The sequence below is a fragment of the Georgenia ruanii genome (assembly GCF_009193175.1).
Classification (GTDB): Bacteria; Actinomycetota; Actinomycetes; order Actinomycetales; family Actinomycetaceae; genus Georgenia; species Georgenia ruanii.
Map to the genome: position 1 here is coordinate 1 of NZ_VUKE01000010.1, position 54,593 is coordinate 54,593.

Sequence of the window (54,593 nt, forward strand, 5' to 3'; positions counted from 1 at the left end):
CCCATCGACCCCGCCACCGCCCGCGCCCTGGCCCTGGGCGGGACCTGGAAACGCCTGGTCACCGACCCCCTCACCGGCACCGTCCTGGACCTCGGACGCACCCGCTACCGGCCCCCGCCCGACCTCGCCGAGCTCATCCGCCTGCGCGACAAGACCTGCTTCCGCCCCGGCTGCGGCGCCCGCGCCTCCGGCTGCCAGCTCGACCACACCATCCCCTTCGCCCGCGGCGGCACCACCGCCTGGGAAAACCTCGGCGCCGCCTGCTCCGTCGACCACCCCCTCAAGACCGACGGCCACTTCCACGTCCGCCAGACCACCCCCGGCATCTTCGAATGGACCTCCAAACGCACCGGCCGCACCTACCGCCGCGAGACCGACGGCACCACCACACCCCTCAACCCCCGCACCGGCCAACCCCTCACACCACCCGAGGACGCCCCACCACCTTTCTGACCGCCACCACCTCTAACCAGGTCGTCCCCTTCTTCCCGTTCGCTTCCGTTCCCTGAAGCGCCGAGCATTCGGGCGCCGCCAGGACGTCAACCGGGTCGGCGCCGACACGTGGGGGAGGCGCGAAGTCCGTACCTGTCGGGTAAAGATGTCCGCGTGGGAGACGTCGTCACGGCCGCCAGCGAGTGGTGGGAGCAGGCGCGGATACGTTTGCAGCCCGACGCGGTACCTGCGGGTCTCGGAACCTGGGCGCTGGTGGTGCTCGCCATCGTCGTCGCAGTGGTGCTCCTACCGCCGCTGTGGCGACAGGCGCGCGTGCTCGTCACCGTGGTCCACGAGCTCGGCCACGGCCTCGTCGGGGTGCTGTGCGGGCGCCGCTTCACCGGCCTCGTGCTGCGCGGCGACATGTCCGGTCATGCGGTGACGGTGGGTCCGGTGCGCGGCGCCGGCCGTGTCCTCTCGACCTGGGCCGGCTATCCCGCGCCGGCTGTCGTCGGTGCTGCCTCCGTCCAGGCCGCCGACGCGGGTTGGGCGGCGCCCCTCCTGGCGGTGACGGCGCTGGTGCTGCTGGTGTCCCTCGTGCGCGTGCGCTCCTGGTACACCGCCTTGGTCATGGTCGCGGTGACTGCGATCACCGGCGCGCTGTGGTGGTGGGGATCGGGCCATCTCCAGGCCGCACTGGTGCTGGGCACCGGCACGTTCCTCGTGGTCGGCGCGTGGCGCCACCTGGGCGCGGTGCTCTCGCGCCCGTCGCCGAGCTCGGACCCGTCGGTCCTCGCGCAGCTGACGTGGCTGCCGCGGTGGGGCTGGATCTTCTCGTTCGCCGTCGCCCTCGCCGGCGCCACCTGGTGGGCAGCCGGCCCGCTCCTCGAGCTCGCGGGCGGCGTCGCCGGCTGACTTGCGCCAGCGCGGGACGAAGGGGGGCGAGCCCCGCCGTGCGACGCCACCGGTGCGGGCAGGCCACGCCTCCACGAACGTCGCCACATGTCGGATAGATAACGAGCGGAGCGTTATCTATTTGTTACCTTGCCGGCGCGCACCGGACGCGGGCGGGTCGTCGTTCGTCCGCGCCCGATCGACCGCCCGTCCGCGGCCGCCATCGGCTGCCGCTTCGGTCGTCGCGCGCACGCCCCGGCGACCATCAACGAAAGAGCCCTCCGCCATGCCACGCCTCCTCCGTCCGCTCGCCGCTGTCGCCATCGCCCTGCTGGGCGTCGTGACGGCGGCGCCCACCGCCTCGGCCGCCACAGAGGTGAGGACCGGCTTCATCACCGGCTACACGATTCACGACAACGACCCCGCGGGTCGTGCGATCGCCTACCCCGGGACCTTTCACGATCAGGCGGGTGGGACCGGCACGTACGACGACCCCATCACCCTTGCCGCGCAGGTGGGTGACTACGCTCCGGGCACCCGGATCTACATTCCCCATGTCGATCGGTACTTCGCCATCGAGGACAGCTGTGCCAGCTGCGGCGGGCGCGACGAGTGGATCGACATGTGGATCGGTGGGGAGCTCTCCGACCCGGCTGGGGCCACCGCGGCCTGCGCCGCCGCCTTCACCGGCACCTTCGAGTTCGAGGTGAACCCGCCCCGGGGTCGCCACGTCGTCGCGGGACCGCTCTTCGACTCCGCCACCGACACGTGCTACGTGCCCACGCCGGGCAGCCCTGCCAGGCGGGCCCCGCAGCCGCAGCCGGCCCCGCAGCCGCAGCCCCAGGCCGCCACCGGGTTGCCGACGGCGGCGCCGAGCGAGGCGGCGTCGGCACCCGCTCCCAAGCCCGCGGCGACCAGGGCGCCGGCGCAGTCCGCACCGTCCCAGCGGGCCTCGGCGTCTGCCCCCGAGACACCCTCGGCCCGGCAGTTGACGCCGGCCCCCGAGGCGGAGGCCGCGGATACCGTGGATGGCGAGACCGGCGAGACGACATCCGCGGTGCCCGAGAAGGTCGCCAAGGCGCCGCTGCGCATCGACGCCTCGGACGTCGCTACCGAAGACGTCGCTACCGAAAACGCGGCGGCGCCTTCTCCCGACCTGTGGGCGCGCATCACGGCGTGGCTCGACTCGCTGGGCGAGTCCATATTCGGTCGCTGAGGCACCTCCACCGACGCGGTGCCCGCCGAGGCGAGCCCGCCGAGGCGAGCCCGCCGAGGCGGCCGACACGCGCACTATCAACGAAAAACGCGCGCCGAGCCTCGTGCACGCGAGTGGCGCTCCCCACGCGGATCCCGACCGGAGTCGGGTGAGCAGTTACGTCTTTGTTATCTTCACCCCGAAGCACCAGGCCCTCCTGGTGCCCGCCCGAGGAGAGAATCGCACCAATGCCCCGCCTGCTCCGGCCGCTGGCCGCCACGACCGTCGCGCTCACCGGCGTGGCTTGGATGGCGCCCGCTGCCTCAGCCGCTGCCGACGAGGCGCCCCTGGCTGCCTCCCGGCCCGTGTCGGCCGACCTCAAGCCCGGAGCCGGGACGTCGACGGCGGATGCCGCGGACCCCCGGACCGAGGGCAGCGACAAGGCCCCGAGCCCCACGCCCCACCCTGCGGACACCCCGACGAGCGGCTCCGCGGGCGAGAGTGGCAGCTCGGACAAGGGCACCACCGCCGACCCGAGCACCCCCGCTCCGGACGAGACGGCCACCGAGCGGCCGACCGACAAGCCCACGCCGGGCAATCCCAGCCACGCCCCGGAGCGGAAACCGACCGACAAGCCGACCGCGGACGGTGAGGCGACCGGGGAGGGGCATGAGACCGAGTCCCCCAAGCCCGGCGAACCCAAGACCACCGAGCCCAGGACCGACGAGCAGACGCCACGTGACGGGCAGCGGGACACGCGGACGGACCGCGGCGAGACCGACCGGCGCGACGGCGGCGACTCGCGAACCGACCGCGAGGACAAGCAGGACGACGAGCCCGAGGTCGTCCGGGTGCCGGACGTGTGGGGCAAGATCACCTCCTGGTTCGACTCCGTGCGCGAGAAGCTCTTCGGCTGACGCCGGCGCCGCAGCCCCTCTCGGTCGCGACCTCCCGCTCGCACCCGGCAGGCCCGGCGCTACGATCCAGGTGCCGTGCGACGGCGCCGGGAGCCGCGATGAACCTCGAGAAGGTGATCTTCGGGTTCTTCGTCGTGCTTGCCGCAACCCTGAACTTCGGCTTCTTCATCGGGGACATCGCCGACCCGGCCCTGCACAACATCTTCGAGCTCTTCGCGGCCGTCGTCGTCAACCTCATCGCCACGGTGCTGAAGTTCGGTGACCGCACCCAGATCGGCGCCGTGCACCTGGCCACCAGCCTGGTCGCCGACCTGCAGCTGATCGCCGCGGCGACCGTCTGGGCCTACGCCGCCGCGGTCACGGCGGGCCCGCTGAGCCCGGCGGCGACGTCGAGCGTCGTCTCCCTCTCCGGGGGCGCGCTGCTCGCCAACCTCGTCTCCGTCACGCTCCTGCTCATCGAGACCGTCTCGTTCCACCGTCGCTAGCGCTCAGGGGGCGTGCCGTGGGCAACCCGCTGCTGGTCTTCTGGTACCGCCTCTTCGGCCCGACCGTGACGCCCCGCGCCGCGGGTCGCGAGCCGGCCGGGACGTCCACCGAGCAGGCCACCGCGACGGTGTTCCTGGTCCTGCGCCGGATGCGACCGCCGCTCATCGTGCTCGTCCTCATCTTCGCCGTCAGCGTCCTCGGGCTCATGCTCATCCCGGGCCGCGACGCTGCCGGCAACCCCGCGCCCCTCGGCCTGCTGCACGCCTTCTACGTCATGGCCTACACCGCCACGACCATCGGCTTCGGCGAGCTGCCGCACCCGTTCACCGACGCCCAGCGCGTATGGGTGACGTTCTGCATCTTCCTCTCCGTGATCGGCTGGGCGTACGCCATCGGCACGCTCCTCGCGCTGCTGCAGGACCGGGCGTTCCGCCGGGCGGTGGCGCTGCAGCGCTTCGCCCGCAGCGTGCGACGCCTCCGCGAGCCGTTCTGGCTCATGGCCGGGCAGGGGCAGACGGGGCGGCTGCTCGGCGACTCCCTCGACGTGCTCCGTCGGCGCTTCGTCGTCGTCGACACCTCGGAGACGCGGATCGCCGAGCTCGACACCCGCTCCTACCACTCCGACGTCCCCGGCCTGGCGGGCGACCCCCGCAACCCCGGGCACCTCCTTGCTGCCGGGCTCGCGCACCCGCGCTGCGCCGGCGTCCTCGCCCTGGCCGAGGACGACCGGACCAACCTCGCCGTCACCGTCACGGCCGCGCTCCTGCGCCCGGGCCTGCCCGTCGTGGCCCGTACCCTCTCGCGGCGGGTGGCCGAGCGCATGGCGGCCGTCGCGGGGCCCACGGTCATCAACCCCTTCGACGTCTTCGGCGAGCAGCTGCGCCTGGCCCTGCAGGCCCCGGCCGGGTACCAGCTCGTCCGCTGGCTCACCGCCCTGCCCGGCGAGCCGATGCCGGAGCGGGGCCACGGGGTGCCGCCGGGACGGTGGGTCCTCTACGGCTACGGCCGGTTCGGGCAGGAGCTCGCGGCCGACCTGCGCGGGGCCGGGCTCGAGGTCACCGTCGTCGACCAGGGCACGACGACGAGCGCGGACCCGTCGGTCATCAGGACCGACGAGCCCGAGGACCAGGTCATGGAGCGTGCCGAGGTGCGCGGCGCCGTCGGGCTCATCGCCGCGACCGACGACGACGTCACGAACCTCGCGCTGGTCGCCGCCGCCCGGCGCGCCAACCCGCACCTGTTCCTCGTCGCCCGGCAGAACGCCGGGGCCAGCGAGCCGCTGTTCGCGGCGCTGGACGCCGACCTCGTCGTCGTGCCGGCCGAGGTCGTCGCGCACGAGGTGCTCGCCCACCTGGGCAGCCCGGTGCTCCTGCACTTCCTCAAGGAGGTGCCCCGCCGCGACGAGGCGTGGGCGGAGGACGTCGTCGGCCGGCTGGGGACCAGGTGCGGCCGGGCGCCCCTGGTGACCTGGGAGGTCGCACTCACCCGCGAGCGTGCCGGCGCGCTGCAGCCGTGGCTGGGCACCGGCGAGGCGCGGCTGGGTGACCTGCTGCGCAGCCCCGACGACCGCGACCGGGCCATCCCGGCCGTCCCGCTCGTCGTCGCCCGGGGCGAGGATCGCCTCGTCACCCCGGGCGACGACCTCGTGCTCGTGCCCGGGGACGCCCTGCTGCTCGCCGGGCTGCCGGGCGCGCGGCAGGACCTCGAGAACGTCCTGGTGGACGAGGCGACGCGGGAGTACGTCGTCCACGGCCGCGAGGTGCCCACCGGGTGGCTCTGGCGCACGCTCGCCCGGGAGCGGGCGGGGGCGCGGCGGGGCTGAGGCTCAGCGGTCGGAGGTCAGCACCGTCGCGAGGCTGTCCAGCGCGCCGGGCATCAGGCCGTAGTAGGCGTTCACGCCACGCTTCTCGCGGGTGAGGATGCCGGCGTCCACGAGGACCTTGAGGTGGTGGGAGACCGTGGGCTGGCTGAGCTCGACGACGTCGGTGAGGTCGCAGACGCACATCTCGCCCGCCTGGTCCTGACCGATGAGGGAGAGCAGGCGCAGGCGAGTCGGATCCGCGATGGCCTTGAGGATCGCGGCCAGCTCGATGGCGCTGGCCTCACCGAGGGGCTCGCGGGTGATCGGCGCGCAGCACTCGTCCGCCAGCGGCAGCGGGGTGCGGGACGTCATGGCGACATCCTACCCAGGTATCGATGCACGTCGATATTGACCGGCGTCGATGCCGTCTGTCACAGTGTCCATCGACACGCATCGATGGAGGGCTGATGGGGGCGACGGAAGAGCTCCGCGAGCAGGTCCGCCGGCATTACGTCGCGGCCGCGCGCAGGACGGGGGAGGCCGCGGCGTCCGCCTGCGGCTGCGAGGGTGCGGGCGGCGACGCCGGATGCCGCGGCGACATCGGACGCGACGCCGCGTGCTGCGGCGACAGGCGATCGGACGAGTCCTTCGGGCTCGCCCTGTACGACGCGACCAGCGCCGCGGCGCTCCCGCTCGAGGCCCGGCTGGCCTCGCTCGGGTGCGGCAACCCCGTTGCCGTCGCCGAGCTCCACCTGGGCGAGCGGGTGCTCGACCTGGGCGCCGGCGGCGGCATCGACGTCCTGCTCTCCGCCCGCCGGGCGGGACCGACCGGCTTCGCCTACGGCGTGGACATGACGCCGGAGATGCTCGAGCTGGCCCGGGCGAACGCGGCGCGCGCCGGCGCCACGAACGTCGAGTTCCTCGCCGGCACCATCGAGGACGTGCCGCTGCCGGACGGCGCCGTCGACGTCGTCATCTCCAACTGCGTGGTCAACCTCTCGACGGACAAGCCCGCGGTGCTCGCGGAGATGTTCCGGGTGCTCGCGCCGGGCGGGCGGATCGGGATCAGCGACGTCGTGGCGGAGGACCGCCTCAGCCCGCGCGAACGGACCGAGCGCGGGTCGTACGTCGGCTGCGTGGCGGGCGCGCTCTCGCGCACCGAGTACCTGCAGGGCCTCGCGGCGGTCGGCTTCGCCGACGCAGAGGTGACCTTCACCCACCAGGTCGCGGACGGCATGCACGCGGCCATCGTCCGCGCCGGCAAGCCGGGAGACGCGCGGGCGGACGAGACGGGAGAGCTGTGATGGATTGGTGGCTGCAGCTGCACGAGTACCGGGCCGCGGACCTCGCCCGGGAGGCGCAGGACGCTCACCTGCGGCGGAGCCTGCCTCGTCCGGTCGGCACCCGCCGGACGGCCGCGGGGATCCTGCTGGGATGGCTGGCGCCCGGGCTGGCCCGGCTGGAGGGACCGCGGCGGACGGGGACCGCGATCGCCCAGCGGCAGGCAGCGGCGCCACGCGCGCCGAGGGTCGACGTGCGCCGGGGCGCCGCCGTGCCCTGCCCGGCCTGCTGATCGGGGTCTGAGCGGCGGGCGGCGATCACCCGGACCCGGGCCGCGGCGTGGTCTGCTGCACCGCCCAGCGGTTGCCGTCGGGGTCCGCGAAGAACACGAACGACCCCCACGGGAAGTCCTGGATCTCGCTGACCGCGACGCCGCGCCCGGCCAGCTCCTCGCGCGCGGCCTCGATGTCGGTGACCACCATCTGCAGGCCCTCGACCGAGCCCGGTGCCATCGAGCTGAGTCCGGTGCCGATGGCGATGGAGGCGGGGGAGCCCGGTGGCGTGAGCTGGACGAAGCGCACCCCGCCGCCCACCTCGTGGTCGTGGTCGAGGACGAAGCCGGCCTGCTCGGTGTAGAAGGCCTTGGCCCGGTCGACGTCGGCGACGGGCACCTGGACGAGCTCGAGGCGGAAGTCCATGGCCGGACGGTACCGGCGCGCCGTCGGCGGCGGACGGGAAACGACGGACGCCGCCGTCCTCACCAGCTGGTCGGCTTCCCCGCGTGTGGAGCCAGGCGGCGAAGAAGCGGCCCAGGCCCTGGGTGAGGCCGGGCGCTCGGCCCCGGCACGACGAACGACGAAACCCCTGCACCGAGGGTGCAGGGGCTGGCGTCCGTCCTGAGAGCGGGTGACGGGAATCGAACCCGCGCCGTCAGCTTGGGAAGCTGAAGTTCTACCATTGAACTACACCCGCGTGCGCCGGAGCGCGTCGCCACTATACCTATCCGGGCGGGGTGCGTGGAAACCGTTCGGGGCCCGAAGGTCTCCCCGGGCGCATGAGATGCACCACGGTGCGCGACGCCGCGGCGGACGCGACGGTGGACGAGGGGCGTCCGGGCCCGGTGGCACAATCGCACGCGTGCTGCTCTCCGACCGTGACATCCGCGTGCAGATCGACGCCGGGCGGGTCGTGCTCGACCCCTTCGAGCCGAACATGATCCAGCCCGCCAGCCTCGACGTGCGCCTGGACCGGTACTTCCGGCTCTTCGACAACCACAAGTACCCCGTCATCGACCCCTCGCAGGACCAGCCGGAGCTCACGCGCCTCGTCGACGCGGGACCCGACTCGCCGCTCGTGCTCCACCCCGGCGAGTTCGTGCTCGGCGCGACGTACGAGTCGGTGACCCTGCCCGACGACATCGCGGCCCGGCTCGAGGGCAAGTCCTCCCTCGGACGGCTGGGGCTGCTCACCCACTCCACGGCCGGGTTCATCGACCCGGGGTTCACCGGCCATGTCACCCTCGAGCTGTCCAACACCGCGACGATGCCGATCATGCTCTGGCCGGGGATGAAGATCGGCCAGCTGTGCTTCTTCCAGCTCTCCTCCGCGGCCGAGGCGCCCTACGGCTCCGGCGCCCGCGGCTCGCGGTACCAGGGCCAGCGCGGGCCGACGGCCTCGCGCTCCTACCTCAACTTCACGCGCACGATCATCGAGTAGGTCGACGATGCCGGACCTGACGCCCCTGGACCGCGCGCTGGCGACGGCGCACCACGTCCTCGTCCTCGCCGAGGACGTCGACCCCGACGAGCTCGAGGCCCTCGCGGTCTCGCGCAGCACCGAGGCCGGCTGGGCCGGCCCCGCCGAGCTGCAGCTCCTGCCCGGCGTGGTGCTCACCGGGCCGTGGGGCGTCGACGAGGAGCTGCGCGCCGCGTTCGACCTGCCCGCCTGGGCCCAGCAGGCCTTCGTCCTGCTCGCCCCGGTCCAGCGCGGCGGGCCGCTGCCGGCCGCGCTGCGCGGCGTCGACCCCGTGCTCGACGCCTTCCCGGACGGGGTGCCCGAGGGCGTGGAGTCCGAGGCGATCGGCCACCTCCGCGCCTTCGCCCGCCGGCTGCGCGGCGCCCTGCGCCTGGCCGGGACCGGCGCCGTCGTCGTCGCCGACCCCGACGCCGCCATCGACCTCACCGTTCTCGCGCCGGTCTGGCTCGAGCACGACGCCGGCCTCGAGGTCCTCCGCCCGGTGCTGCCCGGCCTGCGCTCCGCCCTCGACGACATCCCCGCCGAGCTCGTCGACAACGAGCTCGAGGGGTACATGCTCCTCGCCGACCTCGGCGAGGGCAGCCTCGTCGAGATCCACGTCACCGGGCTCGAGCAGGTCCCGCTCGTGCTGCGCGGGACGGCGTGGGCGGCCGACGGCGTCGTCTCCTACGAGATCCGGTGGCGCCCGGCCCGTCCCGACCTCGCCCACAGCGGCCGCCCGCCCCTGGGCATCCGCCAGGAGCGGACCCGCGCGGCCGGGCTCATCGAGGCGGCCGCGTCAGCGCTGCACGCGGTGGTCGAGGGGGAGATCTGCGACGACGACGGCTTCCTCGTCGACCCGGAGGACCTCACGCACTAGCCGGGACCCGGTGGGCGCCGCGCCACACCAGCCACAGCACCGGCACGACGACGGCGCCGCCGAGCGCGGCGAGCGCGGGGAAGCCCAGCAGCGCCATGAGCGGCCCGGACATGATGGCGCCGAGGGCGGCGGCCGCGTTCATGGCCGTGTCGCCCAGGCCCTGCACGAGCGGCCGCGCCGGCGCCGGCACCGACTGCGACAACAGGGCCGACGCCGGCACCGTCACCACGGACCAGCCCAGCCCGAGCAGCGTCAGCGCGACCGCCACCGCCGCCGTCGAGCCCGCCCCCAGCGCGCCGACGACGGCGGCCGCGGCGAGGACGCCCTGGCCGACGACGATCACGGGCACCCGGCCGAACCGGTCCGCCGCGGCGCCGACCACGGGGGCAAGGGCGAACATGCCGAGCACGTGCAGGCTGATGGCCAGGCCGATGACGGTGACGGTGTCGCCGTGGTGACTGAGGTGCACCGGCGTCATGGTCATCACCGAGACCATCGAGACGTGCGCGAGCACGAGCGCGAGCAGGGCGAACCGGCCCGTCGGGGCGGCGCGAACGAGCCGCAGCGCCGCGCCGAGGCCGGCGGACCGGTGGTGGGCGGCGGGCCCCGGCTCGGCGGCGGTGTGGCGCTGGGCGAGGCGCAGAGGGTCCGGCCGCAGCCCGGCGAGGACCACCGTGCCCGTGACCACGAGCAGCGCCGCGGCCAGGACGAACGCGCCGGACAGCGGCGGCAGGCCCACCCGGGCGGCCAGCGCCTCCCCGGGCACGCCCATGTTGGGCCCCAGCACCGCCCCGAACGTCCCCACCCACACCACGAGGGCGAGGCTGCGCGCCCGGTGCGCCGGCTCGGCCAGGTCGGTGGCGGCGAACCGCGCCTGCAGCTGGGCGGCGGCCCCGCCGCCCATGCCGAGCATGCCCAGGATCAGCAGCGCCACCGACCCGGTCACCGCCGCGAGCACGAGCAGCCCCGCCCCGGCCGCCGCGAGCCACCAGCCCAGGGCCAGCGCCCGGCCGCGCCCGCGCCGGGCCGCGAGCGCCGCCAGCGGCAGCGCGAGCAGGGCGGCGCCCACCGTCGAGCCGGCGCGGGCGACGCCGGCCCAGGTGTCCGAGTGCGCCACCGAGGCGGCGAGCAGGACGCCCACCGAGGGCGCGGCGCCGATCCCGAGGGACCCGAGCACCTGCCCGACCAGCAGCGTCGTCCTGGTGCGCCGGCGCACCGCCGCGACCTCGGGCAGCGCGAGCCAGGACCCCGGCTCCGCCGCATCGCTCACCTCAGCGCTCCTGACCCCGGCGCACGCCGGCGCGGAGCAGCTGGGTGAGAAGTGCCACGCCGGCACACGACGCCGAGGACGGCGGGGACGGCGGGGACGGCGCGGGCGGGGGATGCGGTCTGCGGCACTTCGGGTCCTCCCGCGGGGTCCAGGGCCCGCTCACGGTACCGCCGCGCCAGCGCGACGCCGCGAACCACGTGGCCGCGCCGCAGGTCCGCAGCCAGATTGCCCCTCTGGTCGCGACCAGAAGGGCGGCCTGGGCGCCGAGGGCCAGGGGAGCGATTCGACGCCGTCGCCGTCGGGAAGTAGTTGGGCCGATACGACCGTCGGGCGCCGTCTTGTTATGCTGAGGCCTCAGAACCCCATCCCTGCCACCGGCACGTGGCTGCCCCGCACGTTCACGCGCCCGGCGGATGTCCTTCTGGAGCCTGCCCGAACGACGTGACGGAGCCGCCTTGCTGCAACTGCTGATGATCCACGCCGTGGCGGCCCTGCTCGCGCCGGCGATCGTCGGCAGGTTCGGGCGCCGGGCGTTCCTCGCCCTCGCCGTCGCCCCGGCAGCGGCCGCCGTGTGGGCGGCGACGCAGACGAGCCAGGTCCTCGCCGGGAACTACCCGGTGCAGGAGGTCGCCTGGGTCCCCACGCTGAGCATCGACCTGGCCTTCCGGCTCGACGTCCTCGCGTGGCTCATGGTGCTCATCGTCGGCGGCGTCGGCGCCCTGGTGCTGGTCTACTGCGCCGCCTACTTCTCACCGAGCGCCACCGCGCTGGGCCGCTTCGCCGGGGTGTTCGTCGCCTTCGCGGGCGCGATGCTCGGCCTGGTCACCACGGACAACTCCCTCGCGCTGTACGTGTTCTGGGAGCTGACGACGATCTTCTCGTTCCTGCTCATCGGCCACTACCACGAGCGGCAAGTCTCCCGCCGGGCCGCGATGCAGGCGATCATCGTCACCACCTTCGGCGGCCTCGCCATGCTGGCCGGGGTGATCGCGCTCGGCGAGGTCGCCGGCGGCTCCTACCGCATCAGCGAGCTGGTCAGCTCCGCGGCCGCAGGCCAGCTCGGCGTCGGGGCGCCCCCCGCCCTCGTGCCCGTCGCCGTCTTCCTCGTGCTCCTCGGCGCCCTGAGCAAGTCCGCCCAGATCCCGTTCCACTTCTGGCTGCCTGCCGCCATGGCCGCGCCGACCCCGGTCAGCGCCTACCTGCACGCCGCCGCCATGGTCAAGGCCGGCGTGTACCTCGTGGCGCGGTTCGCCCCCGGCTTCGCCGACCTGCCGATCTGGCGCTGGACGGTGCTCGCCCTCGGGCTGGGCAGCATGCTCGTGGGCGGGTACCGGGCCCTGCGCCAGCACGACCTCAAGCTGCTCCTGGCCTTCGGGACCGTCTCCCAGCTGGGCCTCATCATCGTGCTCGTCGGCTACGGCACCGCCGCGGTCACCCTGGCCGGCCTGGCCCTGCTCGCCGCGCACGCCCTGTTCAAGGCCACCCTGTTCCTCGTCGTCGGCATCATCGACTGGTCCGTGGGCACCCGTGACCTGCGCGAGCTGTCCGGGCTGGGCCGGCGCATGCCCGTCCTCGCCGGCGCCGCCGCGCTGGCCACCGCCTCGATGGCCGGCATCCCCCCGCTGGCCGGCTACGTCGCCAAGGAGGGGGCCCTGCAGGGCCTGGCCGACGGCGGCACCTCGCTGGACTGGGCGGTGTTCGCCGTCGTCGCGGTCGGCTCGGCGCTCACCGTCGCCTACGCGCTGCGGTTCTGGTGGGGCGCGTTCGGGAACCGGCCCGGGGTCGAGGTGCCGATGACGCAGCGCACCTCCCGGCTCATCATGGCCGCGCCCGTCACGCTCGCGGTGCTCAGCCTCGCCGTCGGGCTCACCCCGGGGCTGAGCGACCGGGCCTACGCGCCCTTCGCCGCGACGCTGCCCGGCCCCCCGGGCCACCTGGCCCTGTGGGGCGGGGTCGGGCCGGCCCTGCTCACCACCGTGGCGGTGCTCGCCGTCGGCGTGGCGATGTTCGTGGGCCGCCGCGGCGTCGAGCGGGCCCAGGACGCGGTGTGGGAGGTCACCGGCGCGAAGGACCACTACCGCACCCTGCTGCGCGGCCTGGACAACCTCGCCGCCGACGTCACGGCGGTGACCCAGCGTGGTTCGCTGCCCGGCTACCTCTCGATCATCCTCGTCGCGGTGGTCGTCACCGCCGGCGGCGCGGGGCTGGTGCTGGGGGACACCTGGCCGGAGCGGCTGCGGCTGTGGGACAGCCCCATGCAGGGCACGGTGGCCCTCGTCGTCGCGGCGGCCGCGCTGCTCGTCGCCCGGGCGCGGCGGCGGCTCAAGGCCGTGCTGCTCCTCGGGGTCTCCGGCTACGGCGTCGCCCTGCTCTTCGAGCTGCACGGCGCCCCCGACCTGGCCCTCACCCAGGTGCTGGTCGAGACGGTCACCCTCGTCGTGTTCGTCCTCGTGCTGCGCCGCCTGCCGGCGTACTTCTCGAACCGGCCGCTGGCCGCCTCGCGCTGGTGGCGGGCCATCCTCGGCGCCGTCGTCGGCATCACCGTGGCGGTCCTCGGCGTGCTGGCCGCGGGGGCCCGCATCCACCTGCCCGTCTCGGTGAACTTCCCCGAGGAGGCCTACCAGTTCGGGTACGGCAAGAACGTCGTCAACGTCACCATCGTCGACATCCGCGCCTGGGACACGATGGGCGAGATCTCGGTGATCGTCGTGGCCGCCACCGGTGTCGCGTCCCTGATCTTCCTGCGCGCCCGCACCGGCCGGATCGACCGGGCGGCGCGCCTGGCCGAGGCCCGCGAGCGGCACCAGGTCTGGGGCGGCGGGCAGCCCGACCCCGCCGCGCGGCTGCGCCGGCCGCCCGGGTCGGAGACCCCGGCGGAGGGCATCCGGGTGCCCGGTCGGGGGCGCACCTGGCTGACCGGCCCGGTGACCCTCGCGCCGCAGCGCCGGTCGGTGATCTTCGAGATCGGCACCCGGCTGGTCTTCCACACCATGCTGGTGTTCTCGGTGTTCCTGCTCTTCGCCGGTCACAACGCCCCCGGCGGCGGGTTCGCCGGCGGCCTGGTCGCCGGCATCGCGCTGATCGTGCGCTACCTCGCGGGCGGTCGCTACGAGCTCGGCGAGGCCGCCCCCATCCACCCCGGTGTGCTGCTCGGCTCCGGTCTGTTCCTCTCCGCCGGCTGGGGCCTGGTCTCGCTGCTGTTCGGCCGCACGGTGCTGGAGAGCACGGTGGTCGACCTCCACCTGCCGATCTTCGGTGACGTGCACCTGGCCACCGCCCTGTTCTTCGACATCGGTGTCTACCTCGTGGTCATCGGGCTGGTGCTGGACATCCTGCGCTCCCTCGGCGCCGAGGTGGACCGCCAGGGCGAGCTCGAGGGCCACCAGGCCCCGGACATCGCCTTCGACGACCCCCGCCCGGCGCCCGACGACGCCCTGCCCGCCGCGGACACCCGCGCGGACGCCCTGCCCGCCGCGGACGTCCGCGGCACCGACCGCCCCGGAGGTGACCGATGATCGAGATGGCCCCCTCGCTGGTGCTCGTCGTGCTCGTGGCGGTGCTCGTCGGCACCGGCGTGTACCTCCTGCTGGAGCGCTCGCTCTCGCGCATCATCATCGGCACCGCGCTGATCTCCAACGGCATCAACGTCCTCATGCTGGTGGCCGGCGGCCGCGCCGGCGGCGCGCCGATCCTCGGCGAGACCGCCCCCGGGGACATGTCCGACCCGCTGCCCCAGGCGATGGTGCTCACCGCCATCGTCATCACCCTGGGCATGACGGCGTTCCTGCTCGCCATGGCCTACCGCTCCTGGCAGCTCAACGGCCACGACGAGGTCCAGGACGACCTCGAGGACCGGCGCATCGCCCGGCGCGCGGCCCGCGACGAGCTCTCCGAGCGCGCCACCGACGACGCCGGCACCACCCTGGCCCAGGACGCGGCCATCGCCCGCGACGAGACCTCCACCGCCGAGGAGGACTCGCTCGAGCACGCGGCCCACGGCCACCACCCACCCGCGCTCGGCGCGGACGACAAGGAGGTCCGATGACCTGGCTCGTCGCCCTCCCCGTCGCCCTGCCGCTGGTCGGGGCCGGCTTCGCGCTGGCGCTGGCCCGCTACCGCCGCCTCCAGGGCATCGTCTCGGTCACCACCCTCTCGCTGGTGCTCGCCGTCGCCGTCGTCCTGCTCGTGGAGGTGGGCAACGGGCCGATCGTGCTCGACGTCGGCAACTGGGCCGCCCCGGTGGGCATCGCGCTCGTCGCGGACCGGCTCGCCGCGCTCATGCTCGTCATCTCCGTCACCGTCACCCTCGCCGTCCTGGTCTACTCCCTGGCCCAGGGCCTCGCGGACGGCGACCGCGGCGCGCCGCTGGCGATCTACCACCCGACGTTCCTCGTGCTCTCCGCCGGGGTGTCCAACGCGTTCCTCGCCGGCGACCTGTTCAACCTCTACGTCGGCTTCGAGATCCTCCTCGCCGCGAGCTTCGTGCTCATCACCCTCTCGGGCACCCGCGAGCGGGTGCGCTCGGGCACGATCTACGTCGTCGTCTCCCTCGTCAGCTCCATGGTGTTCCTCACCGCGCTGGCGCTGATCTACGCCGCGACCGGCACGGTGAACCTGGCGCAGCTGGCCGTGCGCCTGCCCGAGCTCGGCCAGGGCACCCAGCTGGTGCTGCAGCTCATGCTGCTCGTCGCGTTCGCGATCAAGGCGGCGATCTTCCCGCTGTCCGCGTGGCTGCCGGACTCCTACCCGACGGCGCCCGCCCCGGTCACCGCCGTGTTCGCCGGCCTGCTGACCAAGGTCGGGGTCTACGCGATCATCCGCACCCAGGTGCTGCTCTTCCCCGACGGGCGGCTGGACACCCTGCTCATGTGGCTGGCGCTGGCGACCATGCTCGTCGGCATCCTCGGCGCGGTGGCGCAGGAGGACATCAAGCGGCTCCTGTCCTTCACGCTGGTCAGCCACATCGGTTACATGATCTGGGGCATCGCCACGGCCAGCGTCGCCGGGCTCTCCGCGGCGATCTTCTACGTGGCCCACCACATCACCGTGCAGACCTCCCTGTTCCTCGTCGCCGGGCTCATCGAGCGGCGCGGCGGGACGACGTCGCTGGTGCGCCTGGGCTCCCTCGCGCGGGTCGCGCCGCTGCTGGCGGTGCTGTTCTTCATCCCGGCCATGAACCTCGCCGGCATCCCGCCGATGACCGGCTTCCTGGGCAAGACGGGCCTCATCGAGGCCGCCGCCCAGGAGGGCACGGCGATGTCCTGGGCGCTCATCGCCGGCGGGCTCATCACCTCCCTGCTCACCCTGTACGCCATCACCAAGACGTGGAACATGGCGTTCTGGCAGGAGGCCCCCGAGCCCCTGCCCGAGACGACGACGCCGCGGGCGATGGTCGGCTCGGCCGGCGCCCTCGTCGTGTTCTCCCTGGTGCTGATGGTCCTGGCCGGCCCGCTGTACGCCTACACCGACCGGGCCGCCGCCGACCTGCGCGCCCGCACCCCCTACATCAGCGCCGTCCTGCCCGAGGGGGGCCGGGGGACCGGGCAGTCCTCCAACATCGCCCAGCAGGGCGATCGCGGGCCGGTCGCGGCACCGACCGAGGCCCCGACCGAGGCCGCGACGGGAGGTGCGCGATGACCGCCCCGACCCCCCGCCGGCGCCGCTGGCCCCGCGCGTCCTGGGGCATGCTCGTCTGGCTCACCGCCGTGTGGGTGCTGCTGTGGGGCGACATCACCCTCGGCAACGCCGTCGCCGGGCTCGCCGTGGCGCTGCTGGTCACCACCGTCGCCCCGCTCCCGCACGCCCCGTTCGACGGGCGCTTCCGGCCCTGGGGCGTGGTGCGCCTCGTGGTCCGCTTCGCCTGGGACGTCGTCGTGGCCTCCGCGCAGATCTCGTGGCTGGCGCTGCGCGGGCGCCAGCCCGAGGGCGCCGTCATCCGCGTGCGCCTGCGCGGACACTCCGACACCTACCTCGCCACGACCGCCGGCATGACGTCCCTGGTGCCGGGCTCGATCGTGGTCGAGGCGCACCGGCTGACCGGCACCTTGTACATCCACGTCTTCGACGTCGCCCTCGCCGGCGGGCTGGAGGCGGCGCACCGCACGGTCCTGGCGCAGGAGGAGCGCATCCTGCGGGCCTTCGCCTCCGACGACCAGCTGGTCGACGCCGGGTACGTGCCAGGGTCCTCGCCCCGCGCGGGGCACCTGCCGGCCGGCGCCCCGGGCGTCCAGGAGGGAACGCGATGACCGCCGTCTACACGTTCTGCACCGTCGTCCTGGGCGTGGCCCTGATCGTCGCGCTGGTGCGCATGGAGCGCGGCCCGAGCATGCTCGACCGGGTCGTGGCGCTGGACGTCGTCACCGCCGCGGTGCTCGGGTCCATCGCCGTCATCACCGCCCGCACGAACCGGACCGACCTGGTGCCGGTGCTCGTGGTGCTCTCGATCGTCGGGTTCGTCGGCTCCGTGGTGATCGCGCGGTTCGTCGCCGTCGAGCGGGCCGAGGACGCCCGCATCCTCACCCAGGAGGAGGTGCGCGAGGTGCTCGCCCAGCAGAACGCCATCGACGACGAGGCCGAGCCGGTCCACGACCCGGACGCCGCCCGCGCCCGGGAGGCCGGGATCGACTCCGCGGGTTCTCGCGGGCCGGTCCTGGGCCTGGAGGTCGAGCCCGAGGCGCCCCCGCGCGACGGCGAGATGGGCGAGGGCGCGCGGGGGGCGGACCGATGAGCTGGACCACCGTGGCCGACGTCGTGGGGGCCGTGTGCCTCGTGGCGGGCTCCACCCTGACCCTGGTGACCGCCCTGGCGGTCAACATCTTCCGCGACCTGCTCTCCCGCATGCACGCCGCCACCAAGCCGCAGGTGCTCGGGCTGGTGCTCATGATGACCGGGGTCGCGCTGATCGTCCGGAACCCGGTGGTGGACTGGACCCTCGTGCTGGTCGTCGCCTTCCAGCTCATCACCGCGCCGATCTCGGCGCACATGGTGGGTCGCGCGGGGTACCGCACCGGCAAGGTGGACCCCTCGCGGCTGGTCGTCGACGAGCTCACCGAGGACCTCGAGGCCTCCCAGCGCCAGGCCCGCGGGGAGCGGGCCGGGGCGGACGACGGCGCCGAGCGGTAGCGCCGAGTCCTCCGGGCCCACCGGCGACGGGCGCGTCAGGACGCGCGTCGCCCCGCCCTCAGGACGCCCCGGCCGCCTTCGCCCGCAGCTGCGCCTCGCTCTGCCGCACCGACTCCGGGACGTCGTCGAAGTCCGCGAGCTCGGCGACCTGGCGCACCTCGATGACCATCTCGGGCCCGTACTCCTCGGTCGGCTCGAACGGCACCCGGCGGGCCCACTCGACCGCCTCCTCGCGGCTGGCGACCTGGATCATCCAGAACCCGGCGAGCAGCTCCTTGGACTCGGTGAACGGCCCGTCGGAGACGTGCGCGCCGGAGGCGTCGTGGGTCACCCGGGCGCCGGTCGTGCTGGGCAGCAGGCCCTCGGCGACGAGCAGCGCGCCGGCGTCCGACAGCGCCCGGTTGTAGCGGTCCATCGCCTCGAAGATCTCCGGCGAGGGCATCTGGTCCGGCCGGGGGTCGCCCTTGAGCAGCAGCATGAAGCGCATCGTCGTCCTCCCTCGGGTGCGAAGGCCTCGTGGCCTTCACCGTCGCGTCGAACGGGCGGCGCGCGGATCGACAGGGCATGATCGGTCCCGGGCGCGAATGCGCGGACACGTCACGAGGGAGAGAGCCGGATGGACATCGGCCAGAGGGTGGTCACGACGGGCGCGCTGCTCGTGTCGGGCCTGGTGGCCCGCAAGGTGCTGGACGTGGGCTGGAAGGCCGTCACCGGCCACCAGCCCCCGCAGGACCCCGACGACCCGGGCGTGAAGATGTGGGAGGTCGTCGTCTTCGCCGCCATCTCCGGCGCCCTGGTGGGTCTCTCGCGCCAGCTTGCCATGCGCGGCGCGGCCAAGTGGTACGGCGGCCCGGCCGCCAAGCAGGCGCAGCAGCAGGCGTCCTGACGCCTGCGCGGGCCGTGTAGGCTCGGCCTCGAACGACAGGGGAGCGCCGCAGCGGCGCTGAGAGTGCGGACAGCCGCAGACCCTCGAACCTGCACCGGTTAGCACCGGCGAAGGAAGTCGGGAACGTCTCTCCCTGCCGTCGCGGCCGCGGCGCGCGGGGCGGCGGCAGGCCCTCCTGAGCAGAGGAGAGCCTTGAGCACCACCACCGCCCCGAACAGACCCGCGGGCCGCGGCCCCCGATCTCGCCGTCGGGCCGCCGCGGCCCTCGCCGGCGCCGCCCTCGCGCTGGCCGGCTGCAGCCTCACCGGCGGCGAGCCCGCCGCCACCGGCTCCGGCGGCGCCGCGGGCACGCTGACCGTGGTCACCCACGACTCCTTCCACCTCAGCGAGCCCCTCCTCGACCGGTTCACCCAGGAGACCGGCTACCAGCTCAAGCTCGTGGCGCCCGGCGACGCCGGCGCCCTCGTCAACCAGCTGATCCTCACCAAGGACTCCCCGCTCGGCGACGTCGTCTACGGCATCGACAACTCCTTCGCCGCCCGCGCCGTCGACGCCGGGGTCCTCCAGCCCTACACCTCCGACGCCCTGCCCGCCTCGGCCGCGCCGTACGCCGACGGCGGCTCGCTCACCCCGGTGGACATGGGCGACGTGTGCGTCAACGTCGACCACACCTGGTTCGCCGAGCACGGGGTGGCCGAGCCGGCCAGCCTGCAGGACCTCGCCGAGCCGGCCTACAAGGACCTGCTCGTGGTGACCAACCCCGCCACGTCCTCGCCCGGGCTGGCCTTCCTGCTCGCCACCGTCGGCGCCTACGGCGCGGACGGCTTCGAGGGGTACTGGCAGCGGCTGCGGGACAACGGCGTCAAGGTGGTCGACAGCTGGTCGGACGCCTACTACGTCGACTTCTCCGGCTCCGAGGGGGCCGGCCCGCGCCCGCTCGTGCTCTCCTACGCCTCCTCCCCGGCGGCGGAGGTGCCCGCGGACGGCTCGGCCCCGCGCACCGGGGCGCTGCTGGACACCTGCTTCCGGCAGGTGGAGTACGCCGGGGTCCTCGCCGGGACGACCAACGCCGACGGCGCGGAGAAGTTCGTCGACTTCCTGCTGTCCCGGGACGTCCAGGCCGACATCCCCGGCCAGATGTACATGTACCCGGTCGACGCGACCGTGCGGCTGCCCGACGCCTGGGCCGCCCACGCCCCGCTGGCCGACACGCCGTCCACCGTCGCCCCCGCGGACATCAGCGCCCACCGCGAGGAATGGATCGACGCCTGGACGCGGGTCGTGATCGGCTGATGACCCAGACCGCCCCGCCCCGCCCGGCCGGGCCGGCGCCCGGCCCCACCCGGACCCCGCCGGCGGCGCCGCCGCCCGCGCGCCGGGCCGCGGCGCCGCACCGCTGGCCCGGGTGGCTGGGCTGGGCGGTCGCGGCGGGGATCCCGCTGGCCTTCCTCGGGGTCTTCTTCGCCTGGCCGGTGCTCTCGCTGGTCGGCCGCGGCTTCGTCCCCGACGGCGCGCTCGACCTCTCGGGCGTCACCGACGTCCTGTCGCGCCCGCGCACCTGGCGCATCCTCGGCCAGACCCTCACCCAGGCGGTGCTGGGCACCGCCGGCGCGGTGCTGCTCGGCCTGCCCGGCGCCTACGTGCTCTACCGGTGCCGCTTCCGCGGGCGCGGGCTGGTCCGCGCGATGGCGACGGTCCCGTTCGTGCTGCCCACCGTCGTCGTCGGCGTGGCGTTCCGCTCGCTGCTCGCCGAGGGCGGCCCGCTGGGCTTCCTCCGCCTGGACGGCACGCAGGCCGCCGTCGTGCTGGCGTTGGTGTTCTTCAACTACGCAGTGGTCGTGCGCACCGTGGGCGGCCTGTGGGCGCGGCTCGACCCGCGCGCCGAGCAGGCCGCCCGCGCCCTCGGCGCCTCGCCGTGGCGGGCGTTCCTCACCGTCACCCTGCCGGCCCTGGCCCCGGCGATCGCCTCGGCCGCCTCGATCGTCTTCCTGTTCTGCGCCACCGCCTTCGGGGTGGTGCTCGTCCTGGGCGGGGCCCGCTACGGCACCGTGGAGACCGAGATCTGGGTGCAGACCACCCAGTTCCTCGACCTGCGCGCCGCCGCGGTGCTCTCGGTGGTCCAGGTGGTCCTCGTCGGCGCCGCGCTCGCCCTCGCCGGGCGCGCCCGGCGCCGCAGCGAGCGGGCGCTGCAGCTGGGCACCGCCGAGGCGGCCCACCCGCTGCGGCTGCGCCGCGGCGCCCGGCCGGGCCCGGACCTGGTGCCCGCCCTGGTGACCGCCGTCGTCGTCGGCCTGCTCCTCCTCCTGCCGCTGGCGGGACTGGTGGTCCGCTCGCTGCGCACCGCCGACGGGTGGGGGCCGGGCAACTACCTCGCGCTCGGCACCACCGGCGGGGACAACGCGCTGACCGTGACGGTGTGGGAGGCCACGGCCAACTCCCTGCGCATCGCGGTGGACGCCACGACCCTGGCCGTCGTCGTCGGGGTGCTCGTGGCCCTGGTGGCCTCCCGCCGGCCCCGCTCGGCGGCCGGGCGGCGCGCCGTCGGCCTGGTCGACGCGCTGTTCATGCTGCCGCTCGGGGTCTCCGCCGTCACCGTCGGGTTCGGGTTCCTCATCACCCTCGACCACCCGCCGCTGGACCTGCGCACCTCCCCGGTGCTCGTGCCCATCGCCCAGGCCGTGGTGGCGGTGCCGCTGGTGGTGCGCACCCTGCTGCCGGTGCTGCGCGCCATCGACCCGCGCCAGCGCGAGGTCGCCGCCATGCTGGGGGCCTCGCGCGGGCGGGTGCTGGCCACCGTGGACGGGCCGTACCTCGTGCGCGGGCTGGGGCTGGCGATCGGGTTCGCCTTCGCGGTCTCGCTGGGGGAGTTCGGGGCGACGACGTTCCTCGCCCGGCCCGACCGGCCCACCCTGCCGGTGGTGATCTTCCGGCTCCTCGGGCGCCCCGGCGCGGAGAACTACGGCATGGCCCTGGCCGCGTCCGTGGTGCTGGCGGTGCTCACCGCCGGCGTCATGGCCCTGGCCGAGCGGCTGCGCACGACGGAGGCCACGGCATGGTGAACAACGAGGGCGCCGGGCTGGCGGTGCGCGACCTCGTCGCCACCTACCCCGGCGCGGACGGGCCGGCGACGGCGGTGGCCGGCGTCGACCTCGACGTCCCGGTCGGCGAGGTGGTCGCCCTGCTCGGGGCCTCCGGCTCGGGCAAGTCCTCCCTGCTGCGCGCCGTCGCCGGCCTCGAGCCGGTGGCCGGGGGCACCGTGCGCTGGGCCGGGCGGGACCTGGCGGGCGTGCCCGTGCACCTGCGCGGCTTCGGGCTGATGTTCCAGGACGGCCAGCTCTTCCCGCACCGCTCCGTGGCCGGCAACGTCGGCTACGGCCTCGCCATGGCCCGGCTGCCGCGCGCGGAGCGGCGCCGCCGCGTCCAGCGGCTGCTCGACCTGGTCGGGCTGACCGGGTTCGGCCCGCGGGCGGTGCGCACGCTGTCCGGCGGGCAGGCCCAGCGGGTGGCGCTGGCCCGGGCGCTGGCCCCGCAGCCGGCGCTGCTGCTCCTCGACGAGCCCCTCTCGGCGCTCGACCGCGGCCTGCGCGAGCACCTGACCGGCGAGCTGCGCGACATCCTGCGCGCCACCGGCACCACCGCCCTGTACGTCACCCACGACCACGACGAGGCCTTCACCGTCGCCGACCGGGTGGCGGTGATGATCGACGGCCGGCTCGCCCAGGTCGACGCCCCGGACCGGCTCTGGCGCGCCCCGGCGGGCCGGGAGGTGGCCGCCTTCCTCGGGTACGGGCCCTTCCTGCCCGCGCAGGTGACCGACGGTGCGGCCCGCACCGCCCTGGGCGAGGTGCCGCTGGGCCACGGCGGTGCCGGCGGGGCGGTGCCGCCCGGCCCGGCGCTGCTCGGGCTGGCCCCGACCGCGTTGCGCGTCAGCGGCGACGGCGGCATCCCGGTCGACGTCGCGGCCGTCCGGTTCCGGCGCGGGCGCAGCGAGCTCGACGTCGTCCTGCCCGACGGGCAGCGGGCCACCGCCGTCGCCGGGCCCCACCCGGTGGCGGCGCGACGGGTCCGGGTGCGGCTGGACCCGGCCGCCGCGGTGGTGGTGCCCACGGACCGTGGTTAGCCTGCCGCCGTGCCGAACGTGCGGATCAAGCTGCTGGAGGACGTGCCTCGGTCCGAGGCGGGCCCACTGGCCACCCAGCTCGCGGCCCTGGACGTGCTGCCCGAGCAGCGGGACTTCTCCGGCTCCCCCGCCTCGGTGGTCAAGCGCGGGGTCGACGACCCCACCCGCCGCACCTTCGTCATCCTGCTCGAGCCGCCCGACGGCCCGCCGGTGCCCGTGGGGGTGGGGGCGCTGCACCCCGACGCGGCCGGCCGGTCCGTCTGCCCGGAGCCGCACGTGCTGCTGCGCGGGCTGTCGATCGACGCGCGCCACCAGGGCCGGGGCATCGGCACCGCCGCGGTGACCCAGGCCGTCGAGCTCGCCGCCCGGCTGGCGCCGGACGCCCGGGCGGTGGTCCTGCGGGTCCACCGCCGCAACGCCGCGGCCCGCCGGGCCTACGCCCGCGCCGGGTTCGCCCCCACCGGCCAGCGCATCGACGGGCCGACCGGGGTCGAGGAGGTCATGGTCCGCCGCCTGGACGGCCGGGCTGCGGCGCCCGCCGGTCAGGGGACCGCCGGGGTCCTCGGCGGGGCCGGCGCCGGGAGCCAGGCGGCCAGGTAGCCGCGCACCGCCGCCAGATCGGTCCCGCCGCGGCACGCGACGTAGCCGTCGGGGCGCACGAGCAGGTGCCCGCCGCCGCCCAGGCGGCGCCAAGTGTCCGGCGGGACGGTGCACGCCCCGGGCGTCGGCCGGCGGGCGAGGCGGTGCACGGTCAGGTGCGGCCCGGCGAGGTCGGCGACGGCGTCCGCGTCCCACTCCCCGCACAGGAGCAGATGGAACCCGGGGGTGGTGAGCAGCCCGTGGAGCGTGCGCGGCGCGGCAGGGCCGGGCGCGAGCGGGCCGTCCGGGAGCCGGTCGCCGGGCCGCGGCCCGCCGCGCCGGTCACCGCCGCGCACCGTCAGCGGGCTGCGCCGGTAGGCGATGGCGAGCTCGGTGACGGTGCGCACCGGCCGCCCGCGGGCCAGGCGCAGCACGACCGGGGCGAGCCGGGGCGCCGCGCGCTGGCGGAGCAGCCGCAGCACGGGGTTTCCGGACACGGCGACGGCGAAGGCCAGGTCCGTCATGCGGCGCACCCGGCGGCCCACCGGGGCCCGCTCGCGCTCGTACGTGGCCAGCAGCGCCTCGGGCGCGCCGGCGGTGACCAGGGCGAGCTTCCAGCCCAGGTTCGCGGCGTCCTGGATGCCGGTGTTCATCCCCTGCGCGCCCGCCGGGCTGTGGATGTGCGCGGCATCCCCGGCCAGGACCACGCGCCCGGCCCGGTAGCGGGCGGCGCCGCGGTTGTGCAGCCGGAACCGCGTCATCCACACCGGGTCGTGCAGGCTCGCGCCCGTGCCGTAGGCGTCCGCCACGGCCTGCACCTGGGCGAGGGTGAGCGGCGCGTCGGCGGTGACGGCCTGTGGCGAGCGGTGCTCACCGCGCCCTCGCCGCGTGCCCCCCGGGCGGTGCCAGGCGTGCCCGCGCGTGCCGGCCGGGCGGCGCCCCCGGTCGAGCTCGTGCGGCCACATGGCGACCACCCGCCACGGGGCCGGGCGCGCGAGCGGGAAGAGGAAGAAGATGCCCCGCGGCGCGAGGAACATGTGCGCGGCACCGGGCGCGACGCCGTCGGCGCCGAGGTCGGCGAGGAGGAAGTCCTGCGGGTAGGCGCTGCCGCGGAAGGCGATGCCGGCCAGGCTACGCACCGCGCTGTGCGCGCCGTCGCAGCCGACGACGAACCGCGCCCGCACCGGCTCCATGGGCGTCGCCCCGCCGCCGGGGCCGCGGTCGTCCGCGACACCGCCGACGCGGCGCAGCCGACAGGTCACGCCCGCGGCGCCCTCCGCCAGCCCGGCCAGCTCGACGCCGCGCTCGACCGTGACCCCGCGGGCGGCGAGGTGCGCCGTGAGGATCCGCTCGGTCTCGGCCTGGGAGAGGAACAGCAGGAAGGGGTAGTCGGTGTCGGCCAGGCCGAGGTCGAACAGCGGGACGCGGGTGACCCGCCCGCCGGCGTGCAGCTCCAGCCGCACGGCGCGGTTGCCCGCCGCCACCAGCTCCTCGGCCAGGCCCAGGCGAGCGAGCACCTCCACGGTGCGCGGCTGGACACCCAGCGCCCGGGACTCGTGCACCCGGTCGAGCTGGCGGTCGACGAGCCGGACCCGGGTGCCGGCGGCCACCAGCTCGGCGGCCAGGGCGAGGCCGGTGGGCCCGGCGCCGACGACGAGGACGTCGACGTCCGCGCCCGGCGGGACGCCCGCCGGGCCGGGCACGGGAGGGGCCGCCTCGCCCACGTGCCCACCCTAGGCGCGGCCGGGCACAGCGGGCGCGTCCGGCGCCGTGGTCGGCCGGGCTCAGCCGGCCTCGGCGTAGCTGTCGACGACGGCGACGTCGAGCGGGAAGTCCACCGGGAAGCTCCCGAAGAGCAGCCGGCCCGCCTCGGCCGCGGCCGCGCGGACGGCGGCGGCGACGTCGTCGGCGAGGTGGGCGGGGGAGTGGACGATGACCTCGTCGTGCAGGAAGAACACCAGGTGCGGGCCGCGGGCCCGCCCGGAATCCCCCGCGGGGGCGTCGCCGACGGGCGCGGGGGCGCCGTCGCCGACCATGGCCCGCAGCCGGACCCGCAGGTCGGCCAGCCAGCACAGGGCCCACTCGGCGGCGGTGCCCTGCACGACGAAGTTGCGGGTGAAGCGGCCCCAGTCGCGGGCCTGCTGGCGCGCGCGGCGCCGGTCGGCCTCCCCGGCGTCCGGCTCGCTGGCCCGCCGCTGGGCGCGGTGCCAGGACTCGGGCGGGGGCGGCGACGTCCGGCCGAGCCACGTGCTGACCACCCCGCCCGCCTCGCCGGCGCGGGCGGCCCGCTCGACGACGCCGGTGGCGCGGGGGAAGGTGCGCGTCAGGCGCGGCACGAGCTGGCCGGCCTCGCCGGTGGTGGCCCCGTACAGCGCGCCGAGCATGGCGACCTTGGCGTGCGCCCGGGTCTCCACCACGCCGCGGTCCACGAGCCCCTGGTAGAGGTCGGCCCCGCGCCCGGCGCGGGCCATCTCCGCGTCGCGGGCCATGGCCGCCAGCACCCGCGGCTCGACCTGGGCGACGTCGGCGACGACGAGCCTCCAGCCCGGGTCGGCGACGACGGCGCCGCGGACCTGCTTGGGCAGCTGCAGCGCGCCGCCGCCGCGGGTGGCCCACCGGCCGGTGACCACGCCGCCGGGGACGTAGTCGGGGTGGAACCGGCCGCGGTGCCCGTCCCTGCCCGGGCGCACCCACTCGTCCATCCAGGCCCAGCCGTTGGCGGCGACGAGCCGGGCCAGCCGCTTGTACTCGAGCAGCGGCGCGATGGCCGGGTGGTCGAGCTCGCGGAGCTCCCACTTGCGGGTGGTGCGGGCCTCCACGCCGGCGGCGTGCAGGGCGCGCAGCAGCTCGGGCGGGGAGTCGGGGTTGAGCCCGGGGGCGCCGAGGAGGCTGCGGACCGTCTCGGCGAGCGCCTCGAGCCGGGCGGGCCGGGCGCCGCGCGGCGGGCGGGGGCCGAGCAGGTCGGTGAGCAGCCGGTCGTGCGCCGCCGGGTCCCACGGCAGCCCGTCGTGGCGCATCTCCGCGGCGACCAGGGCGCCCGCGGACTCGGCGGCGAGCAGCAGCCGCAGCCGGCCGGGGTCCGGTGCCGCGGCGACCGCCGCGTGCTGGCGTGCCAGCTCGGCGCCGACCTCGGCGGGGTCCAGCGCGCCGAGGTCGTCCAGGAGGGTGGGGGCGTGGTCGGCCGCGTCGCACGCCCCGGCCGCGTCCCAGGGCCCGGCGGGCGCGGCGGCCAGCGGCGAGGTCGCCGTCGCCGCCGCGTGCCGGAGGATGGCGTGGCACAGGCGCAGGTCGTGGCAGCGCTCCACGCGCACCCCGGCCGCCAGGAGGGCGGGGTAGACCTCCGCCGTGTCGGCCCAGACCCAGCGCGGGCGGTGCCGCTCGAGCGCGCGCACCCGGTCCGGCAGCTCCTCGGCGGGCACGACGGCGGGGGGCTCGCCGTCAGGCATCAGGTGCGCGCGACCAGCGCCCAGCGCGACGACGACCTCCACGCCCCGAGCGTAGGCCGCCGGTCAGCCGTCGGCGGGCAGGCCCTTGCCGCCGCGCAGGCGCACCGGGGTCTGGCCGGCCGAGCCGGCGAGCAGCGGGCGGGCGCGGGCGATCGCCGCGCGCGCCTCGGGCGGCTCGAGCGCGGCGTCGTGCGCGCCCCGATCGGTCCAGGCCTCCCACACCCACACGGCGTCGGGGTCGTCCTCGCCGGCGCCCACGACGTAGTGCAGGCACGCCGGGTCCGCGCGGAGGGCGTCCGCCGCGGCCAGCAGCGCGTCGAGCAGCTCCGCGCCCCGGCCGCGACGGGCGGTGAAGCCGGTGAACAACCCGTAGGTCATGCGCCGGGGTTCCGGCGGGCGAGGGCGGCCGACAGCGCCGTGGCGAAGCCGCACCAGGCGGCGTACGGCGCCAGCGCCGCGGCGGCGCCCGGGCGGGCGCGTGCGGCGCGCCGGACGAGCCCGGCGCTGCTGGCGGCGAGCACCGCGCACTCGGCCGCCGCCAGCCACGGCCGCCGCGCCCGCCAGAACAGCCAGCTCCAGGACGCGTTGAGGACGAGGTTGGCCGCCAGCGCGCGCCGGTACGCCCGCGCCTCGCCGGGGCGGCCGGCCGCCGCCAGCTCGTCGAGCGCCGCCGCCGAGGCGAGGGCGAGGTCCGCGTACAGGGCGGTCCACACCACCGGGAAGGCTGCGGGCGGCGGCTGACAGGCGGGCTTGTCCAGGGCGAGGTACCAGGGGCTCTGCGGCTCGGTCGCGACCGAGCCGGCCACCGCCGTCGCGACGACCGCGGTGGCGGTGCGGGCCAGGGTGCCGGCGCGCATCAGCCGGCCGCCTCGACGTCTTGGACCGACCGGGCGAGCACGCAGAACTCGTTGCCCTCGGGGTCGGCGAGGACCACCCAGGTGACCTCCGGCCCCTGCCCTACGTCGGCCCGGGTCGCGCCGAGGGCCAGGAGACGGTCCACCTCCTCGGTCTGGGTGCCGCCGTCCGCGCGCAGGTCCAGGTGCAGCCGGTTCTTCACCGTCTTCGCCTCGGGCACCGGGAGGACGTCGATGCCGGGCGCGGAACGGTCCGCCGGGCCGATGCTCACGCCGTCGTCCCCCGCCTCGTAGACCTCCCAGCCGAGGGCGGCCGCCCAGAAGTCCGCGACGCGGCGGGGGTCGTGGGCGTCGATGGCGAGGACGGCGATCGCACTGGGCATGCGCCGTTCCTACCGCACCCGCCCCAGCCCGGCACGCCCACTGGCCCCCGCCTTCTCGGGGAGGCGTCATCGTCTGCCCGTGCCGAACGGGGGCGACCGTGCCGAACGGGGCCCGCTCGTGCCGAACGGGGCCGCTCGGGCCAGACTTGACCTCTCACCGAGCAGACGACGTCTCACCCCATGGGTGAGGAGGAACGGAGGGGACCGATGCCCGAGCTGGCTGCCCTGGTCAGCGAGCACCTCGCCGCCGCGACGGCCTCGCCGCGGGGGCGCAGCGCCCTGAAGATCATCCACGACGGGCCGCTGCGGCAGACCGTCATCGCCCTCGCCGGCGGGCAGAAGCTCGAGGAGCACAACACCCCGCCGGCGGCGACCCTGCAGGTGCTGCACGGGCGGGTCCGGCTCACCAGCCCGGGCGGCGACGTCGTCCTCTCCGCCGGCTCCCTCGAGCCGATCCCGCACCAGCGCCACGGCCTGACGGCCGTGGAGGACTCGGTGGTCCTGCTCACCGCCGTCAACCGGGAGCCGTGACCCCGCGCCCGGGACCGGCGCCCGGATGCGGCGCGCCGCCCGGCCGGAAACACTGACGCCAGAGCCGAGCGGGAGGGAGGGCCCGGTGCTGGGACTGCCGGACGACGTGCGGGCGTGCCTGTTCGACCTCGACGGGGTGCTCACGGGCACCGCCGCGGTGCACCGCGCCGCCTGGGCGGAGACCTTCGACGACTTCCTCCGCGAGCGCTCCCGGCGCACCGGCGAGCCCTTCGCGCCCTTCACCGAGGAGGACTACCTCCGCCACGTCGACGGCAAGCCCCGGGACGACGGCGTGCGGGACTTCCTCGCCAGCCGGCGCATCCGCCTGCCCGAGGGCGGCCCGCAGGACCCGCCCGGCACCGGCAGCGTCCACGGGCTGGCCCACCGCAAGAACGAGGTGCTGCTGAGCCGGCTGAGCGACGGGGTGGAGGTCTTCGCGGGCAGCCGCCGCTACGTCGAGGCCGCCCGCGGGGCCGGGCTGGCCTGCGCCGTCGTCTCCAGCAGCGCGAACACCCGCCTGGTCCTGGACGTCACCGGGCTCGCGGGCCTGTTCGACGTGGTGGTCGACGGCGCCGTCGCCGACGCGTTGTCGCTGCCCGGCAAGCCGGCCCCCGACACCTTCCTCGAGGCCGCGAACCGGCTCGACGTCCCGCCCGCGCGCGCCGCGGTCTTCGAGGACGCCCTCGCCGGCGTGGCCGCCGGCCGGGCCGGCGGCTTCGGGTTCGTCGTCGGGGTGGACCGCGACTCCCAGGGCGACGCGCTGCGCGGCGCGGGCGCCGACGTCGTCGTCTCCGACCTGGAGGAGCTGTTGTGAGCGCGGCGCTGCCGGTGGACCCGTGGTCGCTGCGGGAGCCGTCCCTCGACCTGGGCCGGCTCGGGCAGACCGAGTCGCTCTTCGCCCTGTCCAACGGCCACATCGGGCTGCGCGGCAACCTCGACGAGGGCGAGCCGAACGAGACCCCCGGCACCTACGTCAGCGGGGTCTTCGAGCGCCACCCGCTGCCCTACCCCGAGGGCGGCTACGGCTACCCCGAGGCCGGCCAGACGATGGTCAACGTCACCAACGGCAAGCTGCTGCGCCTGCTCGTCGACGACGAGCCGTTCGACGTGCGCTACGGCCGCCTCCTCAGCCACGAGCGGGAGCTGAACCTGCAGGAGGGGACGCTGCACCGGCAGGTCGAGTGGGTCTCGCCGTCGGGCAAGCCGATCCGGATCAAGTCCACCCGGCTGGTCTCCTTCGTCCAGCGGGCGATCGCCGCGGTGTCCTACGTGGTGGAGGCCGTGGAGGAGACCCGGGTGATCCTCCAGTCCGAGCTCGTCGCCAACGAGGCGCCGCCCGAGGTGGACAGCCGGGACCCGCGGGTCGCCGCCGCCCTGGAGGACCCGTTCATCGCCGTCGGGCAGGACCTCGAGCAGAGCGGGGCCGTGCTCGTGCACCGCACCCGCAAGAGCGGCCAGCAGCTGGCCGCCGGCATGGACCACGACATCGAGTGCGACGCCCAGTTCGAGATCGAGAACGACGCCCGCAGCGACTGGGCGCGCACCACGATCGTCACCCTGCTGCGCCCGGGCGAGAAGCTCAAGGTCGTGAAGTTCCTCGGGTACGGGTGGTCGACCACCCGCTCGGCCCCGGCGCTGCGCGACCAGGTGGCCGCGGCGCTGACGGCCGCCCGCCACACCGGCTGGAACCTGCTGCGGCTGAGCCAGCGCGAGTACCTCGACGAGTTCTGGGGCGGGGCGGACGTGGAGGTGGAGGGCGACCCGGTCATCCAGCAGGCGGTGCGCTACGCCCTGTTCCAGGTGCTGCAGTCCGGGGCCCGCACCGAGGGGCGCGCCATCGGCGCCAAGGGGCTGACCGGCACCGGCTACAACGGCCACACCTTCTGGGACATCGAGGGCTTCGTGCTGCCCGTGCTCACCCTCACCGCCCCCAAGGCCGCCGCCGACGCGCTGCGCTGGCGCGCCTCCACGCTGGGCAAGGCCCGCGACCGGGCCCACACCCTCGGCCTCGAGGGGGCGGCCTTCCCGTGGCGCACCGTCGACGGGGAGGAGACCTCGGCGTACTGGCCGGCCGGGACCGCGGCCTTCCACATCGGCGCCGACATCGCCCGGGCGTTCGAGGAGTACCGGCTGGGCACCGGCGACGAGGAGCTCGAGCGCGACACGGGGCTGGAGGTCCTCGTCGAGACCGCCCGGCTCTGGCACTCCCTGGGCCACCACGACCGTCACGGCCGCTGGCACGTGGACGGCGTCACCGGCCCGGACGAGTACACCGCCCTGGTGGACGACAACGTCTTCACCAACCTCATGGCCGCGAACAACCTGCGCGCCGCCGCGGACGCGTGCGTGCGCCAGCCGCTGGGCGCCGAGAACGCGCACGTGACCACGGAGGAGATCGCCGCCTGGCGGGACGCGGCCGAGGCGGTCCACCTGCCCTACGACGTCGAGCTGGGCGTGCACCCCCAGTGCGAGAGCTTCACCCGGTTCGCCGAGTGGGACTTCGAGGCGGCGGCCGACCGGTACCCGCTCATGCTCCACGAGCCGTACTTCCAGCTCTACCGCAAGCAGGTGGTCAAGCAGGCCGACCTCGTGCTGGCGATGCACTGGTTCCCCGACGCCTTCACCGACGAGGAGAAGGCCCGCAACTTCGACTACTACGAGCGGCGCACCGTGCGCGACTCCTCGCTCTCGGCCAGCTCGCAGGCCGTCGTGGCCGCGGACGTGGGCCAGCTCGACCTCGCCCACGAGTACCTTCACGAGGCCGCGCTGGTCGACCTGCACGACCTGCACCACAACAGCGCCAACGGGCTGCACATCGCGTCCCTGGCCGGGGCGTGGATCGTCATCGTCGAGGGCTTCGGCGGGCTGCGCCGCGCCGACGGCGTGCTTCACCTCGACCCCGTGCTGCCCGACCAGATCAGCCGGCTCTCCTTCCGGCTGCGCTGGCGCGGGGCGCGGGTGCAGGTGGAGATCACCCGGCAGGAGGTGACCTGCCGGGTCCTCGGCGAGCAGGACGCCGCGATCCCGCTCGTCGTCTACGGGGAGCGGGTCCAGGTGACCCCGCTACAGGCCGTGGTCCGGCCGCTGCGCCGCCGCGAGCCGCTGCTGCCCCGCCCGCCGCAGCCGCCGGGGCGCCCGCCCCGGGTGGGCCCCGACGAGGAGCGCCGCTGAGGCGCGCTCACCGCACCGGGGCCCACTCTCCGCGGGCGACGAGCACGTCGCGGAGCACGTCCGGCCGGTCGGTGATGACCCCGTCCACGCCGTCGTCGAGCAGGCGCCCGATCGAGGCGGGCTCGTCGATGGTCCAGGTGATCACCCGCAGCCCGAGGTCGTGGGCCATCTGCACCAGCCGGGCGGCCACCCGCGGTCGCGCCATGACGCTCAGGCGGCCCAGCCGCCAGGCGACGTGGGCGAAGGCGCCGGAGGCGACGGCGGCGGGCGGGCGGGTGCCGGTGCGGGCGCAGGCGATGAGCGCGGTGAGGGAGCGCCAGCCCAGCGCCGTCGTCAGCTGCGGTCCGCACTCGTGGCGGATGGCCGCCAGCCAGGTGTCCCAGCCGCCCGCGACGCACACCCGGGCGGCGGAGCCGGTGCGCCGGATGGCGGCGATGGTCGGGCGGATCGCGCGCTCCTCCTTGACGTCGATCATGACGCAGGCGTCCGGCCACGCGGCGAGCAGGTTCTCCAGCGGCAGCACCGGCTCGCGGCCGAGCACGCGGGTGTGCCGCACCTCGGCCCAGGTCCGCCCGGCCAGGGCGCCGCGCAGCGAGGTGACGCGGTCGAGCGTGGCGTCGTGGAAGGCGAGCGGGACGCCGTCGGCGGTGGTTCGCACGTCGGTCTCGAGGTAGGTCAGCCCGAGGCCGCGGGCCAGCCCGAACGCCGCGAGGGTGTTCTCCGGCGCCAGCGCGGCGCCCCCGCGGTGGGCGGCGGCGAGGAAACCCGGGTGGGAGCCGTAGAGGCCGTGCAGGGCCGGTGCGGACGGTCGGACGCGGGGGAGCGCGAGCGTGGCCACGGGACCCAGGGTGGCGGCGGCCGGGCACGAGCGCGCGCGGCGCGGCGCCCCGTCGCCAACTCTTCATCTGGCCGCCACCGTCCGGTCGGTGTGGCCGGCCGGGCGGCGCGGGCCTCGGTCCCGGCGAGGGCCTCGGTCCCGGCGAGGCAGTCGGGCGGCCCAGGCCGTCGACCCGCGGGACGGCTCTCACACCGCCAGGCTCAGCAGCACGGCGAAGACGAGCCCGCACACCGAGATGACCGTCTCCATGAGCGACCAGCTGAGGATGGTCTGCTTGACGGTCATGCCGAAGTACTGCTTGACCATCCAGAACCCCACGTCGTTGACGTGGGAGAAGAACAGCGAGCCCGAGCCGACCGCGATGACCAGCAGCGCCAGGTGCGCCGGCGTCAGCTGCGCGGCGAGCGGGGCGACGATGCCGGCGGCGGTGATGGTGGCGACGGTCGCCGACCCGGTGGCCAGGCGGATGAGGACCGCCACCGCCCAGCCCAGCAGCAGCACGCTGAGGTGGGCCCCGGTGGCGTAGCTCGCGATGAGCTTGCCCACGCCCGAGTCGACGAGGGTCTGCTTGAACCCGCCGCCCGCGGCGATGATGAGCAGCGTGCCGGCCATCGGCGGCAGGGAGGCGTTGATGGTGTCCCCCACCCCGCCGCGGCCGGCGCCCACGCTGTACCCCATGGTGAACATCGCCACCAGCGTGGCCAGGAGGAGCGCGACGACGGGCTCGCCGAGCACGAAGAGCGCGTCGTGGACCGGGTTGCCCTTGGCCGAGACGATCTCGGCGACGGCGCGGGCGAGCATGAGGACCACGGGCAGCAGGACGGTGCCCACGGTGACCCAGAAGCTCGGGGTGCGGCGCAGCCGCTCCTCGCTGCCCGGCGCCTCCCGGGTGCCGGCCGCCGCCTGCAGCTCGGCGAACATCGGGCTGTCCGGGGTGATCTCGCGCGGGCCCACGTGGGCGACGACCCGCCCGAACAGCGGGCCGGCGATGATGACGGTGGGGATCGCGCAGATGAGGCCGAAGGCGAGGGTGAGGCCGAGGTCGGCCTTCAGGGCGCTGATCGCCACCAGCGGACCCGGGTGCGGCGGGACCATGCCGTGCAGCACCGACAGGCCGGCCAGGGCGGGGATGCCGACGAGCAGGACCGGCACCCGCGCCCGCCGGGCGACCATGAGCACGATCGGGATGAGCAGGACGACGCCGATCTCGAAGAACATCGGCAGCCCGACCAGGGCCGCCGCCCCGGCCATCGCCCAGGGCAGCGCCCCGCCGGTGAACCTCGAGACGATCCGGTCGACCACCTGGGCCGCGCCGCCGGAGTCGATCAGCAGCTTGCCGATGATCGCACCGAGGGCGACGAGGACGCCGACGCTGCCGAAGGTGTCGCCCACGCCCTTGGCGAAGCTGGTGACGGCGTCGTCGAGGTTGAAGCCCGAGGCGATCGCCAGGACCGCCGAGCCGATCATCAGGGCGAGGAACGGGTTGATCTTCGCCCACGTGATGAGGACGACGACGGCGGCGATGGCCAGCACCGTGGCGAGGATGAGCCGGCTGCTGCCGGCGGTGGCCGCGCCGCCGGCCGCGCCGCCGGCCGCTAGGACGACGCCGGGTGCGCTCGATGGCACCATGACGAACCCTCCCTCCGAGGGGTCTCAGAACAGCTGGTGCATGTTCTGCAGGTTCTGCGGGGCCACGAGGAGGGCCCGCTCCTGCCGGACCCACCACTGGCGGGTGCGGCGGAGCTCCTCCCAGGTGGAGTAGCGGTAGCGGAACACCCGGGCGCGGACGTACCGCGGGCGGCGCCCGGCGAACGGGTCGCGGCGCAGCAGCGTGAGGGTGGGGCGGTCCCCCTCGAGCAGGCGCAGGAGGAACACGGTGAACCAGCGGTGCTGGGAGGGGGAGCCGAGCGCGAGGAACCACATGCCCCAGTCGAGCCGGAGGTGGTACGGGGCCCACTGGCGCGGGATCTGACCGGTGCGTCCCGGCTTGCCCTTGAACTCGTACTCGTGCCAGTCGGTGGTGAACGGGTCGTCGTCCTCGGTGCCCTCGACGACCACCTCGTCGCGCCGACGGGTGATGGAGCCGAACGCGCCGTACGCCCCGGCCAGGTGCCAGCGGTTGAACGAGGCGTTCATCTTCTGGTGCCGGTCGACGAGGTTGCGGGCCGGCCAGTAGCTGAGCACGACCATCAGCGCCGTCACCGCCAGCACGACGACGGCGAACCACCCCGGCGTCGGCCCGTGCGCCTGGGTGCCTACCGACCAGGGCAGCAGCCGGTCGAGAACGCCGTCGCCGACCGCGGAGAACGCCAGCAGCATGGTCAGGAAGTTCAGCCAGGCGAAGTTGCCCGAGAGCATGAGCCAGCCCTGGGTGACGACGACGACGGCGGCGGCCACCGTCGCGACGGGCTGCGGCGCGAAGAGCAGGAACGGGACGACGAGCTGGGTGGCGTGGTTGGCGGCCACCTCCACCTTGTGCAGCGGCCGGGGCAGGTGGTGGAAGAACCAGCTGCCCGGGTTGGGCATGGGCTGGGTCTCGTGGTGGTAGTACAGGCAGGTCAGGTCCCGCCAGCACGGGTCGCCGCGCATCTTGATCATCCCGGCGCCGAACTCCACGCGGAAGACCAGCCACCGGAAGAGCACGACGACGGTGACCGGCGGCGCGACCCGGTCCGAACCGAGGAAGGCGGCGAGGAAGCCGGCCTCGAGCAGCAGCGACTCCCAGCCGAAGCTGTAGAAGACCTGCCCGACGTTGACGACGGACAGGTACAGCGCCCACAGGAGGAGGAACGCCAGCAGCGGCACCCACGGCGGCCCGGCCTGCGGCAGCCCGAGCACCAGGGCGGCGGCCACGAGCGCGCCGAGGGCGGCGACGGCGACCAGCAGCCGGTCGGAGTAGCGCCAGTGAAACAGGCTGGGGGCGAGCCGGCTGGGCACCCGGGCGACGAACTGCGGCACCGGCAGCAGCCCGTGCTCGCCGAGCAGGGGACGGAACTGGCGCAGCGCGGCGACGAAGGCGAGGACGTAGACCAGGGCGATGCCCCGCTGCAGCACGAACCGCGCGGCGTCGTAGTTCTCCGCGGCGAACCAGCCGCCGGCCCAGTCCACGGCGGACCCCCTTCCGTGTGCGCGTCCATTGCACACCCGGCCCCGCGGTGCTGCAGCCCAGCGCCCCCGTCCCCGACCACCGTGGCAATCTGGCTGCGACCACCATCGCGTTCTGGCCGCGACCGGGGGTCAGCGGGCGTAGCGCAGGCAGTCCGAGCGGGCGGCGCACTCGGGGCCGACGGCCATCGGCGCGATGCGGCCCGCGGCGCGCAGCTCCCCCAGCCGGGGGACGACCAGGTCGCGCAGCGCCCACGGGTCGAGGGTGTTGAGGTAGATCTTCGTGCCCCCCTCGAAGCCGGCGATGGTCGACACCCGCCACTTGAGCATCACCCGCCACGGCATCGGGGCCGTGACGTCGGCGGGGCGGTGGTGCCACTCCTCGTTGGTCGGCACCGCCGCGCCGGTGGCGGCGTGGCAGGCGTGCAGGAGGTCGGCGACGGCGGCGAGCTCGTCGTCGTCGTGCTCCCACGGCAGGCTGCGCGGGCTCGTGGAGTAGACCTCGAGGGTGGGGTAGCGGTGCCCGAAGCCGGCGAAGGCGATGGCGTGGTCGTTCTCGGCGACGACGAGGCCGGCCGCGGCGGCGGGGTTGACCGCCGCGTCGTTGAACAGGTTGGGGTTGAGGGCCAGCTGGGCCAGCTCGCGGTCGGTCTGGCCGCCGTGCGCGTCGATGGCGACGACCTGCTTGTGAAGGTGGTCGAAGGAGGCGCCGGCCGGGCGCAGCCAGTTCTGGAAAACGGCCACGTACCGGGCGAACCGGTTGGCCGCGTACAGGCGCCGGGCGGCCTCGACGGTGAAGGCCACGAAGCGCCGGTGCTCCGCCACGGTCAGCGTGCCCGAGCCGGCGAGCTGGTCGTCCGTGGTCGCGCCGTCGACAAAGTGGCGGCGCGCGATGACGACGTCGTGGCCGGAGGCGAACAGGGCGGTGGCGGGGGCGAGGCGCTCGGCCTCGCTCATGGCGGCCCATGCCGCCTCGCTCACGCCGGCGGCGCGCAGCCGGGCGTGGACGACGCCGAGCACGTGCGCCCGCCCGGCGGGGGCGGCGAGGTAGGCGCGCTCGTGGGCCAGAGCCTCGGCCGGGGCGGTGTAGCCGTAGTTGGTGCGCCAGTAGTCGTAGCCGAGGATGGCGAAGAGGTTGGGGACCAGCCGCAGCTCGGCCGGCTCCGCCAGCCGCTCGGCGGGGAGGTGCTCGACCAGGCGGGCCGCGCCCTCGCCCGTGCGCACCAGGCGCGCCTTCTCCGGCGGGGTCTGCAGGAAGTTGCCCGGGCAGAACGCGCAGTAGTGCCCGGCGCCGGCCGGGTCGACGGGGCCGGGTGCGTGCGCGGCGGCGTGCCAGGGCCGCTGGGCCCGCCCGGGCACGGTCCACACCTCGGTGCCGGTGAGGGGGTTGACCTGCTTGACGGTGCCGTCCGCCAACCGGGTCAGCGGCCCGTCCGCGGGCCCGTGCGGCGGGCGCATGGCTGCACGGTATCCCGCCCGGCGCGGCGCCAGGGCTGACAGACTGGTGGGGGACGAGGGGAGGGAGGGCGATGGCGGCCACCCTCGAGCGGCTCGAGCGGGCGGAGTGCCTGCGCCTCCTGGCCACGGCCCCCGTGGCGTGGCTGGCCTACTGCGGCGCCGGCCGGCCCGAGATGACGCCGGTCAACTTCGCCGTCGGCGAGGGCGAGGTGGTCGTGCGCACCGGGTACGGCGGCAAGCTCGGCGCCGCGGCGGCGGACGCCGTGATGACCCTGGGGGTGCTCGGGACCGACCCGGCGACGCGCACGGGCTGGTCGGTCACCGTCAGCGGGCACACGCGGCTGGCCGGCGATCCCCTCGTCGACGCCGACCTGCCCCAGCCTGGCTCCTGGGTCGACGGCCGGGTGATCACCATCGCCGTGGCGATCGAGCGGGTCTCGGGCCGCCGGATCGTGCGCCCCGACGGGCCCACCTCGCGACCCGGCGGCTAGCGCCGGCGAGCCCAGGCGCTCCCTCGCGCTCGCGGCGTCAGGCCTCGTCGGCCGCCCGGGCCTTGAGCCGGTTGTTCTCGGCGCGCACCCGCGCCTGGGTCTCCCGCTCGGCCACCAGCCACGCCGGTGGCTCGTCGAGCAGCGCGCGGATCTGCTCGGTCGTCAGCGGCTCGGTGACCCCGCCGCGGGCCAGCCCGGAGGCGGAGACGCCGAGACGCCGGGCCACCTCCTGACGCGGGTGCGGGCCGTTGCGGCGCAGGTCCGCCAGCCACTGCGGCGGGTTGGCCTGCAGGTCGTTGAGCTCGTCGCGGCTGACCATGCCCGCCTGGAACTCCGCCGGGGTGGCGGACAGGAGCACGCCGAGCTTCCGCGCGGCGGTCTGCGGCTTCATCATCTGGGGCTTGGGGGAGCTCATGGCACGGAAGCCTATGCGCTGTCGGCGCGGGCCCACGGTGGCGCTGCACTAGCCTGGGGTGCCGCACAGGAGGAGGTGCCGTCATGGCGGACCCGTTCCGGATCCGGTTCGTCCCCGGCGTGACGCCCGACAAGTGGCTGCGCAGGTGGGACGAGCGCTACCCGGACGCGCCGCTCGAGGCGAGCCCGGTGGACGAGGCGGAGCAGGTCGACGTCCTCCACGACGGCGCGGCCGCGATGTGCTTCGTGCGCCTGCCCGTCGACCGCGCGGGCCTGCACCTCATCCCGCTCTACCGGGAGGCCCCGGTCGTCGTCGCCGCGAAGGATCACCCCGTGGCCGCGTTCGACGAGGTGGACGTGGCGGACCTCGCCGACGAGCACCTGCTCCAGGACCCCGCCGCGGTGCCCGAGTGGGCCGCGCTGGCCACCGAGGTGCGCGCCGGCACCCGGGTGCCCGTGCCGCCGATGACCGCCAAGCAGGCGATCGAGGTCGCCGCGTCCGGGGCCGGCGTCGTCATCCTCCCGCTGTCCGTCGCGCGCCTGCACCACCGCAAGGACGTGGTGCACCGGGCGGTGCGCGGGGTCGCCGAGTCCCAGGTGGGCCTCGCCTGGCGCGAGGACGACGACGATCCGCGCCTCGAGGCCTTCATCGGTGTGGTGCGCGGCCGCACCGCGCGCAGCACCCGCGGGGGCGGCGTCGACCCCGCGGAGAGCCCCGCGGGGAAGGGCCGAGGCAGCGCCGCCCGCGGGGGCCGCGAGGGGGCGAGCCGCGCCGGCCGGGGGCGCTCAGCCGGGGCCGGCCGCGGCGGGAACCCGCGGGGAAAGGGCCAGGCCGGGCGCCGTCGCGGAGGTCCGGGCCGGCGCGGGCGCTGACCCGCGCGAGCCCTTAGCGTGGGTGGCATGACGCGCCCCATCCGCATCGCGTGCCAGGTCCAGCCCCAGCACGCCGACTACGCGCAGATTCGTGACGTCGTCGCCCGGGCGGAGGACGCCGGGGCGGACGTCGTCTTCACCTGGGACCACTTCTTCCCGCTCCGCGGCGACCAGGACGGCAAGCACTTCGAGTGCTGGACCACGCTGGGCGCCTGGGCCGAGGCCACCAACCGGGTCGAGATCGGCGCGCTGGTCACGTGCAACAGCTACCGCAACCCCGACCTGCTGGCGGACATGGCCCGCACGGTCGACCACATCAGCGACGGACGGCTCATCCTCGGCATCGGGGCCGGCTGGTTCGAGAAGGACTACGACGAGTACGGCTACGACTTCGGCACGCCGGGCACCCGCCTGCGCGCCCTCGCCGAGGCCCTGCCGCGCATCCGCCGCCGGTGGGGCCGGCTCAACCCGCCGCCCACGCGGGACATCCCGATCCTCGTGGGCGGCGGCGGGGAGAAGAAGACGCTGCGCTACACCGCCGAGCACGCGAACATCTGGCACAGCTTCGGCGACGTCGCGACGCTGCGGCACAAGAGCGCCGTCCTCGACGGCCACTGCGCCGACATCGGGCGCGACCCCGGGGAGATCGAGCGGTCGATCGGCGTCTCCCGGCCGCCGGAGGAGGTCGGCGAGGAGCTCGTGGCCGCCGGGGCGTCCCTGTTCACGGTGGGCACGAGCGGCCCGGACTACGACCTCACGCTGCTCGGGCGCTGGCTCGCCTGGCGCGACGCCCGCTCCTGAGTCCGGGCGCCGGGTGCGACGTCAGGCGGCCACGGTTCGCAGATGTGCTCCAGCTGGGCCCGCAGCGCCGAGGCGGGGCGTCGGCCTCGGGCACGAGGTCGGGGTCGACGATGACGGTGACCGAGAGGCGCCCCGCGTAGGACAGGGCCGCGAAGGCGACGGCGACGTTGCCGGAGGTGGTCGTGATCGGGACGAGGCGGAGGATGGCGGCACCCGCCAGGGAGAGCCGCTCGGCGGGGCCGGTCATGGTGGTCAGGAAGGAGTTGACCAGGCGCTGCCGGTCGACGAGGACGAGGTCGCCGGGACCGAGGCGTTCCACCGGCCGGAGGGCCGCCCGCGCGGCGAGGCCGGGGCGGCGCGGCCCCATCGCCCCACGGGCCCGGACCGCGCCCGCGCGCGGTGCCCCACCCCCGGGGCGGTTGCTGGGCGGCGTCACGCCATCGGGAGCGGCTTTCCCTCGCGGCTGTCTCGAGACCGCGGCTGCCCCGAGACCTCCACGATCCCGCCGGTCGGGGGCGGGCGCGAGCGACGAAGGTCCCTTTCCCCACCCCGTCCACCGGCGTAGGCACGAGCCCGTCAGGCGGGTGGTGGTCGACCGCTTTGGCGGCCCGGAGGTTCTACCCGCCGTCGGCGGCGGCGACCGGCTGCCGGAGGATGGTGCGCTGCCGCTCCGGCGCGACCTTGCGGAAGTCGCTGAGGTAGATCTCGTGATGCTTGCCGGTCAGGCGCATCCCGCGGCCGGGGATGACCTCGTGGTGCAGGTGCGCGAGGACGTCGGCCTCGTCGTCGAAGGCGCCGACGTGCAGCGTCTGCACGCACCGGCCCTCCGACAGCGTCTCGAGGCGGACGTCGTCGAGGCGCGCGGGCCGGTTCTTGGCCGCGGCGCGCTCGACGGCCGCGGCGACCATCGCCCCGTCGAGCCAGTCCGGGGCCAGGATCATCAGGGTCCAGCTCCACCGCGACTTGTCGCGCGCCGTCGTGAACGCGTCCATGTCCTCGGCCCACCACAGGCCCTCCAGCGGAGGGACGACGTAGTCGCGTCCGAGCTCTCCCTTGCTGGTGAACTTCAGCGTGTAGGCCACGGGGTAGAGCGCCTCCACCGCCTCGGTGAACGCCGGGGAGGTGTTCGGGTCGCCGCGGCCGTCGATCATGAGGTACTGCAGGTCGGGCACGTCCACCACCCGGACCTCGCCCGCCACGGCCCGGTAGGCGTCGAGCGTCTTCTTGAAGTCGGTCTTGTCGGTCATCGAGCCCCTCGACCCGGGGGAGCCACGCCCGGCACCGAGCGCCTGCGCTCGCGGGAACCGCTCCAAGCCTGCCTGCGGGAAGCCCGCACGATACAGGCCCCACCGGCCCGCGGGGCAGGGCGCGTGAGCAACCGATTCACCCGGGTCTGGCCGGGGCGGTTCGACCCCGCCGGAGAAACCTCGAACTTGCCGCCGAAACTCGAACTCGCCGCCGTCGACGCGCCGCGTACCGAGCCAGCGGCAGCCCGGCGAAGCAGGAGCGCCGCGCTCGCGACCGGGAACAAACCCGCGCCGCAGAAGGTTGAGCCGAACAGACTCAAGTTTGGGACCGTCGGGTTGAACATCTCCCGGTCAAGGCACAGACTTGAGTGCATACGACTCAAGATGACGCCGTGACCCGGATCGGCGCCCGAGATCGAAGGAGCACAAGCATGGCACGAGCGGTCGGTATCGACCTGGGCACCACCAACTCGGTGGTCTCCGTCCTCGAGGGCGGCGAGCCCACCGTCATCGCGAACGCCGAGGGGTCGCGCACCACCCCCTCGGTCGTCGCCTTCAGCAAGTCCGGCGAGGTCCTCGTCGGCGAGGTCGCCAAGCGGCAGGCCGTCACCAACGTCGACCGCACGATCTCCTCCGTCAAGCGCCACATGGGCACCGACTGGACGGTGGCGATCGACGACAAGAAGTACACCCCGCAGGAGATCTCCGCGCGCATCCTCGGCAAGCTCAAGAAGGACGCCGAGGCGTACCTGGGCGAGCCGGTCACCGACGCCGTCGTCACCGTCCCGGCCTACTTCAACGACGCCCAGCGCCAGGCGACCAAGGACGCCGGCCAGATCGCGGGCCTGAACGTCCTGCGCATCATCAACGAGCCGACGGCGGCCGCCCTCGCCTACGGGCTGGAGAAGGGCAAGGAGGACGAGCTCATCCTCGTCTTCGACCTCGGTGGCGGCACCTTCGACGTCTCCCTGCTCGAGGTGGGCAAGGACGACGACGGCTTCTCCACCATCCAGGTCCGCGCCACCAACGGCGACAACAAGCTCGGTGGTGACGACTGGGACCAGCGGGTCGTCGACTGGCTCGTCAAGCAGGTGAAGAACAAGGACGGCGTGGACCTGTCCAAGGACCGCATCGCCCTGCAGCGTCTGCGCGAGGCCGCCGAGCAGGCCAAGAAGGAGCTGTCCTCCGCGACCAGCACCAACATCTCCCTGCAGTACCTGTCGATGAGCGAGTCCGGCCCGATCCACCTGGACGAGAAGCTCACCCGGGCCGCCTTCCAGGAGATGACGGCGGACCTGCTCGAGCGCACCAAGACCCCGTTCCACAACGTCATCAAGGACGCCGGGATCCAGCTCAGCGACATCGACCACGTGGTCCTCGTCGGCGGCTCGACCCGCATGCCGGCCGTGAGCGACGTCGTGCGCGAGCTCACCGGCGGCAGGGAGCCCAACAAGGGCGTGAACCCGGACGAGGTCGTCGCCGTCGGCGCAGCCCTGCAGGCCGGCGTCATCAAGGGCGACCGCAAGGACGTCCTGCTCATCGACGTCACCCCGCTGTCCCTGGGCATCGAGACCAAGGGTGGCGTGATGACCAAGCTCATCGAGCGCAACACCGCCATCCCGACCAAGCGCTCCGAGGTGTTCTCCACCGCCGAGGACAACCAGCCGAGCGTGCTCATCCAGGTCTTCCAGGGCGAGCGCGACTTCGCCCGCGACAACAAGCCGCTGGGCACCTTCGAGCTGACCGGCATCGCCCCGGCCCCGCGCGGCATGCCGCAGATCGAGGTCACCTTCGACATCGACGCCAACGGCATCGTGCACGTCTCCGCCAAGGACCGCGGCACGGGCAAGGAGCAGTCGATGACCATCACCGGCGGCTCGGCCCTGCCGAAGGACGAGATCGACCGGATGGTCAAGGAGGCCGAGGCGCACGCGGCCGAGGACGCCAAGCGCCGCGAGGAGGCTGAGCTGCGCAACACCGCCGAGCAGCAGGTCTACTCCACCGAGAAGCTGCTCAGCGACAACGCCGACAAGCTGCCCGAGGCCGTGACCTCCGAGGTCCGCGAGGCCGTCGACGCCCTGAAGAAGGCGCTCGAGGGCCAGGACATCGAGGCCGTCCGCACCGCCCAGGCGGACCTGACGACCAAGAGCCAGAAGATCGGCGAGGCGCTGTACGCCAACCAGTCCGAGACGGCCAACCCCGGCACCCAGGGCGCCCCGTTCGACGGCGCCACGCGCGGCTCGGAGGCCGACGACGACGTCGTCGACGCCGAGATCGTGGACGACGAGGAGACCAAGTGACGGACGAGACCCGAGCGCGCGAGGAGGACGTCGGCGCCGAGAAGCCGGTCGTGACCGACAAGCGGCGCATCGACCCCGAGACCGGCAAGCTGCGCGATCACGCGGAGGGGGCGGCCGACCCGGCCGCCGCCCCGGCGGGGGTCGCGAGCGAGGCCCCTGCCGAGGCGGGCGCCGCGGCCGAGCCCGGCGAGGCGGACGCCGTCGCCGAGGCCCAGGCGGAGGCCCTGGACCTGGCCGACCAGCTGGCCCGGCGCAACGCCGACCTCTACAACGTCCAGCAGGAGTACAACGCCTACGTGCGCCGGTCCAAGGCGGACGCCGCGAACCAGCGCCAGGCCGGGGTGCACGACGTCGTCGAGGCGCTGCTCGGCGTCCTCGACGAGATCGAGCTCGCCCGCCAGCACGGGGACCTCACCGGGCCGTTCGCCGCCATCGCGGAGAAGCTCGAGGGCACCCTGGGCCAGCGCTTCGGCGTGGTGCGCTACGGCACCGAGGGTGAGGAGTTCGACCCGGAGATCCACGACGCCCTCATGCACCAGGCGGACCCCGCGGCCACGGCGACCACCGTCACGCAGGTCCTCCAGCCCGGCTACCGTGCCGGGGAGAAGGTCCTGCGCGCGGCGCGCGTGGGCGTCACCGGCCCTCAATGAGGGGCGAGACCACAGTAGGCAGGTGCCGCGGCGGGATTCCCGCCGCGGCACCGCACGATCGAGGAGGTGAGGCGTGATGACCGGCCAGGACTGGCTCGAGAAGGACTTCTACGCCACCCTCGGCGTCGCGAAGGACGCCGACGCCGACGCGATCAAGAAGGCCTACCGCAAGCTCGCCCGCAAGTACCACCCGGACCAGAACCCCGGGAACGCCGCGGCCGAGGAGAGGTTCAAGTCGGTCGGCGAGGCCTACGCCGTGCTCTCCGACCCCGAGCAGCGCAAGCAGTACGACGCGCTGCGCGCGATGGCCGGCGGCGGGGCGCGGTTCTCGGCCGGCACCGGCGCCGGCGGCGCCGGGTTCGAGGACCTGTTCGGCGGGATGTTCGGCCAGGGCGCGCCGGGCGGCGCGCGGGTGCGGTACTCCACGACCGCCCCCTCGGGCACGGGCACCGGCACCGGCGGCTTCGAGGACATCCTCTCCGGCATGTTCGGCGGCGGGGGCTTCGGCTCGCGGCGCCGGGCGCAGCGCGGCGCGGACATCACCGCCACCACCCGCCTGCCCTTCCGGCAGGCGGTCACCGGGGCGACGGTCCAGCTCACCGTGGACGGCCGGACGATGACCACCCGCATCCCGCCGGGGGTGCACGACGGGCAGAAGATCCGTCTGCGCGGCAAGGGCCAGCCCGGGGCCGGCGGCGGGGAGCCCGGCGACCTCATCGTCACCGTGCACGTCGACCCGCACCCGGTGTTCTCCCTGGACGGGAAGAACCTGCGCCTCACCGTGCCGATCACGTTCGACGAGGCGGCGCTGGGCGCCACCATCGAGGTGCCGACGCTGGACGGGCGCGCGGTCAAGGTGAAGGTGCCGGCCGGCACCCCGTCGGGCCGCACGCTCCGGGTGCGGCACAAGGGGCTGGACCTGCCCGCGACGCCCGACGGCGACCTGCTCGTCACCGTGAACGTCGTCGTGCCGAGCCGGCTGAGCAGCGCGGCCAAGGCGGCGGTGAAGGCCTTCGCCGAGGCGAACGAGGGGGCCAACCCCCGGGCGGGGCTCACCGAGCTCGCCGGCCAGTAGGAGCGACCTGACGGCGGGCCCCCGCCCGCCGTCGGCGGTCGCCGCACCGGCCCGCCGCCGGGCCGGTGGGCGGCGAGGCGGAAGGAGGAGACATGGCACTGCAGGCCGGGGGACGTGAGGACGCACCCATCCTGACCGTCTCCGCCGCAGCCGAGCTGGCCGGGATGCACCCGCAGACCCTGCGCCAGTACGATCGCCTGGGCATCGTGGAGCCGCAGCGCACCCGCGGTCGGGGGCGGCGCTACACCCTGCGCGACGTCGCGCTGCTGCGCGAGGTCCAGCGGCTCAGCCAGGAGGAGGGCATCAACCTCGCCGGCATCAAGCGCATCCTGGACCTCCAGCGCGAGCTGGCGCAGGTGCGCTCCGAGCTGGACAACCTGCGCTCGGTGGTCGACCCCGGTCACCGGGTCTTCGCGGCGGGCCCGACCGGCGACGTCGTCGCCCTGCCGCGTGGCACCCGCGTGCGGCGGGTGACCACGACCAACGGCGGGGCGCTCGTGCTGTGGCGCCCCCGCGAGTACTGACACCCACGGCCGGACACCGCCCGGTATAGGAGTTTCGGGCGGTACAGGCTTACGCTTGCCGACAGCCGGACCTGACCGGTGTCGCCCCGAAGAGAGATCCGGCTCATGACTGACATGGTGGAGACCCACTCCGAGGAACGCTCGGGCAGCGAGGGATCGACGGCGCTGCTGACCTCCGCCACCCACAACCGCCTCGTCCTGTCCGGCGAGGTCGACATCAGCATGAACGAGGAGCTGGGCCAGGCCGCCGTCACCATCGAGCGCTCCGGCCTGCCCCTGGAGGTCGACGCGCGCAACGTCACCTTCATGGACTCCTCGGTCATCGCCGTGCTCGCCCGGCTCGCCTACCGGCTCCCGGACCGGCTGCGCATCATCCAGCCACCGGACGTCGTGCGGTTCCTGCTCGAGGTCACCAAGATCGGGGAGATCGTCGACATCGTCGACGTCGACCCCGGCTTCCCCGACCCCGAGCCGGCTCGGGGCGAGATGCTGGCCTGATCTCGCTCCCTACCCGCCCAGGGCCGCGCGCAGCCGCACCGCGACGTCGTCGAGCTCGACGCGCGACGGCGGCTCGTGCCGCGCGTCGGTGATCCGCAGCCCGTCCTCGGCGAAGCGCGGGATCACGTGCAGGTGCACGTGATCGACGTGCTGGCCCGCCGCCGCGCCGTCGGACAGGTGCAGGTTCACACCCTCGGCCCAGGCCGCGTCCCGCCGCAGCGCCACGGCCAGCTCCCGCGCCAGGCGCCATATGGCCGCGCCCGTGTCCGCCGGCAAGTCCGCCAGCCCGGTCGCGTGGGCACGGGGCACCACCAGGGCATGGCCGGGATTCACCGGGGCGGTGCTGAGGAAGGCCAGGACCTCGCCGTCGTCGCGGACCACGCTGGCCGGCTCGGCGCCGGCGGCGATGCCGCAGAAGACGCAGCTCACCCCAGCCGCTGCCACAGGAACTCGAAGGCGAGGGCCTGCATGAACGCCGCCTGCGCGTTGGTGGCCGCCCCGCCGTGGCCGCCCTCGAGGTTCTCGAAGGAGGTGACGTCCTTGCCTGCCGCGAGCATCTTCGCGGCCATCTTGCGGGCGTGGCCCGGGTGCACGCGGTCGTCGCGGGTGGAGGTGGTGAACAGGACCGGCGGGTAGGCGGCGGCCGGGTCGACCAGGTGATAGGGCGAGAAGGTCTGGATGTACTCCCACTGCCGGGGGTCGTCGGGGTCGCCGTACTCGGCCATCCACGACGCGCCGGCGAGCAGGTGCGAGTAGCGGCGCATGTCCAGCAGCGGCACCTGGCACACGATCGCCCCGAACAGCTCGGGGTAGCCGGTGAGCATGTTGCCCACCAGCAGGCCGCCGTTGGAGCCGCCCTGCGCGCCCAGGTGGGCGGGGTCGGTCACCCCGCGCGCGACCAGGTCGCGCGCCACGGCCGCGAAGTCCTCGTAGGCCCGGTGGCGGTGCTCGCGCAGCGCGGCCTGGTGCCAACGTGGCCCGTACTCCCCGCCCCCGCGGATGTTCGCCACCACGTACACCCCGCCCCGGGCCAGCCACGAGCGCCCCACGCCCCCGGAGTAGCCGGGCAGCCGGGAGACCTCGAAGCCGCCGTAGCCGGCCAGCAGGGTCGGGGCGGGCCCGCCGGGCGCGACCGGCTCCCGGGAGACCTGGAAGTACGGCACCCGGGTGCCGTCGTCGGACCGGACGAAGTGCTGCTCCACGTGCAGGCCGGTGGCGTCGAAGAACGCGGGTAGGGACTTGAGCCGCTCGACCCCCACGGTGGCGCCGTCGGCGTCGAGGTCGAGGCGGGAGAGGGTGGTGGGGGAGAGGAACCCCGAGGTGGTCAGCCACAGGGCGTCCTCCTCGTCGGGGTCGACCGCGCCGACGGCGATGGTGGCCAGCGCCGGGACCGCGCCGTGGGTGGCCTCGCCCAGGTCCAGCGGGCGGCGCCGCCACGGGCCGGGGGCGGCGCCGGCCGGCGGGGTGAGCACCTCGAGCCGGTTGGTCACGTCGTCGAGGATGTTGAGCACCAGGTGGTGGCGCGTCCAGGAGGCGCCGGCGAGCGACGTCGTGGCGGTGGGGGCGTAGAGCACCTCGAAGTCGCGGTCGCCGGCGAGGAAGTCGGCGAAGCGGGTGGCCAGCAGGGCGCCGCCCGGGTAGGTGCGGCCCGCCACCTCCCAGTCCTCGCGCAGCTCGACGGTGAGCCACTCGCGCTGCACCCCCGGCTCGGCCGAGCGCGGCACGTCGAGCCGGGTGAGCGCGCCCCCCGCGCCCAGCAGGTACGTGTCGGAGTCGTAGAACGCCCGGGACCGCACGACGAAGTCGCGCTCGAAGCCCGGCGTGGTGTCGCGCACGGCGACCACTGACAGGTCCGTGCGTTCCCCGCCGAAGACCTCCGGCGCCTCGGCCAGCGGCGTCCCGCGCCGCCACCGCCGCACGGTGCGGGGGTAGCCGGAGGTGGTCATCGACCCGTCGCCGACGTCGGTGTAGACGAAGACCTCCTCGCCCGCGCCGTCCGCCCAGCCCATGCCGCCCTTGGACTCGGGCCGGCGGAAGCCGTCGGCGACGAAGGTCTTCGTCACCAGGTCGAACTCGCGGGTCTCGTCCGCGTCCGAGCCCCCGCGGGACAGGGACACCAGCGCCCGGGTGAAGGACGGGCGCAGCACGCGGGCGCCGTGCCACACCCAGCCGACGCCCTCGGCCGCGGCGAGCGCGTCGACGTCCATGAGCACCTCCCACTCCGGCTCGGCGGTGCGGTAGGACGCCCAGGTGGTGCGCCGCCAGACGCCGCGGACGTGGTCGGCGTCGGTCCAGAAGTTGTAGAGGTGCGCCCCGCGCTGGACCACGCCCGGGATCTTCGCGGTGGAGTCGAGGACCTCGAGGATGCCGGTGCGCAGCGCCTCGAAGCGGGGGGACGTGGTCAGCGCGGACTCTGCCTCGGCGTTGCGGGCCCGGACCCACGCCAGGGCCTCCTCGCCCTCGACGTCCTCGAGCCAGCCGTACGGGTCCGCGGCCACCGTGACGGTGGCCGCGGACCGGTCGGGGTCGGTGGTGCTCGTCATGCCTGCTATCACACCACGCCGCGGCGACGGGCGGGGCGCCGGTGAACCCGGCGGGGCGCCCGCGGGCCGACGGCGCGTTCCTGGCGGCCCCGCTTCCGTCCCGCGCGCCGCCGAGCAGCGGAAACGCGCCGGCGGGCCGCGCGGGCGGCCTACCCTGCTTCCCGGGGGCGGCGACGGGGCCGCCCGGAGCGGAGGGGACCCATGAGCCAGGTGCACGAGTTCGACGTGGCGACGGATCGGTTGCGGGTGCACGTGCGCGCCGCGGAGACGCCGGTCGCGGACGGCGGCGACGGCGTGGACGGGTGGGCACGGCGCACCGCCGGGCAGCCCGCCGTCGTCCTCGTCCACGGCAACTGCTCCTCCTCGGCCTTCTTCCACCGGCTGCTCGAGCAGCTCCCCGCCGGCTACCGGGGCGTCGCACCCGACCTGCGCGGCTTCGGCGACACCGAGCCGCTACCGGTCGACGCCACGCGCGGCATGCGGGACTTCGCCGACGACGTGCTCGCCGTCATGACCGCGCTGGGCATCGACCGGGCCGACTTCGTGGCCCACTCCGCCGGCGCTGGGGTGGTCATGCAGCTGGCGATCGACCATCCCGAGCGGGTGGGCGCGATCGTCCTCGAGGCGCCGATGTCGCCCTACGGCTTCGGCGGCACCCGCGGCGCGGAGGGGGCGCCGGTGTGGGACGACCACGCCGGCTCTGGCGGGGGCACCGCCAACCGGGACTTCGCCGCCGCCATCGCCGCCGGCGACCGCGGCACCGAGCAGCCGCACTCGCCCCGCAACGTCTTCCGCGCCTTCTACGTCGCGCCCGGCTTCGTCCCGCAGGACGAGGAGATGCTCCTCGACTCGGTCCTCTCGACCCGGATCGGCGACGGGCACTACCCGGGCCCGTCGGTGCCGAGCGAGCACTGGCCCGGCGTCGCGCCGGGCACGACCGGCATGAACAACGCCATCTCGCCGGCCTTCTTCGACGTCAGCGATTTCGCTGAGGTCCGCGGCGTGGGACCGGTGACCTGGGTGCGGGGCAACCGGGACGCCATCGTCTCCGACGCCTCGCTGTTCGACCTCGGCAACCTCGGCGCCCTCGGCGCGATCCCGGGCTGGCCCGGCGAGGAGGCTTACCCCGCCCAGCCGATGGTCGCCCAGATGCGCGCCGTGCTCGACCGCTTCGCCGCGAACGGCGGGGCATACGAGGAGGTGGTGCTCGAGGGGGTGGGGCACAGCCCGCACCTGGAGGTGCCGGGCCGCTTCCGCGACCTGCTCGCCGATGCCCTCGCGGCGCGCCGGGCGGCCGAGCCGCAGGCCGCGCCCGACCCGGCGGGCTGACCGGCAACGAGGCCGAGGTTCTGGTCGCTGTGCCGACCAGAACCTCGACCGCGTTGGCGCAGCTCTGACGCGAGCGCGCCTGGTCGAGGCCCCCTTCCTCGTGGTCAGGCCTCGAGGAGCAGGGCCTCGCCCTGGCCGCCGCCGCCGCACAAGCCCACGGCGGCGCGGCGGACGTGGTCGGTGGCGAGCTGGTGGGCGGCGTGGACGACGAGGCGGGCGCCGGAGGCGCCGATGGGGTGGCCGATGGCGATGCCGCCGCCGTGCGGGTTGACGACGGCGGGGTCGGCGCCGAGCTCGGCGACGGACTGGGCGACCACGGCGCCGAAGGCCTCGTTGATCTCGATGAGGTCCAGGTCGCCCGTGTCCCAGCCCTGCCGCTTCAGCGCCGCCTGGATGGCGCGGGCGGGCTGGGCGTGCAGGGAGGTGTCCGGGCCGGCGACCTGCCCGGCGGCCCGGATCGTGGCCATCACCTTCCAGCCCCGCTCCTCGGCGTGCGCGCGGGTGGTCAGGACCACGGCGGCGGCGCCGTCGGAGATCGGCGAGGCGTTGCCGGCGGTGATCGACCCGCCCTCGACGAACGCCGGGCGCAGCCTGGCGAGGGTCTGAGGCGTGGTGTCGGGGCGGATGCCCTCGTCGCGGTCGACGACCGTCTCGCCCTTCCGCGTGCTCACGGTCAGCGGCACGACCTCGCCGGCGAAGACCCCGGCCTCCCAGGCGGCGGCGGCGCGCTGGTGGGAGGCGGCGGCGACGGCGTCCTGCTGCTCCCGCGTCAGCGGGTACTTCTCGGTGGTGTACCGCTCGGTGGCGGTGCCCATGGCCTCGTGGTCGAAGGCGTCGGTGAGCCCGTCGTGGGCGGTGTGGTCCAGCAGCGTGACCGGCCCGTAGGCGTACCCGGCCCGCGAGCCCGGGAGGAGGTGCGGGGCGTTGGTCATGGACTCCATGCCGCCGGCGACGACGACGTCGGCCTCCCCGGACCGCAGCAGCCGGGCGGCGTCGATGACCGCGGTCAGCCCGGACAGGCACACCTTGTTCACCGTCGCGGTGTGCGCCGACCAGCCGATGCCGGCGCCGATGGCGGCCTGCCGAGCCGGGTTCTGCCCGACCCCGGCCTGCAGCACCTGACCGAGGACGACCGCCTCGACCTCGCCGGGGTCGAGGCCGGCCCGCTCCAACGCGCCCTTGATGGCGGCGGCGCCGAGCTGGACGGCGGTGAAGGAGGCGAGCTGGCCGCGCAGCTTGCCCTGCGGGGTCCGGGCCGCGCCGACGATGACCACGTCGGTAGGCGCCTGGTCGGTGGGAGTGGTGGTGGGATCGTTGATGCTCATGCCTGCACCTCCACGGCGGTCAGCTCCTCGGACACGGCCAGCTCCGGCTCGGTCCGGTCGCGGACCTCCTCCACCGACACGCCGGGGGCGGTCTCGACGAGCACCAGCCCGCCGGGCGTGACGTCGATGACGGCCAGGTCGGTGATGATCCGGTCCACCACGCCGCGGCCGGTCAGCGGCAGCGAGCACTCGCGCACGATCTTCGCGGCGCCGTTCTTCGCGTTGTGCTCCATCAGGACGATGACCTTCCCGGCGCCGTGGACGAGGTCCATCGCCCCGCCCGGGCCCTTGACCATCTTGCCCGGGATCATCCAGTTGGCCAGGTCCCCGGCCTCCGAGACCTGCATGCCGCCGAGGATCGCGACGTCGATCTTCCCGCCCCGGATCATCCCGAAGGACAGCGCGGAGTCGAAGAACGCCGCCCCCGGCAGGGTGGTGACGGTCTCCTTGCCGGCGTTGATCAGGTCCGCGTCCACCGCCTCGTCCACCGGGTAGGGGCCCACCCCGAGGATGCCGTTCTCCGACTGCAGCACCACCTGACGGCCCTCCGGGACGTAGTTGGGCACCAGGGTGGGCAGCCCGATGCCGAGGTTGACGTACGCGCCGTCGGGCAGCTCCAGGGCCGCCCGGGCGGCCATCTGCTGGCGGGTCAGTGCCATCTCAGGCCTCCTTGCCTGTGCTCGCGCCGGCCGCGGTGGTGGCGCCGTCGCTGCCGGCCCCGGCACCGATGGTGCCGCCTTCGCGCACGGTGCGCTTCTCGATCCGCTTCTCGATGTCGGTGCCGACGTGGACCACGCGGTGGACGTAGATGCCGGGCAGGTGGATCTCGTCGGGGTCGAGCGCGCCGGGCTCGAGCAGTTCCTCGACCTGGGCGATGCACACCCGCCCGGCCATCGCGGCCAGCGGGGAGAAGTTCCGCGCCGCCTTGGTGAACACCAGATTCCCGTGCCGGTCACCCTTCGCGGCGTGGACCAGGGCGAAGTCGGTCGTGATCGCCTCCTCCAGGACGAACTCCCGCACCTGCCCGGCGACGGCGAACGTGCGGGTCTCCTTGCGCTCCGAGGCCACCGCCACCCCGCCGGCCCCGTCGTAGCGGCGCGGCAGGCCGCCCTCGGCGACCTGGGTGCCCACCCCGGTGGGGGTGAAGAACGCCGCGATCCCGGACCCGCCCGCGCGCAGCCTCTCCGCCAGCGTGCCCTGCGGGGTCAGCTCCACCTCGAGCTCGCCGGAGAGGAACTGCCGCTCGAACTCCTTGTTCTCCCCCACGTAGGAGGCGGTCATCTTCGCCAGCCGGCCCGCCCCCAACAACAGCCCCAGGCCCCAGTCGTCCACCCCGCAGTTGTTCGAGACCACCTTCAGGTTCCCCACCCCGGTGGCCAGCAGCGCCTCGATCAGCGCCATCGGGTTGCCCGACAACCCGAACCCGCCCACCGCCAGCGACGCGCCGTCGCCGACGTCCGCGACCGCCTCCGCGGCCGAACCCACCACCTTGTCCAACCCGTTCACGCCGGGACCTCCTCGTCGCTCATGCCTCTGGGTACTGTGCACGCCCCGCCTCGTCCGGGGAATCGTGATGTGTCGATAGCGGCTATCACCCGCGTCGATCCTGTGGCCTCATGACCTCGGCGTCGGCTCCGGCGCCGCGGCCTCTCGCCAGCTCCGCGGTGACCTCCCGGACGACGGCCGCCGCGCCGGCCGGGGTCATGACGATCGTGTAGTGGTTCACCTCCGGGACCTCGACCACGCGCAGCGTCGGCAGCCGCCCGGCCCACTCGCGCACCACCGGCGACGGGTAGAGCGGGGCGTCGGCGAGCAGGCCCGCGGGGGCGCGCAGGAACGTGGCGGGCACGGCGAGCGCGCGCAGCGCCGGCAGCAGGGACTCCCCGCTGAACAGCTCCCGCTGGTCGCCCGTCATCGCCTCCAGGCGCGCGGAGGACCGGTAGGCGCCGTCGGCCGGCTCGAGGTCGTAGTCGAAGTACTGTCCCAGGTCCTCGCCCCAGTGCCCGGCGAAGGCCGGGTGCGCCTGCCAGAAGGCGCGGTAGGCGTCGGCGTCGGCGAAGGTCATGGCCAGGCGCTGGGCGGCCGGGCCGAGCACCGCGGCCATGGCGGCGTCGGGGTCCAGGCCGGCCGGCAGGGCCAGCGGCAGCCCGCCGTCGACGAGGACGAGGGAGCGGACGAGGGCGGGGTGGCGGTGCGCGAGGACGACGGCGACGAACCCGCCCATCGAGTGCCCGGCGACGACGAGATCGCTCAGCCCGAGGTGCCGGGCGAGGGCGGCGACGTCGTCGGCGTGCCGGGCCATGCCGTACGGGCCGGGCAGGGCGTTGGAGCGGCCGCGGCCGCGCAGGTCGGGCGCGACCACCCGGACCCCGGGCAGCGCGGGGGCGACCCAGCTCCAGGCCCGGTGGGTGGCGGTGATGCCGTGGACGGCCAGGACCGTCGGCGCGTCGGCGGGGCCGCCCGGGGGTTCCCAGACCCCGGCGTGCAGGGTGCCGCCGTCGACGGCGACGTCCACCTCGGAGTAGGCGTGCGTGGCGAGGCTGGTGCTCATGCGGTCGGTCCTTCCGTCGGGGTCCCCGGGGCGGGGGAGAGGGCGCGCTCGACCAGGCGCATGGTGGCGTCGAAGACCTCGGGCGGGAGGCCGGGCCGCTCGGCCAGGGTGGCCGTCCCGTCGGTGGAGCCCGAGCCTGCGCCGGCCGTGCCGGGGGCCGGGCCGTCGGGCTGCGCCCACAGCACCCACCGCATGCCGGCCATCTCCCCGATGCCCATGAGGGCCCAGGCGGCCACCTCGGGGTCGATCTCCTCGGCGAGCTCTCCGTGCGCGCGGGCCGCGCGGAGGCCGGCCACGTACCCGTCGGCGATGCGCTCGTAGTGCTCGCGCAGCACGTGCGGGGCGACGATCTCGGCCTGCCGCATGATCCGGTACAGCGCCGGGTTGGCGGCGGTGAAGCGGAAGTAGGCGGCGAAGCCGGCCCGCTCGGCGGCGAGGCGGCCGGTCTCGGCGCTGGAGGCGGCGACCATGGCCCGGCGCACCCGCTGGTTGAGGTCGCGCACCACCTCCTCGAACACCTCCTGCTTGGAGGCGAAGTAGAGGTAGAAGGTGCCCTGGCCGACCTCGGCGGCGGCGGTGATCTTGACGA

57 protein-coding genes, 1 tRNA gene and 1 riboswitch (1 of these 59 running past the window's edge) are annotated in these 54,593 nt (G+C 75.0%); of the genes, 34 read left to right on the plus strand and 24 right to left on the minus strand.

From position 1 onward, the window contains the following. The 6 genes from GD880_RS10805 to GD880_RS10830 all read left to right on the plus strand — a co-directional run. Positions 1–453: HNH endonuclease (locus tag GD880_RS10805; protein WP_193314455.1), on the plus strand; the 453-nt coding region annotated here is incomplete at its 5' end. A 153-nt stretch (positions 454–606) separates the two neighbouring features. Beyond that, a complete protein-coding gene (locus GD880_RS10810) occupies positions 607–1,347 on the plus strand; it encodes a M50 family metallopeptidase (RefSeq protein ID WP_226909573.1) in 741 nt (246 codons plus the stop codon). 319 nt (positions 1,348–1,666) lie between these two features. Continuing rightward, the gene (locus GD880_RS10815) at positions 1,667–2,542 is read left to right on the plus strand and encodes a hypothetical protein (RefSeq protein WP_152231644.1); all 876 of its coding nucleotides are present in this window, start codon (positions 1,667–1,669) and stop codon (positions 2,540–2,542) included. A 227-nt stretch (positions 2,543–2,769) separates the two neighbouring features. Beyond that, positions 2,770–3,438, plus strand: coding sequence for a hypothetical protein (locus GD880_RS10820; protein ID WP_152231645.1), 669 nt, complete (start codon positions 2,770–2,772; stop codon positions 3,436–3,438). A gap of 98 nt (positions 3,439–3,536) precedes the next feature. After that, positions 3,537–3,923, plus strand: coding sequence for a DUF6394 family protein (locus GD880_RS10825; RefSeq protein ID WP_152231646.1), 387 nt, complete (start codon positions 3,537–3,539; stop codon positions 3,921–3,923). A gap of 17 nt (positions 3,924–3,940) precedes the next feature. After that, on the plus strand, positions 3,941–5,746 hold the full coding sequence (locus GD880_RS10830; RefSeq protein ID WP_152231647.1) for a potassium channel protein: 1,806 nt from the start codon (positions 3,941–3,943) through the stop codon (positions 5,744–5,746). A gap of 3 nt (positions 5,747–5,749) precedes the next feature. Here the strand turns inward: GD880_RS10830 and GD880_RS10835 are convergent, their stop codons facing one another. Further along, positions 5,750–6,097: an ArsR/SmtB family transcription factor gene (locus GD880_RS10835; protein ID WP_152231648.1), complete on the minus strand. Its 348-nt coding sequence runs from the start codon at positions 6,095–6,097 to the stop codon at positions 5,750–5,752. A gap of 95 nt (positions 6,098–6,192) precedes the next feature. On the opposite strand from GD880_RS10835, the gene arsM reads away from it, so the two are divergent. Then, on the plus strand, positions 6,193–7,029 hold the full coding sequence (gene arsM / locus GD880_RS10840; protein ID WP_152231649.1) for an arsenite methyltransferase: 837 nt from the start codon (positions 6,193–6,195) through the stop codon (positions 7,027–7,029). After that, entirely contained in the window at positions 7,029–7,298 is a 270-nt protein-coding gene (locus tag GD880_RS10845; RefSeq protein ID WP_152231650.1) for a hypothetical protein, read from the plus strand. The genes arsM and GD880_RS10845 overlap by 1 nt, the downstream gene beginning before the upstream one ends. Positions 7,299–7,323: 25 nt before the next feature. On the opposite strand, the gene GD880_RS10850 is transcribed toward GD880_RS10845, so the two are convergent. Both GD880_RS10850 and GD880_RS10855 read right to left on the minus strand, forming a co-directional pair. Next, positions 7,324–7,704 carry a VOC family protein gene (locus GD880_RS10850; protein WP_152231651.1) on the minus strand — a complete coding sequence of 127 codons (381 nt, stop codon included), beginning with the start codon at positions 7,702–7,704 and terminating at the stop codon, positions 7,324–7,326. A 203-nt stretch (positions 7,705–7,907) separates the two neighbouring features. Then, positions 7,908–7,978 (minus strand) — tRNA-Gly (locus GD880_RS10855). Between the two features lie 165 nt (positions 7,979–8,143). Here GD880_RS10855 and dcd point away from each other — a divergent pair. Both dcd and GD880_RS10865 read left to right on the plus strand, forming a co-directional pair. Beyond that, positions 8,144–8,722, plus strand: a complete 579-nt coding sequence (dcd, locus tag GD880_RS10860; RefSeq protein ID WP_193314456.1) for a dCTP deaminase — start codon at positions 8,144–8,146, stop codon at positions 8,720–8,722. Positions 8,723–8,729: 7 nt separating this feature from the next. Beyond that, positions 8,730–9,620 carry a hypothetical protein gene (locus GD880_RS10865; protein WP_152231653.1) on the plus strand — a complete coding sequence of 297 codons (891 nt, stop codon included), beginning with the start codon at positions 8,730–8,732 and terminating at the stop codon, positions 9,618–9,620. On the opposite strand, the gene GD880_RS10870 is transcribed toward GD880_RS10865, so the two are convergent. Continuing rightward, positions 9,610–10,890, minus strand: coding sequence for an MFS transporter (locus tag GD880_RS10870; protein ID WP_226909574.1), 1,281 nt, complete (start codon positions 10,888–10,890; stop codon positions 9,610–9,612). The two genes, GD880_RS10865 and GD880_RS10870, sit on opposite strands and share 11 nt — an antisense overlap. A 455-nt stretch (positions 10,891–11,345) precedes the next feature. On the opposite strand from GD880_RS10870, the gene GD880_RS10875 reads away from it, so the two are divergent. From GD880_RS10875 to mnhG, 6 genes are read left to right on the plus strand one after another with little or no spacing between them, the layout of a single operon-like run. Next, positions 11,346–14,405 (plus strand): Na+/H+ antiporter subunit A, encoded by a 3,060-nt coding sequence (locus GD880_RS10875; RefSeq protein WP_152231654.1) that lies wholly within the window; start codon positions 11,346–11,348, stop codon positions 14,403–14,405. Continuing rightward, on the plus strand, positions 14,402–14,935 hold the full coding sequence (locus tag GD880_RS10880) for a Na(+)/H(+) antiporter subunit C (RefSeq protein WP_152231655.1): 534 nt from the start codon (positions 14,402–14,404) through the stop codon (positions 14,933–14,935). The genes GD880_RS10875 and GD880_RS10880 overlap by 4 nt, the downstream gene beginning before the upstream one ends. Then, positions 14,932–16,527 carry a Na+/H+ antiporter subunit D gene (locus tag GD880_RS10885; protein ID WP_152231656.1) on the plus strand — a complete coding sequence of 532 codons (1,596 nt, stop codon included), beginning with the start codon at positions 14,932–14,934 and terminating at the stop codon, positions 16,525–16,527. Before GD880_RS10880 ends, GD880_RS10885 begins: the two co-directional genes overlap by 4 nt. Next, complete coding sequence (locus GD880_RS10890) at positions 16,524–17,135, plus strand: Na+/H+ antiporter subunit E (protein WP_152231657.1); 612 nt, start codon at positions 16,524–16,526, stop codon at positions 17,133–17,135. Before GD880_RS10885 ends, GD880_RS10890 begins: the two co-directional genes overlap by 4 nt. Continuing rightward, positions 17,132–17,617, plus strand: a complete 486-nt coding sequence (locus GD880_RS20730) for a monovalent cation/H+ antiporter complex subunit F (RefSeq protein WP_226909575.1) — start codon at positions 17,132–17,134, stop codon at positions 17,615–17,617. The genes GD880_RS10890 and GD880_RS20730 overlap by 4 nt, the downstream gene beginning before the upstream one ends. Next, the gene (gene mnhG / locus GD880_RS10900) at positions 17,614–18,012 is read left to right on the plus strand and encodes a monovalent cation/H(+) antiporter subunit G (protein ID WP_152231658.1); all 399 of its coding nucleotides are present in this window, start codon (positions 17,614–17,616) and stop codon (positions 18,010–18,012) included. Before GD880_RS20730 ends, mnhG begins: the two co-directional genes overlap by 4 nt. Before the next feature lie 58 nt (positions 18,013–18,070). Here mnhG and GD880_RS10905 read toward each other — a convergent pair whose 3' ends face one another. Next, on the minus strand, positions 18,071–18,499 hold the full coding sequence (locus tag GD880_RS10905) for a YciI family protein (protein WP_152231659.1): 429 nt from the start codon (positions 18,497–18,499) through the stop codon (positions 18,071–18,073). Between the two features lie 129 nt (positions 18,500–18,628). Here GD880_RS10905 and GD880_RS10910 point away from each other — a divergent pair, with 129 nt between their 5' ends. From GD880_RS10910 to GD880_RS10930, 5 genes are all read left to right on the plus strand, one after another. Continuing rightward, entirely contained in the window at positions 18,629–18,898 is a 270-nt protein-coding gene (locus GD880_RS10910) for a DUF4235 domain-containing protein (RefSeq protein WP_152231660.1), read from the plus strand. Positions 18,899–18,925: 27 nt separating this feature from the next. Next, positions 18,926–19,031, plus strand: a riboswitch (TPP riboswitch). 59 nt (positions 19,032–19,090) lie between these two features. Beyond that, positions 19,091–20,191 (plus strand): thiamine ABC transporter substrate-binding protein, encoded by a 1,101-nt coding sequence (locus GD880_RS10915; RefSeq protein ID WP_152231661.1) that lies wholly within the window; start codon positions 19,091–19,093, stop codon positions 20,189–20,191. After that, positions 20,191–21,957: an ABC transporter permease gene (locus tag GD880_RS10920; protein ID WP_152231662.1), complete on the plus strand. Its 1,767-nt coding sequence runs from the start codon at positions 20,191–20,193 to the stop codon at positions 21,955–21,957. The genes GD880_RS10915 and GD880_RS10920 overlap by 1 nt, the downstream gene beginning before the upstream one ends. Next, positions 21,951–23,018: an ABC transporter ATP-binding protein gene (locus tag GD880_RS10925; protein ID WP_152231663.1), complete on the plus strand. Its 1,068-nt coding sequence runs from the start codon at positions 21,951–21,953 to the stop codon at positions 23,016–23,018. Before GD880_RS10920 ends, GD880_RS10925 begins: the two co-directional genes overlap by 7 nt. 9 nt (positions 23,019–23,027) lie before the next feature. After that, a complete protein-coding gene (locus GD880_RS10930) occupies positions 23,028–23,618 on the plus strand; it encodes a GNAT family N-acetyltransferase (RefSeq protein ID WP_152231664.1) in 591 nt (196 codons plus the stop codon). On the opposite strand, the gene GD880_RS10935 is transcribed toward GD880_RS10930, so the two are convergent. From GD880_RS10935 to GD880_RS10955, 5 genes are all read right to left on the minus strand, one after another. Next, positions 23,561–25,321 carry an FAD-dependent monooxygenase gene (locus tag GD880_RS10935; RefSeq protein ID WP_226909576.1) on the minus strand — a complete coding sequence of 587 codons (1,761 nt, stop codon included), beginning with the start codon at positions 25,319–25,321 and terminating at the stop codon, positions 23,561–23,563. The two genes, GD880_RS10930 and GD880_RS10935, sit on opposite strands and share 58 nt — an antisense overlap. Positions 25,322–25,381: 60 nt before the next feature. Continuing rightward, a complete protein-coding gene (locus tag GD880_RS10940; RefSeq protein WP_152231776.1) occupies positions 25,382–27,043 on the minus strand; it encodes a bifunctional 3'-5' exonuclease/DNA polymerase in 1,662 nt (553 codons plus the stop codon). Between the two features lie 63 nt (positions 27,044–27,106). Next, positions 27,107–27,421 (minus strand): putative quinol monooxygenase, encoded by a 315-nt coding sequence (locus GD880_RS10945; RefSeq protein ID WP_152231665.1) that lies wholly within the window; start codon positions 27,419–27,421, stop codon positions 27,107–27,109. After that, positions 27,418–27,900 (minus strand): tryptophan-rich sensory protein, encoded by a 483-nt coding sequence (locus GD880_RS10950; protein ID WP_152231666.1) that lies wholly within the window; start codon positions 27,898–27,900, stop codon positions 27,418–27,420. Before GD880_RS10950 ends, GD880_RS10945 begins: the two co-directional genes overlap by 4 nt. Further along, positions 27,900–28,280 carry a VOC family protein gene (locus GD880_RS10955; RefSeq protein ID WP_152231667.1) on the minus strand — a complete coding sequence of 127 codons (381 nt, stop codon included), beginning with the start codon at positions 28,278–28,280 and terminating at the stop codon, positions 27,900–27,902. The genes GD880_RS10950 and GD880_RS10955 overlap by 1 nt, the downstream gene beginning before the upstream one ends. A 207-nt stretch (positions 28,281–28,487) precedes the next feature. On the opposite strand from GD880_RS10955, the gene GD880_RS10960 reads away from it, so the two are divergent. The 3 genes from GD880_RS10960 to GD880_RS10970 all read left to right on the plus strand — a co-directional run bounded on the left by GD880_RS10960 (position 28,488) and on the right by GD880_RS10970 (position 31,982). Then, positions 28,488–28,811 (plus strand): cupin domain-containing protein, encoded by a 324-nt coding sequence (locus GD880_RS10960; RefSeq protein WP_152231668.1) that lies wholly within the window; start codon positions 28,488–28,490, stop codon positions 28,809–28,811. A gap of 85 nt (positions 28,812–28,896) precedes the next feature. Next, a complete protein-coding gene (locus GD880_RS10965; protein ID WP_152231669.1) occupies positions 28,897–29,625 on the plus strand; it encodes an HAD family hydrolase in 729 nt (242 codons plus the stop codon). Further along, positions 29,622–31,982 (plus strand): glycoside hydrolase family 65 protein, encoded by a 2,361-nt coding sequence (locus tag GD880_RS10970; protein WP_152231670.1) that lies wholly within the window; start codon positions 29,622–29,624, stop codon positions 31,980–31,982. Before GD880_RS10965 ends, GD880_RS10970 begins: the two co-directional genes overlap by 4 nt. Positions 31,983–31,989: 7 nt before the next feature. Here GD880_RS10970 and GD880_RS10975 read toward each other — a convergent pair whose 3' ends face one another. From GD880_RS10975 to GD880_RS10990, 4 genes are all read right to left on the minus strand, one after another. Further along, positions 31,990–32,820: a glycerophosphodiester phosphodiesterase family protein gene (locus GD880_RS10975; RefSeq protein ID WP_226909578.1), complete on the minus strand. Its 831-nt coding sequence runs from the start codon at positions 32,818–32,820 to the stop codon at positions 31,990–31,992. 186 nt (positions 32,821–33,006) lie between these two features. Further along, complete coding sequence (locus tag GD880_RS10980) at positions 33,007–34,449, minus strand: GntT/GntP/DsdX family permease (RefSeq protein ID WP_152231671.1); 1,443 nt, start codon at positions 34,447–34,449, stop codon at positions 33,007–33,009. Positions 34,450–34,473: 24 nt separating this feature from the next. Beyond that, entirely contained in the window at positions 34,474–35,928 is a 1,455-nt protein-coding gene (locus tag GD880_RS10985; RefSeq protein ID WP_152231672.1) for a lipase maturation factor family protein, read from the minus strand. A gap of 129 nt (positions 35,929–36,057) precedes the next feature. After that, on the minus strand, positions 36,058–37,383 hold the full coding sequence (locus tag GD880_RS10990; RefSeq protein WP_152231673.1) for a DUF4921 family protein: 1,326 nt from the start codon (positions 37,381–37,383) through the stop codon (positions 36,058–36,060). 71 nt (positions 37,384–37,454) lie between these two features. Between GD880_RS10990 and GD880_RS10995 the strand changes: the two genes are divergently transcribed. Further along, positions 37,455–37,874, plus strand: coding sequence for a pyridoxamine 5'-phosphate oxidase family protein (locus GD880_RS10995; protein WP_152231674.1), 420 nt, complete (start codon positions 37,455–37,457; stop codon positions 37,872–37,874). A 37-nt stretch (positions 37,875–37,911) separates the two neighbouring features. Here the strand turns inward: GD880_RS10995 and GD880_RS11000 are convergent, their stop codons facing one another. Next, complete coding sequence (locus tag GD880_RS11000; RefSeq protein WP_152231675.1) at positions 37,912–38,289, minus strand: DUF5997 family protein; 378 nt, start codon at positions 38,287–38,289, stop codon at positions 37,912–37,914. An 83-nt stretch (positions 38,290–38,372) separates the two neighbouring features. Between GD880_RS11000 and GD880_RS11005 the strand changes: the two genes are divergently transcribed. After that, on the plus strand, positions 38,373–39,161 hold the full coding sequence (locus GD880_RS11005; protein ID WP_152231676.1) for a LysR family substrate-binding domain-containing protein: 789 nt from the start codon (positions 38,373–38,375) through the stop codon (positions 39,159–39,161). A 27-nt stretch (positions 39,162–39,188) separates the two neighbouring features. Then, positions 39,189–39,962 carry an LLM class F420-dependent oxidoreductase gene (locus GD880_RS11010; protein ID WP_193314457.1) on the plus strand — a complete coding sequence of 258 codons (774 nt, stop codon included), beginning with the start codon at positions 39,189–39,191 and terminating at the stop codon, positions 39,960–39,962. Here GD880_RS11010 and GD880_RS11015 read toward each other — a convergent pair. Beyond that, positions 39,916–40,281, minus strand: coding sequence for a WS/DGAT domain-containing protein (locus tag GD880_RS11015; protein ID WP_226909579.1), 366 nt, complete (start codon positions 40,279–40,281; stop codon positions 39,916–39,918). The genes GD880_RS11010 and GD880_RS11015 overlap by 47 nt on opposite strands. A gap of 298 nt (positions 40,282–40,579) precedes the next feature. Then, positions 40,580–41,209, minus strand: a complete 630-nt coding sequence (locus tag GD880_RS11020) for a GyrI-like domain-containing protein (RefSeq protein ID WP_152231678.1) — start codon at positions 41,207–41,209, stop codon at positions 40,580–40,582. A 123-nt stretch (positions 41,210–41,332) separates the two neighbouring features. Between GD880_RS11020 and GD880_RS11025 the strand changes: the two genes are divergently transcribed. The 6 genes from GD880_RS11025 (at position 41,333) to GD880_RS11050 (ending at position 46,256) form a co-directional block, all read left to right on the plus strand. After that, the gene (locus GD880_RS11025; protein ID WP_152231679.1) at positions 41,333–41,605 is read left to right on the plus strand and encodes a hypothetical protein; all 273 of its coding nucleotides are present in this window, start codon (positions 41,333–41,335) and stop codon (positions 41,603–41,605) included. A gap of 35 nt (positions 41,606–41,640) precedes the next feature. Next, complete coding sequence (gene dnaK, locus GD880_RS11030) at positions 41,641–43,509, plus strand: molecular chaperone DnaK (protein ID WP_152231680.1); 1,869 nt, start codon at positions 41,641–41,643, stop codon at positions 43,507–43,509. Next, the gene (locus GD880_RS11035; RefSeq protein ID WP_152231681.1) at positions 43,506–44,159 is read left to right on the plus strand and encodes a nucleotide exchange factor GrpE; all 654 of its coding nucleotides are present in this window, start codon (positions 43,506–43,508) and stop codon (positions 44,157–44,159) included. Before dnaK ends, GD880_RS11035 begins: the two co-directional genes overlap by 4 nt. Positions 44,160–44,235: 76 nt before the next feature. Then, a complete protein-coding gene (locus GD880_RS11040; RefSeq protein WP_152231778.1) occupies positions 44,236–45,234 on the plus strand; it encodes a DnaJ C-terminal domain-containing protein in 999 nt (332 codons plus the stop codon). Positions 45,235–45,326: 92 nt separating this feature from the next. Next, positions 45,327–45,758, plus strand: a complete 432-nt coding sequence (locus GD880_RS11045) for a heat shock protein transcriptional repressor HspR (RefSeq protein ID WP_152202962.1) — start codon at positions 45,327–45,329, stop codon at positions 45,756–45,758. A gap of 105 nt (positions 45,759–45,863) precedes the next feature. Further along, complete coding sequence (locus tag GD880_RS11050; RefSeq protein WP_226909580.1) at positions 45,864–46,256, plus strand: STAS domain-containing protein; 393 nt, start codon at positions 45,864–45,866, stop codon at positions 46,254–46,256. 9 nt (positions 46,257–46,265) lie between these two features. Here the strand turns inward: GD880_RS11050 and GD880_RS11055 are convergent, their stop codons facing one another. Together GD880_RS11055 and GD880_RS11060 are read right to left on the minus strand one after the other, a co-directional pair. Next, positions 46,266–46,685 (minus strand): HIT family protein, encoded by a 420-nt coding sequence (locus GD880_RS11055; RefSeq protein WP_152231682.1) that lies wholly within the window; start codon positions 46,683–46,685, stop codon positions 46,266–46,268. Next, positions 46,682–48,799: a prolyl oligopeptidase family serine peptidase gene (locus GD880_RS11060; RefSeq protein ID WP_152231683.1), complete on the minus strand. Its 2,118-nt coding sequence runs from the start codon at positions 48,797–48,799 to the stop codon at positions 46,682–46,684. The genes GD880_RS11055 and GD880_RS11060 overlap by 4 nt, the downstream gene beginning before the upstream one ends. 201 nt (positions 48,800–49,000) lie before the next feature. On the opposite strand from GD880_RS11060, the gene GD880_RS11065 reads away from it, so the two are divergent. After that, positions 49,001–50,128: an alpha/beta fold hydrolase gene (locus tag GD880_RS11065; protein WP_152231684.1), complete on the plus strand. Its 1,128-nt coding sequence runs from the start codon at positions 49,001–49,003 to the stop codon at positions 50,126–50,128. 104 nt (positions 50,129–50,232) lie between these two features. Here the strand turns inward: GD880_RS11065 and GD880_RS11070 are convergent, their stop codons facing one another. The 5 genes from GD880_RS11070 to GD880_RS11090 form a co-directional block, all read right to left on the minus strand. Beyond that, the gene (locus tag GD880_RS11070; protein ID WP_152231685.1) at positions 50,233–51,453 is read right to left on the minus strand and encodes an acetyl-CoA C-acyltransferase; all 1,221 of its coding nucleotides are present in this window, start codon (positions 51,451–51,453) and stop codon (positions 50,233–50,235) included. Then, positions 51,450–52,112, minus strand: a complete 663-nt coding sequence (locus GD880_RS11075) for a CoA transferase subunit B (RefSeq protein WP_193314458.1) — start codon at positions 52,110–52,112, stop codon at positions 51,450–51,452. Before GD880_RS11075 ends, GD880_RS11070 begins: the two co-directional genes overlap by 4 nt. Before the next feature lies 1 nt (position 52,113). Beyond that, positions 52,114–52,959 (minus strand): CoA transferase subunit A, encoded by an 846-nt coding sequence (locus GD880_RS11080; RefSeq protein WP_193314459.1) that lies wholly within the window; start codon positions 52,957–52,959, stop codon positions 52,114–52,116. An 85-nt stretch (positions 52,960–53,044) separates the two neighbouring features. Next, the gene (locus tag GD880_RS11085; RefSeq protein ID WP_152231686.1) at positions 53,045–54,004 is read right to left on the minus strand and encodes an alpha/beta fold hydrolase; all 960 of its coding nucleotides are present in this window, start codon (positions 54,002–54,004) and stop codon (positions 53,045–53,047) included. After that, positions 54,001–54,593, minus strand: the 3' portion of a protein-coding gene (locus GD880_RS11090) for a TetR/AcrR family transcriptional regulator (RefSeq protein WP_152231687.1). The gene runs 103 nt beyond the window's last position; the window shows 593 of its 696 coding nt (coding positions 104–696); its start codon lies beyond the right edge, outside the window; it ends in the stop codon at positions 54,001–54,003. The genes GD880_RS11085 and GD880_RS11090 overlap by 4 nt, the downstream gene beginning before the upstream one ends.

Excerpts from the sequence above, each read along its gene's own strand:
- GD880_RS10820 (WP_152231645.1), top strand. The coding sequence starts at position 2,770 with ATGCCCCGCCTGCTCCGGCCGCTGGCCGCCACGACCGTCGCGCTCACC.
- GD880_RS10825 (WP_152231646.1), top strand. The coding sequence starts at position 3,537 with ATGAACCTCGAGAAGGTGATCTTCGGGTTCTTCGTCGTGCTTGCCGCA.
- GD880_RS10835 (WP_152231648.1), bottom strand. The coding sequence starts at position 6,097 with ATGACGTCCCGCACCCCGCTGCCGCTGGCGGACGAGTGCTGCGCGCCG.
- arsM (WP_152231649.1), top strand. The coding sequence starts at position 6,193 with ATGGGGGCGACGGAAGAGCTCCGCGAGCAGGTCCGCCGGCATTACGTC.
- GD880_RS10845 (WP_152231650.1), top strand. The coding sequence starts at position 7,029 with ATGGATTGGTGGCTGCAGCTGCACGAGTACCGGGCCGCGGACCTCGCC.
- GD880_RS10850 (WP_152231651.1), bottom strand. The coding sequence starts at position 7,704 with ATGGACTTCCGCCTCGAGCTCGTCCAGGTGCCCGTCGCCGACGTCGAC.
- GD880_RS10865 (WP_152231653.1), top strand. The coding sequence starts at position 8,730 with ATGCCGGACCTGACGCCCCTGGACCGCGCGCTGGCGACGGCGCACCAC.
- GD880_RS10880 (WP_152231655.1), top strand. The coding sequence starts at position 14,402 with ATGATCGAGATGGCCCCCTCGCTGGTGCTCGTCGTGCTCGTGGCGGTG.
- GD880_RS10885 (WP_152231656.1), top strand. The coding sequence starts at position 14,932 with ATGACCTGGCTCGTCGCCCTCCCCGTCGCCCTGCCGCTGGTCGGGGCC.
- GD880_RS10890 (WP_152231657.1), top strand. The coding sequence starts at position 16,524 with ATGACCGCCCCGACCCCCCGCCGGCGCCGCTGGCCCCGCGCGTCCTGG.
- GD880_RS20730 (WP_226909575.1), top strand. The coding sequence starts at position 17,132 with ATGACCGCCGTCTACACGTTCTGCACCGTCGTCCTGGGCGTGGCCCTG.
- mnhG (WP_152231658.1), top strand. The coding sequence starts at position 17,614 with ATGAGCTGGACCACCGTGGCCGACGTCGTGGGGGCCGTGTGCCTCGTG.
- GD880_RS10905 (WP_152231659.1), bottom strand. The coding sequence starts at position 18,499 with ATGCGCTTCATGCTGCTGCTCAAGGGCGACCCCCGGCCGGACCAGATG.
- GD880_RS10910 (WP_152231660.1), top strand. The coding sequence starts at position 18,629 with ATGGACATCGGCCAGAGGGTGGTCACGACGGGCGCGCTGCTCGTGTCG.
- GD880_RS10920 (WP_152231662.1), top strand. The coding sequence starts at position 20,191 with ATGACCCAGACCGCCCCGCCCCGCCCGGCCGGGCCGGCGCCCGGCCCC.
- GD880_RS10925 (WP_152231663.1), top strand. The coding sequence starts at position 21,951 with ATGGTGAACAACGAGGGCGCCGGGCTGGCGGTGCGCGACCTCGTCGCC.
- GD880_RS10940 (WP_152231776.1), bottom strand. The coding sequence starts at position 27,043 with ATGCCTGACGGCGAGCCCCCCGCCGTCGTGCCCGCCGAGGAGCTGCCG.
- GD880_RS10945 (WP_152231665.1), bottom strand. The coding sequence starts at position 27,421 with ATGACCTACGGGTTGTTCACCGGCTTCACCGCCCGTCGCGGCCGGGGC.
- GD880_RS10950 (WP_152231666.1), bottom strand. The coding sequence starts at position 27,900 with ATGCGCGCCGGCACCCTGGCCCGCACCGCCACCGCGGTCGTCGCGACG.
- GD880_RS10955 (WP_152231667.1), bottom strand. The coding sequence starts at position 28,280 with ATGCCCAGTGCGATCGCCGTCCTCGCCATCGACGCCCACGACCCCCGC.
- GD880_RS10960 (WP_152231668.1), top strand. The coding sequence starts at position 28,488 with ATGCCCGAGCTGGCTGCCCTGGTCAGCGAGCACCTCGCCGCCGCGACG.
- GD880_RS10980 (WP_152231671.1), bottom strand. The coding sequence starts at position 34,449 with ATGGTGCCATCGAGCGCACCCGGCGTCGTCCTAGCGGCCGGCGGCGCG.
- GD880_RS10990 (WP_152231673.1), bottom strand. The coding sequence starts at position 37,383 with ATGCGCCCGCCGCACGGGCCCGCGGACGGGCCGCTGACCCGGTTGGCG.
- GD880_RS10995 (WP_152231674.1), top strand. The coding sequence starts at position 37,455 with ATGGCGGCCACCCTCGAGCGGCTCGAGCGGGCGGAGTGCCTGCGCCTC.
- GD880_RS11000 (WP_152231675.1), bottom strand. The coding sequence starts at position 38,289 with ATGAGCTCCCCCAAGCCCCAGATGATGAAGCCGCAGACCGCCGCGCGG.
- GD880_RS11005 (WP_152231676.1), top strand. The coding sequence starts at position 38,373 with ATGGCGGACCCGTTCCGGATCCGGTTCGTCCCCGGCGTGACGCCCGAC.
- GD880_RS11010 (WP_193314457.1), top strand. The coding sequence starts at position 39,189 with ATGACGCGCCCCATCCGCATCGCGTGCCAGGTCCAGCCCCAGCACGCC.
- GD880_RS11020 (WP_152231678.1), bottom strand. The coding sequence starts at position 41,209 with ATGACCGACAAGACCGACTTCAAGAAGACGCTCGACGCCTACCGGGCC.
- dnaK (WP_152231680.1), top strand. The coding sequence starts at position 41,641 with ATGGCACGAGCGGTCGGTATCGACCTGGGCACCACCAACTCGGTGGTC.
- GD880_RS11040 (WP_152231778.1), top strand. The coding sequence starts at position 44,236 with ATGACCGGCCAGGACTGGCTCGAGAAGGACTTCTACGCCACCCTCGGC.
- GD880_RS11045 (WP_152202962.1), top strand. The coding sequence starts at position 45,327 with ATGGCACTGCAGGCCGGGGGACGTGAGGACGCACCCATCCTGACCGTC.
- GD880_RS11050 (WP_226909580.1), top strand. The coding sequence starts at position 45,864 with ATGACTGACATGGTGGAGACCCACTCCGAGGAACGCTCGGGCAGCGAG.
- GD880_RS11060 (WP_152231683.1), bottom strand. The coding sequence starts at position 48,799 with ATGACGAGCACCACCGACCCCGACCGGTCCGCGGCCACCGTCACGGTG.
- GD880_RS11065 (WP_152231684.1), top strand. The coding sequence starts at position 49,001 with ATGAGCCAGGTGCACGAGTTCGACGTGGCGACGGATCGGTTGCGGGTG.
- GD880_RS11070 (WP_152231685.1), bottom strand. The coding sequence starts at position 51,453 with ATGAGCATCAACGATCCCACCACCACTCCCACCGACCAGGCGCCTACC.
- GD880_RS11075 (WP_193314458.1), bottom strand. The coding sequence starts at position 52,112 with ATGGCACTGACCCGCCAGCAGATGGCCGCCCGGGCGGCCCTGGAGCTG.
- GD880_RS11085 (WP_152231686.1), bottom strand. The coding sequence starts at position 54,004 with ATGAGCACCAGCCTCGCCACGCACGCCTACTCCGAGGTGGACGTCGCC.